The 56,182-nt window shown below is 68.7% G+C and carries 52 protein-coding genes and 1 pseudogene (1 of these 53 cut by a window edge); 32 read left to right on the forward strand and 21 right to left on the reverse strand.

Annotated features, from left to right (window positions below; translation table 11 throughout):
* The 5 genes from QZ772_RS00815 to QZ772_RS00835 all read left to right on the forward strand — a co-directional run.
* On the forward strand, window positions 1–1,418 hold a 1,418-nt coding region (locus QZ772_RS00815; RefSeq protein ID WP_295522074.1), incomplete at its 5' end, for an amidohydrolase family protein.
* Between the two features lie 18 nt (window positions 1,419–1,436).
* Window positions 1,437–2,417 (forward strand): D-erythronate dehydrogenase, encoded by a 981-nt coding sequence (gene denD, locus QZ772_RS00820; RefSeq protein WP_295522077.1) that lies wholly within the window; start codon window positions 1,437–1,439, stop codon window positions 2,415–2,417.
* Between the two features lie 33 nt (window positions 2,418–2,450).
* Window positions 2,451–2,876: a PPC domain-containing DNA-binding protein gene (locus QZ772_RS00825; RefSeq protein WP_295522080.1), complete on the forward strand. Its 426-nt coding sequence runs from the start codon at window positions 2,451–2,453 to the stop codon at window positions 2,874–2,876.
* 162 nt (window positions 2,877–3,038) lie between these two features.
* The gene (locus QZ772_RS00830) at window positions 3,039–4,835 is read left to right on the forward strand and encodes an AAA family ATPase (protein WP_295522083.1); all 1,797 of its coding nucleotides are present in this window, start codon (window positions 3,039–3,041) and stop codon (window positions 4,833–4,835) included.
* Between the two features lie 4 nt (window positions 4,836–4,839).
* Window positions 4,840–6,549 carry an ATP-dependent helicase gene (locus QZ772_RS00835; RefSeq protein ID WP_295522086.1) on the forward strand — a complete coding sequence of 570 codons (1,710 nt, stop codon included), beginning with the start codon at window positions 4,840–4,842 and terminating at the stop codon, window positions 6,547–6,549.
* Window positions 6,550–6,611: 62 nt separating this feature from the next.
* On the opposite strand, the gene QZ772_RS00840 is transcribed toward QZ772_RS00835, so the two are convergent.
* Complete coding sequence (locus tag QZ772_RS00840) at window positions 6,612–7,901, reverse strand: hypothetical protein (protein WP_295522088.1); 1,290 nt, start codon at window positions 7,899–7,901, stop codon at window positions 6,612–6,614.
* 150 nt (window positions 7,902–8,051) lie between these two features.
* Between QZ772_RS00840 and QZ772_RS00845 the strand changes: the two genes are divergently transcribed.
* Both QZ772_RS00845 and QZ772_RS00850 read left to right on the forward strand, forming a co-directional pair.
* Window positions 8,052–8,318: an ATP-binding protein gene (locus QZ772_RS00845; RefSeq protein ID WP_295522091.1), complete on the forward strand. Its 267-nt coding sequence runs from the start codon at window positions 8,052–8,054 to the stop codon at window positions 8,316–8,318.
* Window positions 8,319–8,453: 135 nt separating this feature from the next.
* Window positions 8,454–9,278, forward strand: a complete 825-nt coding sequence (locus QZ772_RS00850) for a universal stress protein (protein ID WP_295522094.1) — start codon at window positions 8,454–8,456, stop codon at window positions 9,276–9,278.
* A 47-nt stretch (window positions 9,279–9,325) separates the two neighbouring features.
* On the opposite strand, the gene QZ772_RS00855 is transcribed toward QZ772_RS00850, so the two are convergent.
* From QZ772_RS00855 to QZ772_RS00865, 3 genes are all read right to left on the reverse strand, one after another.
* Window positions 9,326–10,654, reverse strand: a complete 1,329-nt coding sequence (locus QZ772_RS00855) for a pitrilysin family protein (RefSeq protein ID WP_295522096.1) — start codon at window positions 10,652–10,654, stop codon at window positions 9,326–9,328.
* 3 nt (window positions 10,655–10,657) lie between these two features.
* On the reverse strand, window positions 10,658–10,915 hold the full coding sequence (locus QZ772_RS00860; protein ID WP_295522099.1) for a helix-turn-helix transcriptional regulator: 258 nt from the start codon (window positions 10,913–10,915) through the stop codon (window positions 10,658–10,660).
* An 81-nt stretch (window positions 10,916–10,996) separates the two neighbouring features.
* Entirely contained in the window at window positions 10,997–11,218 is a 222-nt protein-coding gene (locus QZ772_RS00865) for a DUF3606 domain-containing protein (protein WP_295522102.1), read from the reverse strand.
* A 312-nt stretch (window positions 11,219–11,530) separates the two neighbouring features.
* Between QZ772_RS00865 and fabG the strand changes: the two genes are divergently transcribed.
* Both fabG and QZ772_RS00875 read left to right on the forward strand, forming a co-directional pair.
* A complete protein-coding gene (gene fabG / locus QZ772_RS00870; protein ID WP_295522105.1) occupies window positions 11,531–12,316 on the forward strand; it encodes a 3-oxoacyl-ACP reductase FabG in 786 nt (261 codons plus the stop codon).
* A gap of 35 nt (window positions 12,317–12,351) precedes the next feature.
* Window positions 12,352–14,214, forward strand: coding sequence for a glycoside hydrolase family 15 protein (locus tag QZ772_RS00875; RefSeq protein WP_295522107.1), 1,863 nt, complete (start codon window positions 12,352–12,354; stop codon window positions 14,212–14,214).
* Window positions 14,215–14,372: 158 nt separating this feature from the next.
* Here QZ772_RS00875 and QZ772_RS00880 read toward each other — a convergent pair whose 3' ends face one another.
* The 3 genes from QZ772_RS00880 to QZ772_RS00890 are packed head-to-tail and all read right to left on the reverse strand — an operon-like array spanning window position 14,373 to window position 17,055.
* Complete coding sequence (locus QZ772_RS00880; protein WP_295522109.1) at window positions 14,373–15,278, reverse strand: glyoxalase/bleomycin resistance/dioxygenase family protein; 906 nt, start codon at window positions 15,276–15,278, stop codon at window positions 14,373–14,375.
* A 10-nt stretch (window positions 15,279–15,288) separates the two neighbouring features.
* Window positions 15,289–16,185 carry an SMP-30/gluconolactonase/LRE family protein gene (locus QZ772_RS00885; protein WP_295522112.1) on the reverse strand — a complete coding sequence of 299 codons (897 nt, stop codon included), beginning with the start codon at window positions 16,183–16,185 and terminating at the stop codon, window positions 15,289–15,291.
* 21 nt (window positions 16,186–16,206) lie between these two features.
* Window positions 16,207–17,055 carry an IclR family transcriptional regulator gene (locus tag QZ772_RS00890; protein WP_295522115.1) on the reverse strand — a complete coding sequence of 283 codons (849 nt, stop codon included), beginning with the start codon at window positions 17,053–17,055 and terminating at the stop codon, window positions 16,207–16,209.
* A gap of 196 nt (window positions 17,056–17,251) precedes the next feature.
* Here QZ772_RS00890 and QZ772_RS00895 point away from each other — a divergent pair, with 196 nt between their 5' ends.
* From QZ772_RS00895 to QZ772_RS00910, 4 genes are all read left to right on the forward strand, one after another.
* Entirely contained in the window at window positions 17,252–17,935 is a 684-nt protein-coding gene (locus QZ772_RS00895; protein WP_295522117.1) for a hypothetical protein, read from the forward strand.
* 78 nt (window positions 17,936–18,013) lie between these two features.
* Window positions 18,014–19,603, forward strand: coding sequence for a GMC family oxidoreductase N-terminal domain-containing protein (locus QZ772_RS00900; protein WP_295522120.1), 1,590 nt, complete (start codon window positions 18,014–18,016; stop codon window positions 19,601–19,603).
* A gap of 44 nt (window positions 19,604–19,647) precedes the next feature.
* On the forward strand, window positions 19,648–20,658 hold the full coding sequence (locus QZ772_RS00905) for a TRAP transporter substrate-binding protein (RefSeq protein WP_295522123.1): 1,011 nt from the start codon (window positions 19,648–19,650) through the stop codon (window positions 20,656–20,658).
* Window positions 20,659–20,690: 32 nt separating this feature from the next.
* Window positions 20,691–21,452 carry a glucose 1-dehydrogenase gene (locus QZ772_RS00910; protein ID WP_295522212.1) on the forward strand — a complete coding sequence of 254 codons (762 nt, stop codon included), beginning with the start codon at window positions 20,691–20,693 and terminating at the stop codon, window positions 21,450–21,452.
* Window positions 21,453–21,459: 7 nt separating this feature from the next.
* Here the strand turns inward: QZ772_RS00910 and putA are convergent, their stop codons facing one another.
* Window positions 21,460–25,227 (reverse strand): trifunctional transcriptional regulator/proline dehydrogenase/L-glutamate gamma-semialdehyde dehydrogenase, encoded by a 3,768-nt coding sequence (gene putA / locus QZ772_RS00915; RefSeq protein WP_295522215.1) that lies wholly within the window; start codon window positions 25,225–25,227, stop codon window positions 21,460–21,462.
* A 170-nt stretch (window positions 25,228–25,397) separates the two neighbouring features.
* On the opposite strand from putA, the gene QZ772_RS00920 reads away from it, so the two are divergent.
* The gene (locus tag QZ772_RS00920; RefSeq protein ID WP_295522126.1) at window positions 25,398–25,892 is read left to right on the forward strand and encodes an Lrp/AsnC ligand binding domain-containing protein; all 495 of its coding nucleotides are present in this window, start codon (window positions 25,398–25,400) and stop codon (window positions 25,890–25,892) included.
* Between the two features lie 31 nt (window positions 25,893–25,923).
* On the opposite strand, the gene QZ772_RS00925 is transcribed toward QZ772_RS00920, so the two are convergent.
* Complete coding sequence (locus QZ772_RS00925; protein WP_295522217.1) at window positions 25,924–26,823, reverse strand: formylglycine-generating enzyme family protein; 900 nt, start codon at window positions 26,821–26,823, stop codon at window positions 25,924–25,926.
* Between the two features lie 227 nt (window positions 26,824–27,050).
* On the opposite strand from QZ772_RS00925, the gene QZ772_RS00930 reads away from it, so the two are divergent.
* The 6 genes from QZ772_RS00930 (at window position 27,051) to QZ772_RS00955 (ending at window position 33,012) form a co-directional block, all read left to right on the forward strand.
* Window positions 27,051–27,422: a DUF2946 family protein gene (locus QZ772_RS00930; RefSeq protein WP_295522129.1), complete on the forward strand. Its 372-nt coding sequence runs from the start codon at window positions 27,051–27,053 to the stop codon at window positions 27,420–27,422.
* A gap of 311 nt (window positions 27,423–27,733) precedes the next feature.
* Window positions 27,734–28,207: a copper chaperone PCu(A)C gene (locus QZ772_RS00935; RefSeq protein WP_295522132.1), complete on the forward strand. Its 474-nt coding sequence runs from the start codon at window positions 27,734–27,736 to the stop codon at window positions 28,205–28,207.
* 106 nt (window positions 28,208–28,313) lie between these two features.
* The gene (locus tag QZ772_RS00940) at window positions 28,314–28,631 is read left to right on the forward strand and encodes a c-type cytochrome (RefSeq protein WP_295522134.1); all 318 of its coding nucleotides are present in this window, start codon (window positions 28,314–28,316) and stop codon (window positions 28,629–28,631) included.
* A gap of 9 nt (window positions 28,632–28,640) precedes the next feature.
* A complete protein-coding gene (locus QZ772_RS00945; RefSeq protein WP_295522137.1) occupies window positions 28,641–29,102 on the forward strand; it encodes a DUF2946 family protein in 462 nt (153 codons plus the stop codon).
* Window positions 29,103–29,207: 105 nt separating this feature from the next.
* Window positions 29,208–31,391 (forward strand): TonB-dependent siderophore receptor, encoded by a 2,184-nt coding sequence (locus QZ772_RS00950; protein WP_295522140.1) that lies wholly within the window; start codon window positions 29,208–29,210, stop codon window positions 31,389–31,391.
* 13 nt (window positions 31,392–31,404) lie between these two features.
* Window positions 31,405–33,012, forward strand: a complete 1,608-nt coding sequence (locus tag QZ772_RS00955) for a PepSY domain-containing protein (protein ID WP_295522143.1) — start codon at window positions 31,405–31,407, stop codon at window positions 33,010–33,012.
* Here the strand turns inward: QZ772_RS00955 and QZ772_RS00960 are convergent.
* The 7 genes from QZ772_RS00960 to QZ772_RS00990 all read right to left on the reverse strand — a co-directional run bounded on the left by QZ772_RS00960 (window position 32,990) and on the right by QZ772_RS00990 (window position 40,220).
* The gene (locus QZ772_RS00960; protein WP_295522145.1) at window positions 32,990–35,044 is read right to left on the reverse strand and encodes a TonB-dependent receptor; all 2,055 of its coding nucleotides are present in this window, start codon (window positions 35,042–35,044) and stop codon (window positions 32,990–32,992) included. The genes QZ772_RS00955 and QZ772_RS00960 overlap by 23 nt on opposite strands.
* A 179-nt stretch (window positions 35,045–35,223) precedes the next feature.
* The gene (gene nikR / locus QZ772_RS00965) at window positions 35,224–35,697 is read right to left on the reverse strand and encodes a nickel-responsive transcriptional regulator NikR (RefSeq protein WP_295522147.1); all 474 of its coding nucleotides are present in this window, start codon (window positions 35,695–35,697) and stop codon (window positions 35,224–35,226) included.
* Between the two features lie 63 nt (window positions 35,698–35,760).
* Window positions 35,761–36,054 (reverse strand): Dabb family protein, encoded by a 294-nt coding sequence (locus QZ772_RS00970; protein WP_295522149.1) that lies wholly within the window; start codon window positions 36,052–36,054, stop codon window positions 35,761–35,763.
* A gap of 3 nt (window positions 36,055–36,057) precedes the next feature.
* A complete protein-coding gene (locus QZ772_RS00975; RefSeq protein ID WP_295522151.1) occupies window positions 36,058–37,950 on the reverse strand; it encodes an ABC transporter permease in 1,893 nt (630 codons plus the stop codon).
* Between the two features lie 21 nt (window positions 37,951–37,971).
* Window positions 37,972–38,664: an ABC transporter ATP-binding protein gene (locus tag QZ772_RS00980; RefSeq protein ID WP_295522153.1), complete on the reverse strand. Its 693-nt coding sequence runs from the start codon at window positions 38,662–38,664 to the stop codon at window positions 37,972–37,974.
* Window positions 38,664–39,431, reverse strand: a complete 768-nt coding sequence (locus QZ772_RS00985) for an ABC transporter ATP-binding protein (RefSeq protein WP_295522154.1) — start codon at window positions 39,429–39,431, stop codon at window positions 38,664–38,666. Before QZ772_RS00985 ends, QZ772_RS00980 begins: the two co-directional genes overlap by 1 nt.
* 9 nt (window positions 39,432–39,440) lie before the next feature.
* A complete protein-coding gene (locus tag QZ772_RS00990; RefSeq protein WP_295522156.1) occupies window positions 39,441–40,220 on the reverse strand; it encodes an SDR family oxidoreductase in 780 nt (259 codons plus the stop codon).
* A gap of 186 nt (window positions 40,221–40,406) precedes the next feature.
* Between QZ772_RS00990 and QZ772_RS00995 the strand changes: the two genes are divergently transcribed.
* The 3 genes from QZ772_RS00995 (at window position 40,407) to QZ772_RS01005 (ending at window position 43,029) form a co-directional block, all read left to right on the forward strand.
* Window positions 40,407–40,805 (forward strand): cupin domain-containing protein, encoded by a 399-nt coding sequence (locus tag QZ772_RS00995; RefSeq protein WP_017759469.1) that lies wholly within the window; start codon window positions 40,407–40,409, stop codon window positions 40,803–40,805.
* Between the two features lie 50 nt (window positions 40,806–40,855).
* Window positions 40,856–42,073: an ABC transporter substrate-binding protein gene (locus QZ772_RS01000; RefSeq protein ID WP_295522159.1), complete on the forward strand. Its 1,218-nt coding sequence runs from the start codon at window positions 40,856–40,858 to the stop codon at window positions 42,071–42,073.
* A 92-nt stretch (window positions 42,074–42,165) separates the two neighbouring features.
* Window positions 42,166–43,029 carry an IclR family transcriptional regulator C-terminal domain-containing protein gene (locus tag QZ772_RS01005; RefSeq protein WP_295522161.1) on the forward strand — a complete coding sequence of 288 codons (864 nt, stop codon included), beginning with the start codon at window positions 42,166–42,168 and terminating at the stop codon, window positions 43,027–43,029.
* 30 nt (window positions 43,030–43,059) lie between these two features.
* Here QZ772_RS01005 and QZ772_RS01010 read toward each other — a convergent pair whose 3' ends face one another.
* A complete protein-coding gene (locus tag QZ772_RS01010; protein ID WP_295522163.1) occupies window positions 43,060–43,785 on the reverse strand; it encodes an FCD domain-containing protein in 726 nt (241 codons plus the stop codon).
* 88 nt (window positions 43,786–43,873) lie between these two features.
* Between QZ772_RS01010 and QZ772_RS01015 the strand changes: the two genes are divergently transcribed.
* The 6 genes from QZ772_RS01015 (at window position 43,874) to QZ772_RS01040 (ending at window position 50,909) form a co-directional block, all read left to right on the forward strand.
* A complete protein-coding gene (locus QZ772_RS01015) occupies window positions 43,874–44,713 on the forward strand; it encodes a fumarylacetoacetate hydrolase family protein (protein WP_295522165.1) in 840 nt (279 codons plus the stop codon).
* 1 nt (window position 44,714) lies between these two features.
* Complete coding sequence (locus QZ772_RS01020) at window positions 44,715–45,563, forward strand: polysaccharide deacetylase family protein (RefSeq protein WP_295522167.1); 849 nt, start codon at window positions 44,715–44,717, stop codon at window positions 45,561–45,563.
* Between the two features lie 76 nt (window positions 45,564–45,639).
* Window positions 45,640–46,611 carry a tripartite tricarboxylate transporter substrate binding protein gene (locus QZ772_RS01025; RefSeq protein ID WP_295522169.1) on the forward strand — a complete coding sequence of 324 codons (972 nt, stop codon included), beginning with the start codon at window positions 45,640–45,642 and terminating at the stop codon, window positions 46,609–46,611.
* 46 nt (window positions 46,612–46,657) lie between these two features.
* On the forward strand, window positions 46,658–47,638 hold the full coding sequence (locus QZ772_RS01030) for a tripartite tricarboxylate transporter substrate binding protein (RefSeq protein WP_295522171.1): 981 nt from the start codon (window positions 46,658–46,660) through the stop codon (window positions 47,636–47,638).
* Window positions 47,639–47,666: 28 nt separating this feature from the next.
* On the forward strand, window positions 47,667–49,376 hold the full coding sequence (locus QZ772_RS01035) for a CocE/NonD family hydrolase (protein WP_295522173.1): 1,710 nt from the start codon (window positions 47,667–47,669) through the stop codon (window positions 49,374–49,376).
* Between the two features lie 78 nt (window positions 49,377–49,454).
* Window positions 49,455–50,909 (forward strand): ELWxxDGT repeat protein, encoded by a 1,455-nt coding sequence (locus QZ772_RS01040; protein WP_295522175.1) that lies wholly within the window; start codon window positions 49,455–49,457, stop codon window positions 50,907–50,909.
* An 8-nt stretch (window positions 50,910–50,917) separates the two neighbouring features.
* Here the strand turns inward: QZ772_RS01040 and QZ772_RS01045 are convergent, their stop codons facing one another.
* The 3 genes from QZ772_RS01045 to QZ772_RS01055 are packed head-to-tail and all read right to left on the reverse strand — an operon-like array spanning window position 50,918 to window position 53,608.
* A complete protein-coding gene (locus QZ772_RS01045) occupies window positions 50,918–51,721 on the reverse strand; it encodes an ABC-2 family transporter protein (protein WP_295522177.1) in 804 nt (267 codons plus the stop codon).
* A gap of 22 nt (window positions 51,722–51,743) precedes the next feature.
* Window positions 51,744–52,613 (reverse strand): ABC transporter permease, encoded by an 870-nt coding sequence (locus tag QZ772_RS01050; protein ID WP_295522179.1) that lies wholly within the window; start codon window positions 52,611–52,613, stop codon window positions 51,744–51,746.
* Window positions 52,610–53,608 carry an ATP-binding cassette domain-containing protein gene (locus QZ772_RS01055; RefSeq protein WP_295522180.1) on the reverse strand — a complete coding sequence of 333 codons (999 nt, stop codon included), beginning with the start codon at window positions 53,606–53,608 and terminating at the stop codon, window positions 52,610–52,612. Before QZ772_RS01055 ends, QZ772_RS01050 begins: the two co-directional genes overlap by 4 nt.
* 179 nt (window positions 53,609–53,787) lie before the next feature.
* Between QZ772_RS01055 and QZ772_RS01060 the strand changes: the two are divergent.
* The 3 genes and pseudogenes from QZ772_RS01060 (at window position 53,788) to QZ772_RS01070 (ending at window position 54,730) form a co-directional block, all read left to right on the forward strand.
* Window positions 53,788–54,063: pseudogene (locus tag QZ772_RS01060) on the forward strand (BrnT family toxin).
* Window positions 54,041–54,355: a BrnA antitoxin family protein gene (locus tag QZ772_RS01065; RefSeq protein ID WP_295522182.1), complete on the forward strand. Its 315-nt coding sequence runs from the start codon at window positions 54,041–54,043 to the stop codon at window positions 54,353–54,355. Before QZ772_RS01060 ends, QZ772_RS01065 begins: the two are co-directional and overlap by 23 nt.
* 147 nt (window positions 54,356–54,502) lie before the next feature.
* A complete protein-coding gene (locus tag QZ772_RS01070; protein ID WP_295522184.1) occupies window positions 54,503–54,730 on the forward strand; it encodes a hypothetical protein in 228 nt (75 codons plus the stop codon).
* A gap of 132 nt (window positions 54,731–54,862) precedes the next feature.
* Here the strand turns inward: QZ772_RS01070 and QZ772_RS01075 are convergent, their stop codons facing one another.
* On the reverse strand, window positions 54,863–56,182 hold the 3' portion of the coding sequence (locus QZ772_RS01075) for a PQQ-binding-like beta-propeller repeat protein (protein WP_295522186.1). It continues 894 nt past the right edge of the window; 1,320 of the gene's 2,214 nt are visible here — the last part of the coding sequence; the start codon falls outside the window, past its right edge — the gene reads right to left on this strand; it ends in the stop codon at window positions 54,863–54,865.

The raw sequence follows: 56,182 nt of genomic DNA on the forward strand, positions 1-56,182 counted from the left end.
CCTGCTTCGTCATGAACCTGTACGACCGCGCCTTCCTGAACCGCGCGGCGCTGCGGGTGCTGGGCTTCGACCGCAACACGCCCAACCCCATCGGCAGCGTGCTGGAGAAGGACGCCGCCGGCAACCCGACCGGCCTGGTGGTCAACACCACCAGCCTGGGCGGGCTGGTGGCGCTGTTCGCGCGCGTGCCCAAGCTGTCGGACGAGGACCAGGCGCTGTCGACCCAGCTCTACATGCGCGAGATGAATCGCCTGGGCCTGACCAGCGTGGTCGATGCCGGCGGCGGTGGCCAGAACTACCCCGAGCACTACAGCGGCATCGCCCAACTCGCGGCCGAGCGCAGGATGACGCTGCGCATCTCGTACAACCTGTTCGCGCAGCGCCCGGGCCAGGAACTGGCCGACTACCAGGCCTGGTCGCAGCGCGTCGCGCCCGGCCAGGGCGACGACTGGCTGCGCATGGTGGGCGCGGGCGAGTACATCCTGTGGGCCGCCACCGACCCCGCCAACTTCGGCAAGAGCGTGACGCCCGCGCCGGCCATCATGGAGACCAAGCTCACCGAGGTGGCGACCTATCTGGTGGGCAAAGGCTGGCCCATCCGCATGCATGCCAGCTACGACAGCACCGCCACGCGCATCCTCGACGTGCTGGAGAAGGTCAACCGCGAGGTACCGATGAGGAACGTGCGCTGGGCGCTGGACCACTGCGAGACGCTGTCGCCGCGCTCCATGGAGCGCGTGGCCGCCATGGGCGGACGCATCGCCATCCAGAACCGCATGTCGCTCGACGGCGAGGTCTTCGCGCAGACCTGGGGCCGCGAGGCCGCGGCCGACGCGCCCGCCATCGGCCGCATGCGGGCGATGGGCCTGCCCGTGGCCTGCGGCACCGATTCGAGCCGCGCCACCAGCTACAACCCCTGGGTCTCGCTGCACTGGCTGGTGACCGGCAAGACGATGGGCGACACGCGCCTGAATGCCGACCGCAACCTGGTCAGCCGCGACGAGGCGCTGCGCATGTGGACGCTGGAAGGCGCCGCCCTCACCGGCGACGAGGCCCGCAAGGGCAGCATCCAGCCCGGCAAGCTGGCCGACTTCGCGCTGCTGTCGGACGACTACTTCGCCGTGCCCGAGGACGACATCCGCGACATCACCGCCGTGCTGACGGTGGTGGGGGGCACGGTGGTGCATGGCATCGGCACCTTCGCCGCACAGGCACCGGCCGTGGTCAAGCCCATGCCCGACTGGCTGCCGGTGAACGTGTACGGCGGCTACCAGCAGCGGCGCAAAAGCGGCATGGCGCAAGCGCCCGGTGGGGCGGCGATGCATGGCGCCGGTTGCTGCGCCGGGCCCGCGTCGGCACCGATCATCGTGGGCGACCGGGGCAACTGGCGCATGAGCTGCGGTTGCGCGGTGATCTAGACGCGCGATAGTGGCGGGATGAACATCCTCATCACCGGCGGCGCCGGCTTCCTCGGCACCCTGCTGGCGCGCCGCCTGCTGCAACGCGGCACCCTGTGCGGCCAGCCCATCGACACGCTCACCCTGGCCGACCTGCATCCGGTCGCCGATCCGGGCCTGCTGGCGGACCGGCGGGTCAAGCGCGATGCCGGCGACCTGCTGGAGCGGCTGGACAGCCTGATGGCGGGCAACCACGACGCCGTTTTCCACCTCGCCTCGGCCGTGTCGGGCGAATGCGAGGCCGACTTCGCGCTGGGTCTGCGCAGCAACCTCGAAGCCACGCGGCGCCTGCTGGAGGCCCTGCGCGCCCAGCAGGCGCGCACCGGCCAGGCGCCGCTGTTCTTCTTTGCCAGCTCGGTCGCCGTCTATGGCGACGACGAGGCCGTGCCGCTGCCGCCCGTTGTGCGCGACGACACCCTTCCCACGCCTCAGTCCAGCTACGGCATCCAGAAATTCATCTGCGAACAGCTGGTGGCCGACTACACCCGCAAGGGCTACATCGATGGTCGCGCCGCGCGACTGATGACCGTGTCGGTGCGGCCGGGCCGGCCCAACGGGGCGGCCTCGGGCTTCCTGTCGGGCATCGTGCGCGAGCCGCTGGCCGGTATCGACGCCATCTGCCCGGTGGACCCCTCCACCGCGGTCGCCCTGGCCTCGCCCGACACCACCATCGCAGGCATCCTGCGCGTGGCCGAGGCCAGCCGCGCCGAGTTCGGCGGGCGCACGGCGTTGAACCTGCCTGCCCTCAGCGTGACCGTGGCGGAGATGCTGCAGGCCCTGGAACGCAGCGCGGGCAAGGCGGTCGCTGCCCGCGTCACCGTCAAGCCTGATGCGGCGGTGGCCCGTATCGTGGGTGGCTGGCCTTCGCGGTTCGAGAGCGAGCGCGCGCGACGCCTGGGGCTGCAGGCGGATGCGAGCTTCGACGCCGTCATCGCGCAGTTCCGGGCGCTGGCGCGCTGAGCGCCGACTGCCCATTCCAGGCACGATGGGGCCATGAGCTTCACCCCGATGCGCCTGCCGCCCGGCACCGACCTGCGGCGCACGCTGGAGCAGCACGCCGCCGACCATGCCGATGGCCCGGCCCTCTTCGTCGTCGCCGGCATCGGCAGCCTGGACGGCGCCGTGCTGCGCCTGGCCGCCGCCGAACAGGAAACCCGCTGGACCGGGCCCTTCGAAATCCTCAGCCTCTCGGGCTCGCTCTCGCCCCAGGGCGCGCACCTGCACATGAGCGTGGCCGACGCGCAGGGGCGCGTGTGGGGCGGGCATGTGGGGTATGGGAATGCGGTGCGGACGACGGTGGAGCTGGTCGTGGCGGAGATGGTGGGGTGGCGGTTGGGGCGGGAGGTGGATGCGGCCACGGGGTATTTGGAATTGACCATCAGAGCGGCGAACGTCGTTCGACAAAGCTCAGGGCAATGACCGCTTCAGGCTGAATGAAGTCATTCGCGTTCGACGAACGGAACGACCATTTTGAGCATGATCGGCCAATCGACGGACGACCTGCTTTGCTCCATTGCGGCAACGCGCGCATACATAATTGAATGTAAGTGGCCACACTTACGAGCCAAGCAGGGGGACTCCATGAAAATTGTTCAGGTCAAGGTTGCGAACTTTCGAGGGATCGCACAGGGCACCGTTCACTTCGATGGACACAGCGTGCTCGTTGGCGACAACAACGCGGGCAAGTCCACGCTGCTTGAGGCAATTGACCTGGTGTTGGGCCCAGAGCGACTCTCTCGCCGACCGGTTGTCGACGAGCACGACTTCTACGCGGGCCAGTACCTTAGCGCCGAAGGGCAGCCGATCCTGCTGGGAGTCGAGGTGATCATCGCCGACCTCAATGAAGAGCAACTTCGGCACTTCCGCGAACACCTGGAATGGTGGGACACGAACGCGAAGACGCTTATGGCCGGCCCACCGGTCGAGGGCACCGACGCCGCCGGGGTCGGGCCTGCGCTGCGGGTCTTCTTCCGTGGCGCCTACGACGCGGAAGAAGACGACTTCCTCGGCAACACGTTCTTCGCGCTGCCCGCTCCGATCGGCGCCGGCGAGTACCAGACGTTTCGGGCATCCGACAAGCGCAAATGCGGCTTCCTCTACCTGCGAACAGTGCGCACCGGATCGCGTGCGCTCAGCCTAGAGCGCGGCTCGCTGCTCGATGTAATCCTGCGCCTTCAGGATTCGCGCCTCAAGATGTGGGAGGAACTGCTGGCTTCGCTGCGCGTCCTGCCAGTCGCCGACAAGCCTGAGCTCGGCGTCACCACGCTGCTGGCCTCAGTTCAGGCTTCGATCAAGAAGCTCGTCCCCTCGGACTGGGCCGAGGATCCGCACATGCGCGTCTCGGACCTCACACGCGAGACCTTACGCCGCACATTGACAGTCTTTATGGGCACGGGCGCTAGGCGCCCAGACGGCAGCAGCTACGCTGCGCCGTACCAGCATCAGGGCACGGGCACCATCAATACGCTGGTGCTCGCACTGCTTTCCATCATTGCCGAGCTCAAGCAGAACGTGATCTTCGCCATGGAGGAGCCTGAGACTGCGCTGCCTCCGCATACTCAGAAGCGCATCGTCAACAGCGTGCGCGAGAAGTCGGCACAGGCCCTTTTCACGTCGCACTCGCCATATGTACTCGAGGAGTTCGAGCCGACCCAGATCAAGGTACTCAAGCGCGCAAGCGGCTTGCTGACCTCCGTCCCTGCCGGCCTGCCGCCAACGATCAAGCCGAAGGCCTACAAGGCGGAGTTTCGAGCGCGCTTCTGTGAGGCGCTGCTTGCCAAGTACGTCCTCATAGTTGAGGGGCGCACAGAGTTCGACGCGCTGCCGACGGCCGCACGCACGCTCAGCAAGACCGCCCCACAGTTTTTCAAGTCACTCGAGGCGCTTGGCGTGGCGGTCATCGACGCCAAGACGGACTCGCAGGTCGCGCCGCTCGGCAACTTCTTCAGGGGGCTGGGCAAGACCGTCTTCGCGGTGTTCGATAAGCAGGACGAGACACAGTTATCCCTCATCCGTGCCGCCGTCGACTACCCGTTCGAATCGCACATGAAGGGATTCGAGTCGCTGGTGCTGCTGGGGACTCACGAGAACGCGATTCGACGGTACGCGCTGGGTGTGGTTGCAGACGGCGACTGGCCACAGCATTTGATGGCTGTGACGCCGAGGGCAGAGTCTGATCTAACAATACTGACAAGCGCGCTGTCGCAATACTTCGCCTGGGGCAAAGGCAGCGGCCAGGCGGCCGACCTGCTGGCGTCTTGTCGGGACTGGCAGGAGATGCCCAAGTACCTCACCGACTGCCTGCACACCATATTCCGGGTGATCGAGCCTCCGCCCCCAGTGCCGCCTGCACTTCCCACCGCCCCCGCCTCGGCCTGAAACCATGGTCTGGAGCCCGCAGAAGCTCGCCTTCCTGGCCAGTCCTGGACACGCGTTGGCACTCGCAGGCCCGGGAGCCGGCAAGACTCACGTAGCGCTTGTCAAAGCCCAGCAGCAGTTGGCCAACGGAAACCTGAAGCCGGGCCAGAAGGTACTATTCCTGAGCTTTGCTAGGCCGACGGTGGCGCGAATCGTCGAAAAGGCGGCGGAGCTCATCACGCCGGAGGAGCTCAAGCATCTCGAGATCACCACTTACCACGGGTTCGCATGGAGCATCCTGCGCAGCCACGGCTACCTGTTGAACACGGCTAAGCCCATCACACTGCTGCCGCCGCCAGAGGCCGCAGCCCACTTCGCAGACGTAGATGCCGGCGCTCGCGAGCAGGAGATGCTTCGCCTATTTGAGGAAGAGGGGCGGCTGCACTTCGACCTGTTCGCCCGGCTGGTCGCCCAACTCTTCCAGCGCAGTGTCCGGTTGGCGAGCATCTACTGCGACACCTATCCCATGGTGATCCTCGACGAGTTCCAGGACACCAATGCCGACGAGTGGGCGCTAATCCGCCAGTTGGGTCGACATAGCCGCCTGATTGCACTAGGTGACCCCGAGCAACGCATCTACGAATTCCGGGGTGCCGATCCCCGCCGCCTGGGTGAATTCGTCGAGGCGTTCCAGCCTGCGAGCTTCGATTTCTCGGGCGAGAACCACCGCAGCAACGGAACTGACATCACCGTCTTCGGCAACGATCTGTTGACCGATCGGAACCGCGGCAAGGAATACACGCATGTAAAGATCGTGCGCTACGGCTTCCGCAGGAACCAGAGCCCGCACTTCCGGGCGAAGGCTGAGGTCCTGGCCGCGCTCCGGCGCCTGCGCAACGAGTCAAACACTTCGGTGGCTGTCCTCGTTCCGTCCAAGGCATTCATGCTGCAGTTCTCGCAGTACTTGTCCTCAGACCTGGACGGCCTGCCCGCACTTCGGCACGATGTGGCGATGGATGCAGAGTCGCCGTCCCTGGCTGCAAACGTCATCGCAGTGCTGATGGAAGGAGGCTCTGCCGCTGCGCTGGCGTCGCGCCTAGTCGCCACGCTGCACACTCACATCCGTGGCCGTGGTGGAAACAAGGCTCCGGGGCAGGCGGAGATGGACCTCGCTGGCGCGATCGGCATCTACATGACGACGGGAAGGATCCGCGGCAAGAACAGGGAACTCGTTGTCAAAGAGTGCCAGAGGATCGCTGCCGAACGTGCGGATCTCAGGCTATCAGGAAACCCTGAGGAAGACTGGGCTGCCGTGCGAGAGTTGATCGCCACGTCTACCGCACCCCAAGTGGCCCGAGTGGCCGAGGACGCGCGCTTTCTCCGCCTGCTACACAGGGGCTCCGCGTTGCGCACGGCTCTCAGCGAGATGTGGAAGACTCGGGGCGACTATGTCGGTGCTGAGGCGGCGCTTCGCGATGCCCTGCTACAGGAGCATTTCGTTGCTGCACAGAAGGAATGGCGCGGCCTGCACGTGATGACCATCCACAAGGCCAAGGGGAAGGAGTTCGAGGAGGTCGTCATCTACGAGGGCACGTTCTCCGGGCGTATCGTGGCGGCGAACGCCGACGCCAGGCGTATCGCGCAGTCGCGGCTAGCGTTGCGCGTCGCGATCACAAGGGCCATCCGTCGCACGACGATCGTGACGCCCCAGCGAGATGGCTGCCAGTTCCTATAGCCTTGACCTCCGAAAACGCGGCGACCATGCTGAGGGGGCGCTTTCGCTCCCACACGGAATCGCTATCTTCCGAAGAGCCAGTTAGTGAAGTCCTCCATCCACCTTGCGTGCTCGACGCAATCGAAGTCAGCAACACTGGGATGCATTGGCGACGTCGGCGTGGGCTTGTGCGGATGGAAAAGGTGCCCGTCACTTAGTATGCAGTTTGGCAGCGTGTACTTGTGAAGTTCGTAGAGGCCATCAAAGCCATTTGAAACGTCCACGTTTTGCTCGATGATTTTCGAGAGCGGCTCCCAAGTTGGGAGGCCATCGGCCCCCTTCAAAATAGACCTCAATAATGTGGCCTTGATTTCCGCAGCGTTCTCGAGGCTGAATTCAAAGTTGGTCTTCTCAAGAATCCTTCGCACAACTTCAGCGGGATTGAGTTCTGCGTCAGCCGGCACTAGGACTGAGGTCAGGAGCTCGAACACAGCGCTGCGTGATCCAGCTCGAATCATTTCTAGGACGCGCCCTCGAATCCCTTCGTGAATGCCGTCCAGCGAGTCATCTTTCGGCGCATAGTTGACCATGCATGCGAGCGGGGCGTCCAAGCAGATGCGCGAGATCAGCGCCATGATGTGGCCGGCGTGGACGATGTCTTCGATTAGCGTCAGGTTTGCGCAGCGGTGAAAGCAAACTGTGTACTCGAGAAACCCCGCATCGTAGAAGAACTTCAGAGTGTCCTCCGTCAGCGCTCTCAGGAGCTTCTCTGTATCGATGCTTTGGAACTTCTGGGTCTTGCTGAAAATGTGCGCCAAAAATAGTTCATTGATTACCGCATTGCTTTCAAGCATCGCGGGCACCGAAAACGGGGCACGCGCAAAGACTGCCTTTGTGGCGGGATCGAAGAATGTGGCCCCAATCAGAAGGTATTCATCTGTTGAGCCTTCCGAAACCCTCGCATTGCCATAGTAGGGGCGATAGCCCCATGGCCTGGGCCATTTTCCTGACGCATTTTTCGCGTGCATTCTTTCTCGATCGATCTCGTCAAACTCTTCCCTTAGATTGACCGGAGCAGGCGATAGTGGGTCCGCGTGCTCTCCCTTTTTTTCAAAGTGCGCCACCGCCATGACGAGTTTGTTGACGAGCGTCAGTCCGTAGACAGTAGTCGTCAGATCAAGAAAATGCGTGTACTCGTGGTAGGCCGTGCGGTATAGATCATGGATACGCTGCACCCTATCCTGCAAGTCGTCTCCAGGCGAGATGCCATAGATGTCCTGTGAGCTATAGCCCCCGAGGCGCACTATCTGATCGACGTAACTGAACGTGCCTACTTCTCGCTTGTTGGGAAGGGTTAGGTTACCGCGCTTCACAGGAGACCTTCCAATGGGGCTAGCTTATCGCTAAGCACTTCGTAACTGGGCATTTCGCTTCGATGATTGCCAATGTAGCGAAAGCTGCCATTCGGTGCAGTTCTATGGCAGTCCGCTCTCGCTGCAAAGCCGCCGCTGAAGACGGAAGGCGTGGACACCGGCCCCGGTGTCCCGCCCGAATACCAGGCACGGGTCTTCGACCGCTTCTTTCGTGTGCCAGGCGGCAACACGGACGGCAGCGGGCTGGGCCTGGCGATTGCGCAGGCCGCCGCCTCTCGCTGCGGCATGACGCTGAGCCTGCGCAATCGCGAAGACCGCAGCGGCCTGGTGGCGCGGCTTGAGCAGGAAGGCGCTGGCGCCATGCTCGGTGAGCTCAAGAACCGCCGCGCCGGCGTACCTGCCCAGCCGGGCATTTGACAGAGCGCAAATCGCGTTCCTGAAGGACGCGCACGATGGCGACATCCCTTCTTCGTCGAAGGGATGCGTCCGTTCCGCCTTGTGCGCCGACGCGGCGAGACGCTCGTGCCGTCGGCGCGTGCGAGACGCGCAACCATGTCGACCCTACCCCGATCCATCCTCGTCCACCTCGACAGCTCGCCGCACGGCGCCGCGCGGCTGAGACTCTCGGCGGAGCTCGCGCAGGCCTTCGATGCGCACTGCCATGCGCTCCCGTGCATCCTCAGCGCGTACGAGCGCTACCCCTACGCCATGGATTTCACCGGTGCGGCGCTGTCGTCGCTCCAGACCCTGGATCGGGAGGCGCTCGACCGGGCCCGGACGACCTTCGACACCGTGGCCGCCGACTCGGACCGCATCAGCTGGCTGTCGCCGCGCGGCAGCACGCCCTGGGCCTTCGCGCAGTGCGCGCTGTTCCACGACCTGGTGGTGCTGGGTCAGCGCGATCCGTCCGATCCGCAGGTGGACGAGGTTTCCGCCGGCTTTGCCAGCGCCGTGATGATCGCGAGCGGCAAGCCCACGCTGATGGTGCCGTGGGCGGGCCGCTTCGACATCCTGGGCCGGCGCGTGCTGGTGGCCTGGCGGCCGACGCGGGAGTGCGCCAGGGCCGTCTCAGCGGCCATCCCTTGGATGCGGCTTGCGCGGGGCGTCGACCTGGTGTCGTATTCGGACGCCGCCCTGCAGGGGCTGGCGCCGTTGAAGGAGCTCCTGCAACAGCACGGCATCGACGCCGTTGTGCATGACGGCGGGCGCGAGCACGGCGACGCGGCCGAGCGGCTGCTGTCGCTCGCTGCGGATCTGGGCTCCGGGCTGCTGGTCATGGGTTGCTGGGGCCACAGTCGCGTTCACGAGTGGGCGACGGGCGGCATGACACGCAGCGTGCTGGCGTCGATGACCGTGCCGGTGTTGATGGTGCACTGACGGGCGACTCACGCCGGGCGCAGGCGCCGGCTCCGTGCAGCCTGCGTCTACCCTCGCGGCAGCGCGCCCAGGCGGGCCGACAGCGCCCTGGCCTGCCGCGCCGTCGCGCCCTTGCCCGTGATCGCCACCGCCGGCGCATGCGCCAGCATGCCCTCGAACACGGCGCGCACTTCATGGGCACCGATGTCCTCGATCAGCGCCAGCGCCTCGTCCATGGGCATCACGGTGCCGGTGGCCAGCAGCTCTTCCACCGCCTGCTCCATCGTGCCGTAGGTGCGTTCGGCGGTGCGCACGCGCGACACGGTCAGCTGGTTGCGGGCGCGCTCCAGGTGCACCGGGTCGATGGCAGCCGCATGCGCGCGCAGCAGATCGCCGGTGGCCGCGACCAGCGCGTCCAGCTTGTCCGGCGTGGTCACGGCACTGACCACGAAGTTGGCCCAGCGGTCGCCCTTGTCGATGCTGGCGTCCACGGTGTAGGCCAGGCCCAGCTTCTCGCGGATGGTGTCCGACAGCGGGGACGACATGCCGTTGCCGAGCAGGTTGGCGGCCAGCTGGGCCGTGAGGCGCCAGCGTGTCTGCGCCACCGCCTTCGGGTCCGAGGGCGCGATGGGATAGGCGATGTTCACGAACACCTGCGACACCTGCGTGAAGCGCCGCGCCAGGGCCTGGCCGACGTAGGCGGCAGGCGCAGGCGCCTGCGTCGCTGGTGCAGCGGGTGACGCCGGCATGGCGCCGAAGAGTTCTTCCGCCAGCGCCATCCAGCCTTCGACGTCGAAGTGGCCGGCGGCGGCCACGACGGTCTTGCCGGCCACGTAATGCGCCTGCACATGGCGCACGAGATCGTCACGGCGGAAGCCTTCGATGTTCTCCAGGGTGCCGATCACCGGCATGCCCATCGGGGCATCACCCCAGATCGCGCGGTCAAGCAGGTCGTCGGCGCTGTCCTGGGGGTCCTCGTCGTACTCGATCGCCTCCTGCCGGATCACCTCCAGCTCGCGCTGCAGTTCGTCTTCGGGAAAGGTGCTGTTGAGCACGATGTCCGCCGTCATGCGAAGCAGGTCGTTCGCATGCCGGCCCAGGCCGGTCATGAAGTAGGCGGTGCTGTCCTTGCCGGTGAAGGCGTTGACGTCGGCGCCCAGGCGCTCGGCGTCGAGGTTGATGGCCTGCACGGAACGCGTGGCCGTGCCCTTGAAGGCCATGTGCTCCAGCACATGGCTGATGCCGTTGGTGGCCGGCGTCTCATCGCGCGAACCAACGCGCAGGAAGACGCCGACGCTGGCGCTTTGCACCTGCGGCATGGGCACGGCGAGCAGGCGCACGCCGTTGGGCAAGGTGCGAAGGACGGCAACCGCGTGCGAGCCGGAGATCGACGCCATCGTTCAGCGGTTCTGCGGTGGCTGCGGCTGCACGCCGATGCCGTACAGCGCCAGCAGGCCGACCATGTGGCCGACGGAGACGCCCGGCTCGCCGGACTCGATGCGGCCGATGGTCTGCACGTGCACGCCCAGGCGCGCGGCCGCAGCGGCCTGGCCTTCGCCGGCGGCCAGCCGCGCCGCCTTGGCGGCGGCGCCGAGGGCCTGGATGGTTTGGAGGGCGTCGTCGCCGATGTCGGTGGAAATGCGCTTGCCTTGGGCCATCCCGGGATTGTCGTCGGCCACGCGATGGCCCCGGGCGCCTGAGGTCAGCTCGACGCCGCGCCTGCGTTGACGAACTGACGGTCAGCCGCCAGCCTTGTCGACCTGATCATCGTTGGTCGAGGCCCGCGTGCCCTTGAGATGCATCTCGACGTCGGGCGCCTTGTCGCCAACGGCGGACACGGCCTCCTTCAGCTGTGCGGCGGTCACGTCGAACTTGCGCTCCCACTTCTGAAGGGATTCCTGGGAGTTCACGTCGATGCGCTCGATGCCGTCGCCGCGGGTGGAGTCGGTGGATGGGGTCATGGTGAGGGTCTCCAATAAAAAACAGCGGGTCATGTTGGAGTGCGCGTTGCGGCTCGCCTGTAGGCTGTTGCCGCTCACAGTCGCGGGCGATGCCGGCCTTCACACCAGTGGTTCAGAGAGAAGCGTCGTCCGACAGACCCGGGCGTTCCGGACTGAGCCCAGCCTCCCGTCAGCCGATCATCCATCCCGGCGCTCAGGCGCTGTCTCCCTCGTCCGACGTCCACTTCAAGGCGCCGATGCCCCAATCGCATGGCGCCGGCAGCCCGGCGCTGCGGCCCCCGAACCCGCGGGCTGTGTCGACCAGGGAAACGCATGGACCTCCATCTCGAACAGAAGCGCGTACTCGTGACCGGCGGCAGTTCCGGCCTTGGCGCTGCCATCGTCAAGGCGTTCGCGGACGCCGGCGCTCGCGTGGCCATCAACTACCGCTCCAAGCCAGACGCAGCGGAGGCGCTGGCCGATGCCTGCCGTCACACGGCGGCCGGTCGGCCGATCACGGTGCATGCCGACATCGCCGACGCGCAGGCCGTGGACGGCATGTTCGAGGCGCTCGACCAGGCGTGGAGCGGCATCGATGTCCTGGTCAACAACGCCGGCATCGACGGCGAGCATGCCCTGGCCTGGGAAGCCGATGCGCAGGCCTGGGGCCGCGTGATCGACGTCAACCTCAAGGGCGCCTTCCTGTGCGCGCACCATGCGCTGCGTCGCATGGTGCCGCAGAAGTCGGGCGTGATCCTCAACACGACCAGCGTGCACGAGACCATCGCCTGGAGCGGCTACAGCGCCTACTGCGCGAGCAAGGCCGGCCTCACGATGATGGGCCGTACCTTGGCGCAGGAGGCCGCACCGCACGGCGTGCGCGTGCTCAGCCTGGCGCCCGGCGCCATCCGGACGCCCATCAACCGCGATGTGTGGGAGAACCCTGCAAGCCACGCCGACCTGCTGCGCAAGATTCCTCTTGGACGCATGGGCGAGCCGGAGGACATCGCCGACATGGCGGTGGTGCTTGCATCGCATGCGGCGCGCTACATGACCGGCACCACCGTGTTCGTGGACGGTGGCATGACCGACTACCCCGACTTCGCACACGGCGGATGAACGCGCCGCGTCCAACCCCTCTCCCTCGCACCGCGGTGACCGAGGGCGAAGGTGCCGTGCCCGCCGCGCCCTCGCGCCGGATCGAGGACTATGCCCTCATCGGCAACATGCTGTCGGCCGCGCTGGTCGGGCGAGACGGCTCCATGGACTGGCTGTGCCTGCCGCGTTTCGACTCGCCCGCCTGCTTCGCCGCCCTGTTGGGCGATGAGCGTCATGGCCGCTGGCGAGTGGCACCTGCGGCCAGCGAGGTCCAGGTAAGCCGGCGCTACCTGGCCGATTCGGCGGTGCTGGAGACACGCTTTCAGACCGCCACCGGCGTGGTCACGCTCACCGACTTCATGCCGCGCAATGATGAGGACCCAGCGCATGTCGATGTGGTGCGCATCGTGGCGGGTGTCGAAGGCGAAGTGGAGATGCAGTTTGATCTCACGGTCCGTTTCGCCCACGGTTGCACGGTGCCCTGGGTGCAGCGCAAGGACTATGGCCTCGGCATGGTCGCGGGCCCGGACGCCATCGAGCTGCATGCCGACCTGCCGCTGGAGGGGCACGGCATGAGCACCCGGGCGCGCTTCACCGTGCGCGCCGGTGACCGCGTCCCGATGACGCTGGCCTACCACCCCTCCAACCGCCGGCCGCACTTCGTGGAGGACCGGGACGAATCGCTGGAGCGCACGGTGCTCTGGTGGCACGACTGGGTGAGCCGCGCCACCCTGCCGCCGATGCCGCCAGCCTGGCGCAGCGCCGTGGTGCGCTCGCTCATCACCCTCAAGCTGCTGACCTATGCGCCGACCGGCGCCATCGTCGCGGCGCCGACCACCTCCTTGCCCGAGGCCATCGGCGGCCCGCGAAACTGGGACTACCGCTATTGCTGGGTGCGCGATTCCGCCCTCACCCTGTACGCATTGCTCAATGCCGGCTACCGCGAGGAGGCACAGCACTGGCGCCAGTGGCTGATGCGCGCCGTGGCCGGCTCGCCGAACCAGCTGCAGATCATGTACGGTATCGGCGGCGAACGCTGGTTGCCCGAATACGAGCTGCCCTGGCTGCCCGGCTTCGAGGGAAGCCGCCCGGTGCGCGTGGGCAACGGCGCAGCGGGCCAGATGCAGATCGACGTCTATGGCGAGCTCATGGACACGCTGCACGCCGCACGCTGCGCCGAGCTTCAGCCCAATGCCGAAGGCTGGTCGATGCAGAAGTCGCTGCTCGCGCATCTGGAGACGGTCTGGCGCGAGCCGGACCAGGGCATCTGGGAAACACGTGGCCCGGCCCGCGCGTACACCCACTCGCGCCTGATGGCCTGGGTGGCCTTCGACCGCGCGGTGGCTGCGGTGGAACACCATGGCCGGGACGGCCCGGTCGAGCACTGGCGGGAGGTGCGCGATGCCATCCATGCCGACATCTGCGCGCACGGCTTCGACCCGAAGCTCGGCACCTTTGTGCAGTACTACGGCGGGCAGAGTCTGGATGCGGGCCTGCTGCTGATGCCCCAGGTGGGCTTTCTGCCGGCCACGGACCCGCGCGTGGCCGGCACCATCGCCGCCGTTGAGCTCGGGCTGATGAAGGACGGGCTGGTCCAGCGCTACTCCACCGGCGCCACCGACGATGGCGTGGGTGGTCGGGAAGGCGCCTTTCTGGCGTGCAGCTTCTGGCTGGCCGATGCCTATGTGCTGGCCGGGCGGCACCGCGATGCAGCCGCGCTCTTCGACCGGCTGCTGGCGCTGTGCAATGACGTCGGCCTTCTCTCGGAGGAATACGACATGCAGGCCGGCCGGCAACTGGGCAACTTTCCGCAGGCCTTCTCCCACATCGGGCTGATCAACACGGCGCACAACCTGGCGACCGCGCAGGGGCCGGCGCGGCAGCGCGCCGCGCGGTCGGCACCGGGAGGCCGTGCTTAGAAGGTGTGAGTGAATCCGGCGTGGCCGAGCGGGCTGCGAAAACGCGGCCAATCAAGGCGCAAAGCGCAGCCATAGCTCGGGCTATGGTGAGCATTTGCAACGCCGAGTGGGCGTGTTTTGGCAGGACGAGCGGACATGGCGGGTTCGCTCGCACCTTCTCAGTAGACGCCGTCGAAGTCCTCGCGCCCGCGCCGGTAGTTGACGTTGGTCAGCGCCGAGTCGCGGTTGACGAGCACTCGGCTGAACAGGGGGTGACGGGTGCTGCGCACCTCGTGCTCGACCTGGAAAAGACGACGGCCGTCCACGGGATCGCAGATCCATTCGAAGCGCCACTCGTGGGGAGCCTCGTCCCGCGTGAGGAGGCCATGCTCGCGCAACCAGGCATGCGGGCTGGCGAAGTCCGCCAGATAGATTAGGAAGTGGTGGCCGTCGTATTCGGCCGGCGGCGCGTCACGCTCGGTGAAGCGCAGGGTCTGGAACAGGCCGGCGCGCACGATGGCCTGGCGGCCGTTCACTTGCGCGGGGGCCTCCATCACCTGGCTGTAGAAGCGCGCGATGCCCTCCGCGGTGCCCGGCGGCACGTCGAAGTCGATGTAGACCAGGCCGAGCTGCACGCCATCGAAGGCGTCGGAGGGGGCATGGCACCGAACCCGGGTGCCCCAGGGGCAGTGCAGGTCGATGCAGTCGGGCCCGTCCGTGGCGTCGAACTGCAGGGCGCGGCCGGGTGCCACACGCTGCATCTCTGCCTGGGCGAAGCCGAGGCGTGCCCGCATGGCGTTTAGGTCCGGTACCACGAAGCCCAGCGTGCCTCGCAGCAGCTGAGACCGGGGCGCCGCGCCGCGGCTGGGCAGGTGCACCTGCGTGCGGCCGAAGTTGACCCACATGTTGTCCAGGCCCGTGAACAGGTAGGGGTCGCGCGTGCCGCCCAGCGCGGTCACGTAGAAGAGCGTGGCCAGGCGCTGGTCGTCCACGGTGGCGTTGTAGTGCTCCAGCAGCACGATGTTGCCAATGCTGTCGGCGGCGCGGTCGGGGGCGCGGTCGGGGGCGCGGTCGGGGGCGGTCATCGTCGTGTTCTCAGTCGTCATGTGCCGGATGGGCGAAGCGGTGTTCGGGCAGGCCGGGCACGTCCACATCGATGGCCAGCACCGAGCCGGCCAGCGGTTCACGCAGCAGCTGCGCGCGATCCAGGAACTTGCGGGCGGTGGTGATGAACAGAGTGCGTCGCTCGTGGCCGCCCAGGCAGACGCAGGTGGGATTGCTGACCGGCAGCTCGACCACGCGGTCGACCTTGCCGTCGGGCGTGAAGCGGATGACCTTGCCGGCCGCGAAGATCGCGTTCCAGACATGTCCTTGGGCGTCGACGCAGGCGCCGTCGGGCCGCCAGCGTTGCGCGCCATGGTCGACGAAGACGCGGCGGTTCGTGGCCGTGCCGGCGGCCGCGTCGAAGTCGAACTGCCAGGTCGTGAATCGGCGCGTGTCCGAGAAGTACAGTCGCCGCTGGTCGGGCGAGAAGGCCATGGTGTTCGACACGATCACGTCGCCGAACTGCCGGTGCACGGTGCCGTCGGCGTCGACGCGGTAGAACGCGCCGTGCGGTCGGTGCAGCTGGTTGTCCATGGTGCCCACCCAGAAGCGGCCCTGCGCGTCGCAGCGGCCGTCGTTGAGCCGGTTGTCCAGGGCGGCGTCTTCCACCTGGCAGAGCGGCTGCAGTTCTCCGCGGCCCATGTGGAACAGGTACAGCCCCAGGTCGATGCCCAACAGCACCACGGACGGATCGCGCGTCAGCGCGAGCGAGCCGACGAAGCGCTGCGTGAAGGCGTGGCTGTCGTGGCGGCCGCTCTCCGGATGAAAGCGCTGCAGCCTCCCGCCATCGATGTCCAGCCACAGCAGGGATTGCGTCGCTTCGCACCACAGGGGCGACTCGCCCAGGAGGTCGTGGGCAGGAACGATGCAGCGGATGTCGGTGCTCATGCAGGGCTCCATCTCAGGGGTTCATCGTGCGGCGCGCACGGTCTTGCGCGCTGGCGGCGGCGGCTTGTCGCCCACATTGCCCCAGGTGCCCAGGTTGGCCGACTTCAGCAGGGGGGAGGCGGCGCCGGTGGCGGCCAGTTCGTTCGCCGCGGCCAGCAGGGCCGGGCCGAAGCGGTTCATCTTGGCCGTGCTCAGCCGCAGCGACGGACCGGCGATCACCAGCACGCCGGTGGCCGCTTCGCCCTGCCGCTGGACGGGCGCCGCCATCGAGCTCATGCCGGGCGCATACACGTCCTGGATGATGCTGAAGCCGCGCTTGCGATGCTCGTCGAGCATCTTGAGCAGTGCCCGTACCGAGGTGGGTGCATTGGGACCGAAGTTGCGCGGCGTGCCCAGGCCCTGACGGCTCACATGCCCGATGGCCAGGTCCTCCGGCAGCGTCATCAGCCAGGCATGGCCGGCCGCGCTGCAGGACAGCCGCAGGTCGATGCCCATGTCGGGGTCATAGAGCAGGCCCGAGCGCGCGCCCTGCGCCTTGGCGATGAGCGTCAGGCGCTCGCCGTCCACGATGGCGAGGCGGACCAGCTCCTCGGTGCTGCGGGCCAGCCGGTCGATCACCGGCTGGGCGATGTCCACCACGCCGGACTTGCCGATGAAGTTCAGCCCCATGGCGGGCAGCCGCGTGGTGAGTGCGTAGTCGCCACGGGGCGTCTGCCGCACATAGCCGAAGCGCACCAGTTCCTGCAGCGTGCGATGGCAGCCACTGCGCAACTGGTTGAGCTCGGTCGCGATCTGGCCGAGGCTGACGCCGTCGGGATGGTCGACGAGGTATTCGAGGATGGCCAATGATTTTTCGAGGGCGCCGCTCATGCCACTCCTTCCGTGGAAGCCATTCAAATTTTGAATCTTATCGCCAAGTTGAATGGCATTCACAACTCTGGCAGCATCGGGCCCAATTTTATGAACACGGGTTGGAGACGAGCCATGAAGCAAGCGATGGATGGGGCGGCTGAAGCGCGGCTGCGACGGTGCGGCGCGGGCCCGCAGGTCTGCTGAGGGCGCGGCAATGGCAATGCTTGGCAATGCGGCATTGGCGATGTGGTGGGACATGGCCCCGGCAATGCGACCGGACTTCGAGGACTGGCATGCGCACGAACATTTTCCGGAGCGCCTGGGCATCCCGGGCTTCCGACGGGCCAGCCGCTGGTCCTGCGCGGAAGGGGGCGAAGGCGTGTTCGTGCTCTACGAGCTCGAGGACTTCTCGGTGCTCTCGTCGCCGGGCTATGCAGCGCGGCTGAATGCGCCCACGCCGTGGTCCACACGCATGATGCCGCACCACCGCCGCATGGTGCGCAGCCAGTGTCGCGTGCTGGGCAGCGAGGGCGCGGTCACGGCGCGCCAGCTGCTCACGGTGCGGCTCTCGCCCGCGCCAGGTCAGGAGGCCGCGCTGCGTGACGCGTTGGGCCGCCTGGGTCGGGAGCTTCGCCTGCGTCCGGGCCTGGTCGGCCTGCACCTGATCCGTCATGAGGCGCCACCGATTGCGCCCACCGAGGAGCAGCGCATGCGCGGCCTGGCCGACCGCTTTGCCGACTGGGTCCTGATCGCCTGCGGCTACGACGCACAGGCCGTGCAGGCGCTGGCACAGGCCGAGTTGTGCGCAGACGCGCTGCAGGCCCTGGGCGCGCAGGAAGGTGCGGTTCACCAGCGCTTCGCCCTGGCCTATTCGGCCACACCTGGAGACGTGCGATGAGCGTCGCGCGCTGCGCCCGACCATCGCCCGGGGCTGCGCATGGCCCCGTCCTTCTGCCATCGACGACCCGTCGGCACCATGGCCTGGGACGCTGAATTCGACTTCGTCGTGGTCGGCGCCGGCAGCGCCGGTTGCGTGCTGGCCGACCGCCTCACCGAGGATGGCCGGCACCGCGTTCTTCTGATCGAGGCGGGTCCGCCCGACCGCAGCCCCTTCATCCACGTGCCCGCGGGCTTCCTGCGCCTCATCGACCACCCGCAGCTGAGCTGGCGCTACCGGATGGCCGCCGACCCCGAACTCGGTGGCCGCGAGATCCCGCTGCCGCAGGGCCGCATGCTGGGCGGCACCGGCTCGATGAACGGCATGCTGTACGTGCGCACCTCGCCCGAGGAGCACCGCCGCTGGCTGGCGATGGGCTGCGCCGGCTGGAGCCATGAAGAAGCCCTGGCCTGCTACGCGCGTATCGAGGCGACGCTGCCCGACACGGCCGGGCCTCCGCTGCCCGTGAGCGAGTTCATGGAGACCCATGCACTCAGCGCCGCCTTTCTAGCGGCCTGCGGCGAAGCGGGCATGCGGGTGCAGCCGAGCGTGAATGGCCCGGAGCGAGAAGGCGCGGCGCCCTTCCAGCAGAACCGCCATGGCCGCTTCCGCCGTGGCCCGGCCCAGACCTATCTGCGCCGTGCGCGGCGCCGGCCCAACCTGCGCGTCATGACCGGAGCGCTGGCACAGCAGGTGCTGTTCGAGGGCACACGCGCCGTCGGCGTGCAGGTGCAGCAGCAGGGCCGCGTCCAGCAGCTGCGGGCGCGGCGCGAGGTGATCGTGGCCTGCGGCGCGATCCGCTCGCCGCACCTGCTGCAGCTGTCGGGCATCGGCCCGGCGGAGCTGTTGCGCACGCTGGGCGTGCCGGTCGTGGCCGACCGACCTGCCGTGGGCGATAACCTGCGCGACCACTACTCGGTTCGGCTGACCCAGCGCGTGCGCGGTATCCGCACGCTGAACGAGCGCACCCATGGCCTGGCGATGCTGGGAGAGCTGGCGCGCTACGTCGTGCAGGGCCGGGGACTGCTCACGCTGGGCGCCAGCACCTGCGCCGCCTTTGCGCGCAGCGATGCCGGACAGTCCTTCCCCGATCTGCAGCTGAGCTTCGCGCCGGCCAGCTTCGAGCCGGGCACCTATCGGCTCGAACAGGCGCCGGGCATGACCATCAATGTCTACCAGTCCCTGCCCGAAAGCCGCGGCACCGTCCGGGCGCGCTCGCGCGACGCGGCGCAGCCGCCGCACATCGCGGCCCGTTACCTGAGCCATGAGGCGGACCGTGCGGCCGTGGTCGCCGGACTGCGGCTCGGACGCCGTCTGTTCGGCATGCCGGCGCTGCGGCAATGGGGCATCCAGGAGACGCTGCCCGGCCCCGCCGTGGACGACGACGCGGCCCTGCTGCGCTATGCCCTCGACCGCGGCGTCTCGGGCTACCACCTCGTCGGCACCTGCCGCATGGGCGGCGACGAGGACTCGGTCGTCGATCCGCAGCTGCGGGTGCGTGGCACCCAGGGTTTGCGGGTCGTCGATGCCTCGGTCATGCCCACCTGCACCTCGGGCAATTCGAACGCGCCGACGCTGATGGTGGCCGAACGCGGCGCAGCGATGGTGCTGGCCGCGCACCGGGCCTGACCCTGCGCCTTCTTTTCCCTTCCCAACCAGAACAGGAGACCTCCGTGAAGCTCATTCAACTGATCCGTGCGGCCGCGATCACGCTGGCCTGTGCGGCGACCGCCCATGCCCAGTCACCGACGCCGATCACGCTGCGCTTTGGCCATGTGGTACAGCCGGGCCATCCGATCTCGCTGGGCGCGCAGAAGCTCGCCGAGATCCTCAACACGCGCAGCAACGGCCGCATCAAGCTGATGGAACTGGGCGGCGGCTCCATCGGTGGCGAGGCCCAGCAGCTCAGCGCCGTGCAGGGCGGTGTGCAGGACATCACCCTGCCCTCCGCCACCATCATGGGCGGGGTGATCAAGGAGTTCACGCTGCTGGACATTCCTTTTTCCTTCAACAGCGCGCAGCAGGTCGATGCGCTGCTGCAGGGGCCCTTCGGCCAGCTGCTGATGAGCCGCCTGCCCGACAAGGGCATGGTCGGCCTGGACTTCTGGGAGACGGGCTTTCGCAACTTCACCAACAGCCGCAAGCCCATCGTCAACGTCGAGGATCTGAAGGGCCTGAAGCTGCGCGTCATTCCCAACCCGCTGTTCCTCGACAGCTTCGCGGCCCTGGGCACCAACCCGGCGCCCATGCCCTTCCCCGAGCTGTATGGCGCGCTGGAGTCCCGTGCCATGGACGCGCAGGAAAACCCCTTCTCGGTGGTGCTGACCAGCAAGTTTTACGAGGTGCAGAAGTACCTGAGCGTGACCAACCATGTCTACACCGCCAACCCTGTGGTGATCAGCCGCAAGACCTGGGAGAAGCTCTCGCCCGCCGACCAGCAGCTCGTCAAGGCGGCCGTGCAGGAAGCGGGCGCCTTCCAGCGCCAGACCAGCCGCGAGGCCTCCACCGTGGCCCGCAAGGAGCTGGAGTCGAAGATGCAGGTCAACGACGTGCCGCCCACCACGCTGGCGCGCATGCGCGAGCTGACCAAGCCCGTGGGCGAGAAGTTCGCCGCCTCCTACGACCAGAGCGTCGTCAAGGTCTACCGCGCGGAGCTCGATAAGGTCCACGCCAGCGTCAAGTGAGTGCCACTTCCATGGCCGCAACAGCGCTGTGCATTCCGGACCTTCGGGGCCAGGTGGCGCTGGTGACCGGCGCCAGCCTGGGCATCGGCGCGGCCGTGGCGCGCGCCTGCGGCGCCCAGGGCATGCGGGTGGCGGTGCACTTCCACAGCTCGCGCGGTCCCGCCGAGGCGGTGGCCGCCGGCATCGAGTCCGCCGGTGGACAGGCGCTGCTGGTGCAGGGCGATGTGCGCGACCCCGCGGCGATTGCGCGTTGCGTGGCCGAGGTGGAGGCCGCCTTCGGCGACATCGCGGTGCTGGTCAACAACGCGGGCAGCATGGTGGCGCGGATGCCGCTGGCGGACCAGTCGGACGCCTTCTTCGACGAGGTCATGCACACCAACGGCCGTTCGGTGGTGGCCTTCACGCGCGCGGTGCTGCCTGGCATGCGGCGGCGCGGCGGTGGCAGTGTGGTGAGCACGATCTCGGTGTCGGCGCGCAGCGGCGGCACGGCCGGTGCGTCGCTCTATGCGGCGTCGAAGGGCTTCGTGAGCACGCTCACGCGCTCGCTGGCCCGTGAGCTGGCCGCCGACCGCATCCGCGTGAATGCAGTGGCACCCGGCGTGATCCAGACGCCGCTGCAGGACAAGTTCTCGACGCCCGAGATGCTTCGGGGCTTCGCGGCCGGCATCCCGCTCGGCCGCATCGGCACGCCGGAGGATTGCGTGGGCGCCTACCTGTACCTCGCCTCGGAGGCGCTGTCGGGCTACATGACCGGGCAGGTGCTCGAAGTGAACGGCGGGCAGCTGATGCCCTGAGCAGCGATCAGCCCATCGTCATCAGGCTGGCATTGCCGCCCGCGGCGGCGGTGTTGACGCTCAGCGAACGCTCGCTGAGCAACGCCGCGAGCACCGTGTCGGCTTCGGCCAGCGGCCAGGGATCCAGCGCGACGATGGGCCCTTGGCGCTCGGCCAGCTGTCGGGCCACGACCAGCCGCTGTGCGGCGTCGCCCTCGTGGATGACCCGTTCGAGCGCTGGGCCGTCCCCGCCCAACGGATCAGCCACGAGCGTCACATGGGACTGCACGCTTGAGGGAAGACGGGCAAGCAGTGAGGCCGTCGACGGGCCTTCGGGCCACACGGTGCGGCTTCCGGCGGCCAGCACGGCTGCGAGTTGTGTCAGACGCGAGGGGTCGTCCTGCGCCAGGCACAGCACCTCGGTCCGCGGATGGAGAGCGTAGCGGTTGCGCTCGCCCGTCGGGCCGTCGAGCAGCCAGGCCGTGGTGCGCAGCATGGCTTCGTGCAAGTGCGCGCAATGCTCGGCGAGCTGCGCGTCGCCTGTGCTGCGGGCCCAGTCCTGCAGGGCCCGCAGCGGCGCGCGGTCCGCCGCGGTCATGTCGTCGGCCTTGGCGGTTGGCAGCGCGGAAGCGATGGCGCCGGCCAGGAAGCCGCGCGGTCGCCGCGCCAGCAGCCGGTACAGGTACAGCGGTCCGCCGGCCTTGGGCCCGGTGCCCGACAGGCCTTCGCCGCCGAAGGGCTGCACGCCCACCACGGCGCCGACCATGTTGCGGTTGACATAGACATTGCCCACCGGCGCTGCCTGCACCACACGCTCGATGGTCTCGTCGATGCGGGTGTGCAGACCCAGGGTGAGGCCGTAGCCTGTCGCGGCGATCTGCGCGAGCAACCCGTCAAGGTCGCCGCGGCGCCAGCGCAGCAGGTGCAGCACCGGGCCGAAGACCTCGCGCTGCAGCTCGGCCAGGCTGTCGATCTCGATCAGCGTCGGTGGCACGAAGGTGCCGCGTTCCGTGGCGCCGGTGCTCGCGCGCCCCACGCGGTGCACGCGGCGTCCGCGTGCCTGCATGGCCTGCACATGGGCCTCGATGCCGGCCTGCGCTTCGGCGTCGATGACCGGGCCGACATCGGTGTCCAGACGCGCGGGGTCGCCCAGTTTCAGCTCGGCCATGGCGCCGCGCAGCATGTGCAGCAGTGCGTCGGCCGACTCCTCCTGCACGCACAGTACGCGCAGGGCCGAGCAGCGCTGGCCGGCGCTGTCGAAGGCCGAGGCGAGCACGTCGGCCACCACCTGCTCGGTGAGCGCGGAGGAGTCCACGATCATGGCGTTCTGCCCGCCCGTCTCGGCGATGAGCGGCACGGGCGCGCCATGGGCGCCCAGCCGTTGCGCCAGGCTGCGCTGCAGCAGCCTCGCCACCTCGGTGGAACCGGTGAACATCACGCCCTGCACGCGCGGGTCGGCCACCAGGGCGGCGCCCACGGTTGCCCCATCGCCGGGCAGCAACTGCAACGCCGCGCGGGGGATGCCGCCCTCGTACAACAAGCGCACGGCCTCGGCTGCGATCAGCGGCGTCTGCTCGGCGGGCTTGGCGAGCACCGGGTTGCCGGCCGCGAGTGCCGCGGCGATCTGGCCGGTGAAGATGGCCAGCGGGAAGTTCCAGGGGCTGATGCACACCACGGGGCCCAGCGGCGCGTGATCGGTGCCTTGCAGGGCGCGGCGCGCCTGGCTGGCATAGAAGCGCAGGAAGTCGATGGCCTCGCGCACTTCGGCGATGCCGTTGGCGAAGGTCTTGCCCGCCTCGCGGGAGAGCAGTGCGACCAGTTGCGGCATGCGGGCCTGCATGCAGTCGGCCGCACGTTCGAGCGAAGTGGCGCGTTCTGCGGCCGGCGAGTCGGCCCAAGGGCCGGCGAAGTCGTGCGCTGCGGCCAGCGCGGCTGCCACGTCGTCGGGCGTGGCGGGACGCACGGTGCCGACGATGTCGTCATGCCGGGCAGGGTTGCGCACGGGCACGGGCGCGGAGATCGCGTTGGTCATCGTCGCCAAAGGATCAGCGGTCGAAGGATCTGCCATTGGCGCTCCCGCCGTCTGCGGCCCAGCTGCGACCATGGGCGCGGCCTGCCAGTCGACGCGCCTGCTCTCTGCGACGGCGGCTTCCAGCACGGCCAGTTGCGCGTCGTCCGCCAGGTCCATGCCCCGCGAATTGGCGCGCGCCTCGCCGTACAGCCGCAGCGGATGCGCGATGGCCGGGTGCGGGGCGCCCGCCCTGCCCTCCTCGGCCGCCTGCCGGTCCACCGCAGCGACCGGGTCTTCCACCAGCGCTTCGATGGGGAGCAGCCGGTCGGCGATCCGATGCACGAAGGAGGTGTTGGCGCCGTTCTCCAGCAGGCGGCGCACCAGGTAGGCCAGCAGCGTCTCGTGCGTGCCCACGGGCGCATAGATGCGGCAGGGCCGGCCCAGCCGGCCGTCTTCGGTGCGGCCCACCACCTGTTCGTACAGCGGCTCACCCATGCCGTGCAGGCACTGGAATTCGTACTGGCCCGGCTGCCAGCGGGACGGATCGGCCATCGTGTAAATGGCCGCCAGCGTGTGGGCGTTGTGGGTGGCGAACTGCGGGTACACCTGCGCGGGCGCGGCCAGCAGCCTGCGCGCGCAGGCCAGGTAGGCCACGTCGGTGTGCGCCTTGCGGGTGTAGACCGGAAAGCCGTCCTGCCCGTCCATCTGGGCGCGCTTGATCTCGCTGTCCCAGTAGGCGCCCTTGACCAGGCGCACCATCAGCCGGTGGCCGCTGCGCGCAGCCAGGTCGATGAGGAAGTCGACGACGAAGGGGCAGCGCTTTTGATAAGCCTGCACCACGAAGCCGAGGCCGTTCCACCCCGCCAGCGCCGGCTCGAAGCACAGGCGTTCCAGCAGGTCGAGCGACAATTCCAGACGGTCGGCCTCTTCGGCGTCGATGTTGAGGCCGATGTCGTGCTGCCGGGCCAGGGCGGTCAGGTGGCGCAGCACTGGATACAGCTCGTTCATCACCCGCGATTTCTGCGCCCGGCTGTAGCGCGGATGCAGGGCCGAGAGCTTGATCGAGATGCCCGGCCCGTCGATGGGCCCGCGGCCGGCGGAGGCCCGGCCGATGGCGTGGATGGCCTCTTCGTAGGCGCGGCGGTAGCGCTCGGCATCCTCGGCGGTCATGGCGGCTTCGCCCAGCATGTCGTAGGAATGACGAAAGCCCTGCGCCTCCAGCGGGCGGGCCTTGGTCAGCGCCTCGCCGATGGTCTGGCCGGTGACGAACTGCTCGCCCATCATGCGCATGGCCAGGTCCACGCCCTTGCGGATCAGCGGCTCGCCGCCCTTGGCCACCAGCCGGCCGAGCTGGGCCGACAGCCGCGTCTCGCTGTGCGTGGCCACCAGACGGCCCGTGAGCAGCAGGCCCCAGGTGGCGGCGTTCACGAACAACGAGGGGCTGCGGCCGAGGTGGGCCTGCCATTCGCCCTGGGCGATCTTGTCGCGGATCAGGGCATCGCGGGTGGCCGCATCGGGAATGCGCAGCAGCGCCTCGGCCAGGCACATCAGGGCGACGCCCTCCTGCGAGGACAGGGTGTATTCCTGCAGCAGGCCCTGCACCAGGCCGCTGCGGCCGCTGCCCGTGCCGCGCTCGCGCAGGTGCTGCGCCAGGCGGCAGGCGAGTTCGTGGGTGGCGCGGGCCTGGGCGGGCGACAGGCGGGCCTCGCCGAGCAATGCCTGGACCGCCGTGGCCTCGTTCTGTCGGCAGGCCCCGGCAACGGCATGACGCAGCCGCGGTGCCATGGTGGCTGCATCGGTGGCGCCGCTGCCGGCATGGTGTTCAGCGGGGTCGGCAAGGGTCGGTCGAGGCGTAGCGAGGGCAGTCATGGCAGTCCCGTAGATGTGCGCTGGGTTAGCGGATGCCTGAATAATCCCTAAGACTTCGCCGAATATTCGTTCGAATCCCTCTCATCATGCCGAACAAACCACTGAATACAGCGCAGGAGCTCGACCGCCTGGACCTGCGCATCCTGGCCACGCTGCAGGCCGATGGCCGAATCACCAACGTCAAGCTGGCCGAGACCATCGGTCTCTCGCCCACGGCGGTGCTGGCGCGGGTGCAGCGGCTGACCGACGAGGGCTACATCCTCGGCTACGAGGCGCGGCTGAACCCGCTCAAGCTGGGCGCCGGCATGCTGGTCTTCGTCGAGGTGCTGCTCGATCGCACCACGCCGAACGTCTTCGACGCCTTCAAGGCTGCGGTGCAGGTGCATCCCGAGATCATGGAATGCCACATGGTGGCCGGTGGCTTCGACTACCTGCTCAAGACCCGCAGCGCCGACATGGCCGACTACCGGCGCTTTGCGGGCGCAGTGCTGTGGCAGTTGCCGGGCGTGCGCGAGACGCGGACCTATGCGGTGATGGAAGAGGTCAAGGACTCGGCGCGCCTGCACCTGTCAGGCTTCTGAAACGGCTGGTCAGCGTCGGGTGCCGGGGAGCTCAAGGTCCGTCCTCGCGCACTAGCCGGATGCCCACCAGCGTGTAGCGCGTGTCGGGCGCGTTCCAGTTGCGGTAAGCGCAGCGGGCATAGAAGGGCCAGGTGTGCCACGAGCCGCCGCGCCGGACACGCACCCCGCCTTCGGTGGGCCCCTTCGGGTCATTGACGGGCGAGCGCGCGTAGTAATCCTCTCCATACCAGTCGGCCACCCATTCCCAGGCGTTGCCGTGCATGTCGTGCAGGCCCCAGGCATTGGGGGCGCCGCTGCCCACCGGCGCGGTGAAGGCGAAGCCGTCGTCGGCCGGCAGGGCCATCGCCTTCCACTGCGGCCAAAAGGCGGCGGTGCGCTGGTCGAACACATTGGCGCTGCCACGCAGCGAGGCCGGATCGTCCCCCGTGCTGTAGCGGGTGCGGCTGCCGGCCCGGCAGGCGTACTCCCACTCGGCCTCGGTCGGCAGACGGTAGCGGCGGCCTTCGGTGCGGCTGAGCCAGGTGGCCAGGGCCTGGGCATCGTTCCAGGTCACGTTGACCACCGGGTGGTCGTCGCCCTGCGCAAAGCCGGGGTTGTTCCAGGCATAGCGCGGGTCGCGGCCTTCGAAGGCGTCGCCGCGCACGGTCCTGGCCGGGTCATAGTCGGCGCGCCAGCCATAGCCGCCGGTACCGTCCGCAATGGACTCGGGCACGTAGCCCGAGCGTTCGAGGAAGCGGCGGAACTGGCCCACCGTGACCTCGTGCTGGCCCATCCAGAAGGCGTGCGTGATGCGGACCCGGTGCACCGGGCCCTCGTCGCCCAGAAGGGCGAAGCGCTCGGGCGGCAGCTGCGGAAAGTCGCGGGCCAGGGTGGCGGCGGCTTCGTCGCTGCCCATCATGAACTCGCCGCCGGGGATGCGGACGAAGCGCATGCCGAGGCTGTTCGTCTGCACGGCGGGCGCCCCGGCCGACGGCGGTGGCGCGGCGAGGGGAACCGCACATCCGGCAACGGCCAGCGCGGCAAAGACGATCCAGAGGCGGCGGCGGAAGTCCATCGGTCCATGCTAGCGAGCGGCTGGTTTGGCGCCAACAGTGCGAACGGCCAGGACAGTACGGCCTTGGTCGGTGGCCTGCAGCAAGGCCTATGCATAATGCCCTGATGCATTGGCTGCGCAATTCGTTCACGGTGGTCCGCCTCGTTCTGGCGTGGCTGCTGCTGACACTTGGCGTGGCCTTCGCATCGCCCTGGGTCGCGCCCCAGACCATGGAACTGGTCTGCGCACAGGGCGGCTCCGTCAAGCTTGTGGTCGTCGACGACGACGGTAAGGCGCAGGCAGTGGTCCACCACGGACTGGACTGCCCGCTCTGCCTGGCAAGCGGCCTGCCGCCACCGGCCGATCTGCCGACGCTGCCCCAGCCCCAGCCGCTGGCGCATGCCCTCCATCCCATCGTCCGCGCACGCATCGCTGCGCTGGTCGGGGCGCCGTTGCCGCCCCGAGGGCCACCCGCCATCCTGCTGCCGACGGCCTGATCGCCGCACGTCGAGTCGCCATTGGGTGGCGATTGTCGTGCCGGTTCGCACGACCGCCCGACCCCGTTCGCGCCTGCGCAAACCGCTCGCGCCATGTGGTCCCTGGCGGCGGTGCCAATCGGTGCCTCCTGCACGCTGGCTCCCTCGGCCTGAAGCGGTCTGTACCTCTCGCGGGGCCACTTGTGCGTCCTGCTGCGGCGCGAGCGGAGCGCCGAGCCGCGTGCGGCGGACGTGTGGCAACTGCTGCCGAAGCCGGCCTGACCGCTTCCCCTTTTTCCTCTTCCTTTCACCCAACACCAAGGAGCCTTCGCATGACCGTCCCATTCCGCCCCTTTGCACTCGGCGCTCTGCTCTTCGCGGCTGCAGCGGCCCACGCCCAGGTCACCGTCAAGGACGCGTGGGTCCGTGCGACCGTGCCGCAGCAGAAGGCCACGGGCGCCTTCATGCAGCTGGAATCGCCGCAGGACGCGCGCCTGGTCTCGGCCAGTTCGCCCCTGACGCCCACGGTCGAAGTGCACGAGATGGCCATGCAGGACAACGTGATGCGCATGCGCCAGGTGCCGGCGATCGATCTGCCAGCCGGCAAGGCGGTGGAACTCAAGCCCGGCGGTTACCACGTGATGCTGATGGACCTGAAGCAGCAAGTGAAGGTCGGCGAGACCGTGCCGCTAAGCCTCGTGTTCGAGGGCAAGGACGGCAAGCGGCAGACCGTGCAGGTGCAGGCGCCGGTGCGTCCGCTCAAGAACGATGGCATGCCCATGGCGCACGGCGAGCACAAGCACTGACTCCCGGCCGCCGCACGCCGGCGGAGTGGGACGCGCGGTGCCGCGCGGCAGATGGCCCGTGGGGTCGCCTGCCCTCTTTCCGAATTTCCAGCCCCTGGAGTCCCCGATGAGTAGAAGTTTCTCCTTCGCCCCGTTCGTTCTGGCCACTGCCCTCCTTGCCAGCGCCCCTACTTGGGCCGATCAGGCTCTGGCCACCGCCAAGGCCTGCATGGCCTGTCACACCGTCGACAGGAAGGTGATCGGTCCCGCCTTCAAGGACGTGGCCGCCAGGTACGCCGGCAACAAGGATGCGGCCAATGTCCTGGCCCAGAAGATCCTCAAGGGTGGCAGCGGCGCCTGGGGCCCGGTGCCGATGCCGGCCAATACCCAGGTAAGCGACGCCGAGGCGAAGAAGCTCGCCACCTGGGTGCTGGGCCTGAAATAAGCGCCATCCATGCACGCCTGCCGCCGCCCGTCACCCAAGATGCCCTTCCCGGGCAGGGTGGCGCGCTGGCTGCTGCTTGCCCACTGCCTGCTGCTCCTGCTGCCGATGTGGCCGGCCCTGAACGGGGCGCAGGCCCAGGGCGCACGCCAGCCGGCCGACGCCTTCATGGTCTGCACGGCGCAGGGGATGCAGGCACTGCCGGTGGCGCAAGGCGCGGCAGCCACGGCCCGTACCGGCACTGAGGACGACGCCGACCCAGCCGGCGAGACGTCCGATGCCGTTCCCACGTCGTCGGGCTGCGCGCTCTGCCATGCGCGCGTGCTCATGCCCTTGCCGGTCTGGACCCCCGGCCTGCCCTTGCGGGCGATCTCTCTGCCGCCGGCTGTCCCGCAGCGGCCATTCGTTCTCGTCGCGGACGCGCCCTGGCGTCCGCTGCAGGCGCGCGCACCGCCGCCGACCCTGGCTGGCTGACTCTGCGCCATCGACGCCCCGCGGCCGCCCAGGCCGCGCGGGCCCGCGCCTGCCTGGGCGGTGCACGACACCGCCGCGGATTCCTGTGTCCCTTCGACGAGAACCATGTCCTCTTTTCGCCTTCCCTTCGCACCCACGCCGCTCGCGTGGGCCTGTCTTCTGGCCCTGCACCCTGTCGCTCCTGCCCATGCGCAGAGTGCGCCGGCCGGCAGCCTTCCGCCCGTGCAGGTGCGCGAGACGGCGGCCCAGCCCAATGGCCGCCTTCCCCTGGACGTGCCGGTGACGACCGGCAGCCAGCTGGGCCTCACGCCGCGCGAGACGCCTGCCACGGTCACCGTAGTGGACCGTGCCACCATCGAGGCCCGCGGCGCCACCAACACGCAGGAGGTCTTGCGTGCCATTCCGGGCGTCACGGCACATGACGCGCCCGGCAACATCGGCGTGCAGTACCGTGGTTTCAGCGGCGCGTCGCTCACCCAGCTGTTCAACGGCATCAATGTGCAGTACACGATTGCCGCGCGTCCGGTGGACAGCTGGATCTACGACCGCGTCGAAGCCATCGGCGGCGCCTCCAGCTTCCTGTACGGCGCGGGCGGCGTGGGCGGCACCGTCAACTACATCACCAAGCTCGCGACCCGCCACGACATATCCGAGGCACAACTGCGGCTGGGCAGCGACCGTCTGAAGGAAGCGTCGGTCGGCCTCAACCGCCGCATCGCCGGCGATGGCCTGGGCAGCGGCGACCATTACCTGCGCATCGACCTCAACCGCCGCCAGGGTGACGGCTGGACCGACGGCACGCGCAGGGATGCGACCCAGTTCGCGACCTCGCTCCTCTCCGACTTCGGCGGCGGCCTGAGTCATACGCTGGCCTACGAATACCAGAAGGAGTACGTCGACCGGCCCTACTGGGGAACACCGCTCATGCAGCCGCTCATGGGCACGGCCCGCATCGACCCCGGCACGCGGACCAAGAACTACAACAGCGCCGACGGCATCTATGCCCAGCGCGTGCAGTGGCTGCGCTCGCTCACCGACTGGCGGGTGAGCGACGCGCTGCAGTTGCGCAACACCTTCTACGTCTACGACGCCTTGCGCGATTACCGCAACGTCGAGAGCTATGCCTTCAACCGCAACAACACGGCCGTCACCCGCTCGGCGACGCTGCTGCAGCGGCACGACCAGCGGATGGTGGGCGACCGCATCGACGGTACCTATCAGGGCCGGATCGCCGGGCTGCGCAGCGACTGGTCCTTCGGGCTGGATGTGAGCCTGAACCGCCAGACGCGCTTTCCCAACAGCCTGTCGGCCACGGTCAGCACCGTGAATCCGTACGTCTTCACCACCGAGCCCTTCTTCACCATCCGCGGCATGACGCCGGGCTTCCGGCCCGACCGCGAGAACAAGGTGCGCACGGTGGCGGCCTTCGCCGAGAACCGCACCTTCCTCACGCCATCGCTCAGCCTGGTGACCGCCTTGCGCCACGAGCGCATCGACCTGGACCTGATCAATCGCCGTGAGGTGACGGCCGCCAGTCCGGCCACCTATTCGCGTGGCTACCGCCCCACCACCGGCCGCGCCGGCCTGGTGTGGGACGTAATGCCGGGCGCCAACCTGTATGCCCAGTACGCCACCGCGGCGGACCCGCCGGCCGGCGTCCTGAGCACCGCCAGCTTCGCCAATGTGCGCGACAACAGCGAGCTCACGACGGGCCGCCAGGTCGAGCTGGGCAGCAAGCTGGACTTCTGGCAGGGCAAGGGCACCGCGACGCTGGCCGTCTACGACATCGTGCGCAGGAACATCGCGACGCAGGACCCGGCCAACAGCAGCCTCACGGTGCTGGTGGGCCAGCAGTCGTCGCGCGGCGGCGAGATCGCCGTGGGCCTGCAGCCCACGCGCGACTGGTCGGTGCAGGCCAACTGGAGCTACGCCCGCGCCCGCTACGACAGGTACCGGCAAGGGGGCGTGGACTATGCCGGCAAGACGCCCACCAACACCCCGCGGACGGTGGCCAACCTCTGGACCTCCTACGCCTTCGCGCCGCAGTGGCAGGCCAGCGTCGGCATCCGCCGCGTGGGTGCCGTGTATGGCGATGCGGCCAACACCCTGCGCTGGCCGGCCCACACGCTGCTGGATCTGGGCCTGAGCTATCAAGTTCACCGCAACGCCGAGCTGACGCTGCGCCTGCGCAATGCGACCGACCGGGTCTATGCCGCCAATCTGACCGGCACCATGGCCTACCTGGGCGAGCCACGCACGGCCGACCTGACGCTGCGCGTCGGCTTCTGAGCGAAGGCCCGCCATGCGTGTGCGTATCAAGCGCTGGCTTTTCCTCGTCCACCGCTGGCTCGGTGTGGGGCTGTGCGCCTTCTTTGCGATGTGGTTCGTGTCGGGCGTGGTGATGATGTACGTGGGCTATCCCAAGCTCACGTCCGTCGAACGTCTGGCGCATCTGCCGCCGCTGGGCGACGGCGCCGGGCTGCTCGGGCCGCACAAGGCGCTGGAGAAGGCGGGCGTCGCCGGTCCCCTGCGCGAGCTGCGGCTGGCCGCATCCCGCGCCGGCCTGCCGGTGTACCTGGCCGTGCCCGAAGCCCCCGCAGCAACGGCGCCGGGCAGCCGGCGCCGCTCCTCACCCGGGGCCGGCACGGTGGTCATCGATGCCCGCAGCGGGCAGCGGTTGGCCGAGGCCGACGCAGCCACGGCCGTGGCCAGCGCCGCGGCCTTCGGCGGCGCGTTCCTGGCGGACACACCGAAGCCTCGGCACGTCGGCCTTGTCCAGGAAGACGCCTTCACCCATTCGCGTGCGCTCGATGCGCACCGGCCGCTGCACGTGCTGCAGCTCGGCGATGGCGAGGACACGCGGCTCTATGTCTCGAGTCTGACCGGCGAGGTGGTGCGCGACGCGACGCGCACCGAGCGACTGTGGAACTACGCGGGTGCGTGGATCCACTGGCTCTATCCCTTCCGCGGCGGGGTGCTCGACGGGTGGTGGACCGACATCGTGAACTGGCTGTCCATCGCGGGCATCGTGCTCGTACTGGCCGGCATGACGGTGGGTCTGATGCGCTGGCGCTTCGGCCGGCCCTACAAGAGCGGCGCCCGCTCACCCTATGGCAGCCGGGCCATGCGCTGGCACCACATCGGGGGACTGCTGTTCGGCGCCGTGACGCTCACCTGGATCTTCAGCGGGCTGATGTCGATGAACCCGTGGCGGATCTTCGACACCGGTGCCGCGCCGCTGAGGACGCAAGCGCTGGGGGGCGTGCCGCTGCAACCGATGGCAGGCGACGCCACGCCCGCGGCTCTGCTGGCAGTCGCCGGCGCGGGCACGCGCGAGCTGCGCTGGACGCCGGTGCTGGGCGTGCCTGTCGTCCAGGCGACCGGCGCCTTGGGCAGGCCAACGCTGCTGAAGGCCGCCGACGCGTCTGCCCATACGGTCGACGAAGGCGGGCTTCAGGCGGCCATCGCCGGCCTGCTGCCTGCGCCCCTGCTGCGCATCGAGCGGCTGCAGGCCTACGACTTCCACTACTACGACCGCGCAGCCCACACCATGACCGGCGGCGCCGAGCGCCCGCTGCCCGTGCTGCGGGCCGTGTTCGGCGATGCGCAGCACAGCTGGGTCCACATCGACCCGGCCACCGGTGCCGTGTTGGGCCGCAGCGACAGCGGTCGCCGTACCAGCCGCTGGCTGTTCGCGCTGCTGCACAGCTGGGACTGGCTGCCCCTGCTGGATCGACGGCCGCTGTGGGATGTGCTGCTGGTCGTGCTGAGTCTGGGCGGCGCCCTGGTGAGCCTGACCGGTGTGGTGATCGGCTGGCGCAGGCTGGGCCTTAAGGTGCGTGCACGGCGACGTCGACGGCCAGGCCTTGCGGCGGTGGGCACGCCGTTCAGAACGTCCAGCGGGCGCTGACCCGGGCGCTGCGCGGCTCCATCGGATGGATGTGCCGGCCTTCGATGCCGCTGCCGCAGTCGCCCCGTGCCACTTCGCCGGCAGTGCAGGAGGCGTAGAAGTACTCGATGTCGTTGCCTTTTCGGCCAGTGATGTTGAACACGTCCACGCCGAGCGTCAGGTGGCGATTGACCTCGTAGCGCGCGCCGAAGTTGAGCAGCGTCGTGGACTTCGAGCGAACGCTGTCCAGCGTGTCCAGCGCGCGGGGCCCGAGGTAGCGCAGGCGCAGGGATGCAGTCAGCGGGCCTTCTGTGTACGTGATGCCCGCCGCCACCACACGCTCCACCGCGTTGTCGATGTAGTTGCCTTCGCCTTCGGGCGCAATGCCGCGGAAGCGTGCGCGGGAGAGTGCGGCATCGGCCTCCAGCCGCCAGCGCCGGTCAAGCTTCCAGCGCAACGTGGCTTCGATGCCGCGCCGGCTGCTGGCCCGGCCCGGCTCCGTGGTGCCGGCGTCGCCCACATAGACCAGTTCGGAGTCCAGCCGAAGCTGCCAGAGCGCGACCGTGGCCGTGAAGTCTTCATCTGGTTGGAAGCGCCAGCCGAGCTCAGCGCCGCGACCCTTGACCAGCGCGGGCACGCGATCCGCCGGCAGTCCGCTCTGCGGATCGAGCTGGATGGTGGCACCGCGCACGTCGTTGCTGTGGAAGCCGACGCCCGCATTGAGGTAGAGCTCGTTGGCCGGCGTGACGGTGAACGCCAGCCCGGCCTTCGGGCTCGCCAGCGAGTCACGGCCTCGGCCGCTGTTCACCGGGCCGTAGACGGGCTCGCGGCCATCGACGGAATAGCGCAGCAGGTCGCCGCGCAGGCCGACGTAGCCCCGCAGCCTGTCCGTGAAGTTGACGAGCTGCTGCCCGTAGAGCGACACGAGGTCCTGCGATACCTTGTCGTTGCGCACGGTCGCCGTGCGCTGCCGCGCGATGGTGTCGTACAGGCCGACCTCGCCGATGCGGTCGCCGCGCCACTGTGCGCCGAAGCTCAGGATGCCGTCGAGACTTCCAAGTCGATTGGGCATGCTGTGCGAGGCCTGCGCGCCGAAGACCCGCCGCCGGTCTGTCTGCTCGAACTGATCGCCCGTGTCCGGCCGGTTCAGGAAGTAGGTGAAGTCCGAGAACAGGTCGAAGCGGTAGTCGATGGCATAGGCGCTGATCTGCGTGTTGCCCTGCGGCCCGTTGTCGAACCACTTGCCCGACAGGCTGAGGCGCCGCGTGTTGCCGCCGTCCGTGGTGTTGAGCGATCCGAAGCGCGACAGCTCGCCGCTGTCCACCAGCCGCTGCGGAATCTGGTCGGTCGAGTTCCAACGGCTCTGGTACGCCATGCCGGTGATGCTCAGGCCGCGCGTGGGCGAGCCCTGGGAATAGCGGACCACGGCATTGGCCTTGCGCAGCCGCTCCGGCGTGTCCCAGGGGCCGTCGTTGCCTTCCAGTTCCAGCGCGCCCAGCCAGGTCTGGTCCTGCACGGTGCGGGAGCCGGCGGTGAGCAGGCGCCGGAAGTTGTTCTTGCCGAGCGTGATTTCCGCAAACGGCGCGTCGAGCGCGCTGACGTAGTCCAGCGAGGCACTGCCAGCCAACGAGAAGTCGCCGCTGTCCACGAAGTAGGGGCCCTTGCGGTAGCGCACGCCGGACACGAGGTCGGGAATCAGAAAGTTGAGGTCCGCGAAGCCCTGGCCGTGGCCGTGCGTGGGCATGTTCACCGGCATGCCGTCGACCGTGACCGCGAAGTCGGTGCCGTGGTCGAGGTTGAAGCCACGCAAGAAATACTGGTTGGCCTTGCCGTCGCCGGAGTGCTGCGTGGCCACGACCCCGGGCACGGCCTCCACGATGTCGCCCGGCCGCAGCTTGGGCCGGGCCTGGAACGATGCCTTCTCGGCAGCACCCTCGCTGGCGGAATCGGCCGTGCCGATGGCCGCATCGCGCGGGCCGCGCACCGAGACCTCGGGGAGGTGGCCGTCCTGGCTCCAGGCGGGCGCACTGGTGATGAGGGCGGCGGCCAACAAGGCGGGGGGACGGCGTCGAATGAGCGGCACAAGTTTCCTCGTTATGTATGAAGAACTTTGAATTATTCATACGAATGCCACGCAGAGCTGTACTCCGAACGGCGCAGGTGCCGCAGCTGCAGCTTCGCCACGAAGGCGGCCGACGGATGCCAGAGCGCGGAACGCGGTGGTTCAGGCGCTCAATTCACCGGTCGGAAATGGCGATGGGGCTTGCTCGCGCCATGGCTGTGTTCGTCGGTCGGGCCCAGAGGCACCAGATGCACATTGCCATGCCGAACGCCGCGCAGAGCCACCAATTGCTCGGCACAGGCCTGCACGGCTGCCACCGGCCCGCGCAGAACCACTGTTTCCAGGCAGTGATCATGGTCCAGGTGCGTGTGCATGCTGCTGATGACGAGATCGTGGTGGTCGTGCTGCAGGTTCATCACCCGGCCCGAGACGGCATGTTCATGGTGGTCGTAGACATAGCTGACGGTGGCGATGCACCAGGAAGGCTGGGCCTTCGAGACCGGCTGGGCGAGCGTCGCGCTGCCGAGCCGTGAGCGAATCAGGTCGCGGACGGCCTCCGAGCGGTTGGCGTAGCCGCTGGCCTCGATCAGCGCGTCGAACTGCCGGGCCAGATCGTCATCGAGCGAGATGGTGAAGCGTTCCATCAGAGGATTGTCCGCGCCCGGCGGAGTGTGGCTGCGAGCTGGTCGCCGAGTTTTTTTCCGGTTTCACCACGCGCTGGAGTCGAACACCACCAGCCGCTCCGTCTGACCGGCCATGAAGGCCTTCATCTCCTGGTGCACGGCACTGACCTGGTAGTGCTGGTGGGCGGCCTCGTCGTCGAAGCAGGCCACCACCGCATGGCTGAAGCCTTGCGCGCGGCTGGCTTCGTTGGGCGCGTAGAGGTAGCTCACCAGGCCGGGTGAGCCCGCGCGGATCTGCGCCGCGTAGTCCTCCACGCGCTGGTGGAAGGCCTCGTCGGTGCCGGGCTTGAAGGCCATCAGGACGGCATGGATGAACATGGCTCAGCCTCCCTTGCCCGCGCCGGCCGGGTTGCGCCCGCCCAGGCGGTTCCAGCCCTGCACCGCCAGGCCCACCAGCCCTTCGCGGAACAGCAGCACGCAGGCGATGAAGATGACGCCCTGCACGATCAGCACCCAGGAACCCAGCGGCGCCAGGTAGTTCTGCAGGGTGACGAAGGTCAGCGCGCCGACGATGGGGCCCAGCAGGGTGCCGATGCCGCCAAGCAGGCTCATCAGCACCACCTCGCCCGAGGCGTGCCAGTGCACGTCGGTGAGCGAGGCCACGCCGAACACCAGCACCTTCATCGAGCCCGCCAGCCCCGCCAACCCCGCCGACAGGGCGAAGGCCTGGAGCTTGTAGCGCGACGTGCCGTAGCCCAGTGAGCGGGCGCGCTGCTCGTTGTCGCGCACCGCGCGGATCACCTCACCGAAGGGCGACTGCAGGATGCGCACCACGAACAGGTAGGCCGCCAGGAAGACGGCGAGCACCACGTAGTACATGACCATCGAGTTGCCCAGGTCGAACAGGCCGAACAGCCTGCCGCGCGGCACGTTCTGCAGGCCGTCCTCGCCCCCCGTGAAGCCGGCCTGCACGGCCACGAAGTACACGACCTGCGACAGCGCCAGGGTGATCATGGAGAAGTAGATGCCCTGCCGGCGGATGGCCAGCGAGCCGAAGATCAGGCCCAGCAACACGCCCGTGGCCGTGCCGGCCAGCAGGCCGAGCTCGGGCGTGAGCGCCCAGGCCTTCATGGCCATGCCGCTCGAATAGGCCGCCGCGCCGAAGAATGCCGCGTGACCGAAGGACAGCAGTCCGACGTAGCCCAGCAGCAGGTTGAAGGCCGCCGCGAAAAGTGCGAAGCACAGCACCTTCATCAGGAAGGTGGGGTAGAGCACCAGCGGCGCCACCAGCGCCAGGGCCAGCAGCAGCCACCAGCCCAGCACCTGGTACCTGCGCGCCAGGCGCAAGCTGACGCGGGTGGCCTCGGCCGCCACGGTGTTCTGCACCTGCAGCGGCCGGCCGAACAGGCCCGAGGGCTTGACCAGCAGCACGATGGCCATGATCACGAAAATCACGAAGTTGGAGGCCTCGGGATAGACGACCTTGGTGAGCCCCTCGATCACGCCCAGGCCGAGGCCGCTCACGATGGCGCCGCCGATCGAGCCCATGCCGCCGATGACCACCACCGCGAACACCACGACCACCAGGTTGGAGCCCATGAGCGGGCTGACCTGGTAGATGGGCGCGGCCACCACGCCGGCAAGGGCAGCCAGCGCGACGCCCAGGGCATAGGTCAGCGTGATGTAGCGCGGCACGTTGATGCCGAAGGACTTGACCGTCGCGGGGTTCTCGGTGGCGGCGCGCAGCACGGCGCCCAGCCGCGTGCGCTCCATCAGCAGCCAGACGCCCACGCACACCACCAGCGAGATGACGATGGCCCAGGTGCGGTACAGCGGTAGGAACATGAAGCCCAGGTCGATGCCGCCCATCAGCTGCTCCGGGATGGCATAGGGCAGGCCGGAGACGCCATAGGCCTGCCGGAACGCGCCCTCGATGCACAGCGCCAGCCCGAAGGTCAGCAGCAGGCCGTAGAGGTGGTCCATCTTGTAGGTGCGCGCGATGATGGTCTTCTCCAGCACCACGGCGAGCACGGCCATGATGAGCGGCGCCAGCACCAGCGCCCCCCAGTAGCCGATGCCCAGGTAATTCAGCAGCATCCAGGCGACGAAGGCGCCGGCCGTGTACTGCGCGCCGTGCGCGAAGTTGATGATGTTGAGCAACCCGAATATGACGGCCAGCCCGATGGACAGCGTGGCGTAGAAGGCGCCGTTGATCAGCCCCAGCAGCAGCTGGCTCAGCAGCGCGGAGGACGGGATCCCGAAGATGTCGAACATGTGTGATTTCCTGCTGCTGCGTCAGACGCCGAGCTGGCGCCGGATGCGCTCGGGCTGCGCCGCGGCTTCGGCGGCGCCGAGGTGGTCGACCACGACGCCGTGGTCCATGATGTAGAGGCGGTCCGCGACCGAAGAGGCGAAGTGGAAGTTCTGCTCCACCAGCACGATGGTGAAGCCGCGCTGCTTGAGGGCGCGGATGGCGGTGGCGATCTGCTTGACGATCACCGGCGCCAGCCCCTCGGTGGGCTCGTCGAGCAGCAGCATGCGCGCGCCGGTGCGCAGGATGCGGCCGATGGCCAGCATCTGCTGCTCGCCGCCCGACAGGTTGCCGCCGGTGCTGCCGGCGCGCTCCTTCAGGTTGGGAAAGAGCGCATGGATCTCGTCCACGCCCAGGCCGCCGGGCGCGAGCACCGGCGGCAACATCAGGTTCTCGGTCACCGTCAGGCTGCGGAACACGGCCCGTTCCTCTGGGCAGTAGGCCAGACCCAGGCGCGGGATGCGGTGGTCGGCCATGGCGATGGTCTCGGTGCCGTCGAACACGATGGAGCCGGTGCGCCGCTCGATCATGCCCATCAGGGCGCGCAGCGTGGTCGTCTTGCCGGCGCCGTTGCGCCCGAGGATGGTCACCAGTTCGCCCTGGCGCACCTCCAGGTTCACGCCCTGCAGGATGTGCGACTCGCCATACCAAGCGTGCAGGTTGTTGACCTGGAGCATCACGCGGCCTCCTGCACGGCTTCGACGCCCATGTAGGCGGTGATGACGCGCTCGTCGGTCGAGACGCGCTGGTAGTCGCCCTCGGCCAGGATGCTGCCGCGTGCCAGCACGGTGATCGTGTGGCACAGCTCCGAGACGACAGACAGGTTGTGCTCCACCATCAGCACCGTGCGATGGGCCGACACGCGCCGGATCAGCGCGGTGATGCGGGCGACGTCCTCCTGGCCCAGGCCGGCCATGGGCTCGTCGAGCAGCAGCATGCGCGGGTCCAGCGCCAGCGTCATCGCGATCTCCAGCGCGCGCTTGCGGCCATAGGGCAGTTGCGCTGCGCGGGTGTCGGCATCGGCCTCCAGGCCAACCTCGCCCAGAAGCCGCCGGGCCTCACCGTCCAGATGGCTCATGGCGCGGGCCGGTCGCCAGAACTGCGGGCCCAGGCCGGTGCGCTGCAGCAGCGCGACGCGCACGTTCTGCAGGGCCGTGAGGCCCAGGAACACGGCCGAGATCTGGAAGGAGCGGACCAGCCCCAGCCGCGCCACGGCTTCCTGCTGCAGCCGGGTCACGTCGCGACCGAAATAGGCGATGCGGCCCGCATCGGGCTGCAACACCTTGGTCAGCAGGTTGAAGCAGGTGGTCTTGCCGGCCCCGTTGGGACCGATCAGCGCGTGGATGGTGCCCTCGCGCACGGTCAGCGACACGTTGTCGACGGCCTTGAAGCCGCCGAAGCGCTTGGTGAGCCCCTCGCAGGCCAGGGCGATGCGTTCAGCCATGAGGTCTCCTCACATGCGGGCGAGCATGCCGCCGTCGATGGCCACGACCTGGCCGTTGATGAAGGCGCCGCTGCGGCCGGCAAAGGCCACGACCAGCGGTGCGATGTCCTCGGGCTCGGCCCAGCGGCCGGCGGGCACGGACTGCTCGATGAAGGCCTGGAAGCCTTCGCGCGCCTGCAGTGCCGACGTGAAGCGCGTCTTGACGAAGCCGGGGGCCAGCGCGTTGCAGGTGATGCCCTGGGGGCCGTACTCGACGGCGATGGCCCGCGTGAGGGCGGCCAGTGCGCCCTTGGCCGTGGCATAGGCCGCGATGCCCGGCATGGTGGCCTGGCCCGCTACCGACGACATGTTGACCACCGTGCCGCGGCCGGCGGCCACCATGACGGGCAGCACGGCGTGGCAGCAGTTGAAGGCGCCTTCCACATGCACCGCCTGGATCTGCTTCCACTCGTCGAGGGACATCTCGACCAGCGGCTTGCGGTTCTGGTTGCCGGCGTTGTTGACCAGGATGTCGGGGGCCCAGCCCGTCGTCTGCAGCTGCGCGACTTCGGCATGCACGGCATCGCTGTCGGTCACGCTGAAGACGGCACCGCGGGCCTCGATGCCCGTCGCCTGCAGCTGCGCGACGGCGGCAGCGCAGGCATCGGCGGCCAGGTCGTTGACGACGACGCGGGCACCCGCGCCCCCCAGGCTGCGCGCAATGGCGAAGCCCAGGCCCGAGGCCGCGCCGGTCACCAGCGCGGTGCGGCCGGCAAGGCCGAAGGTCTCGGCCAGAAAGGCTGGATTCAAGCTTGTCTCCTTGTTCGATGGCGGCAGCCAGGTGCCGCACGCATGGCGTTGCGCCTTGTGCTGAATGAGTAAAAGTCTCGCTTCATGAGACTTGACACGATTTGTACTATACGAAAGAATTTTTCGGCTATCCAAGCTTTCGACCTCCGGGGAAACCCGGCCCATCCATCCAAGGAGACATCCGTCATGGCGCTAGAAACACCCGGCGAGGCCGGGGCCCACCTGCTCGGCCCACTGGCCTCCCATTACCTCGATGTGGAGGCGCTGCCGTGGAAGCCGACGCAGGTGCCCGGCATCGACATCAAGGTGCTCGTGCAGGACAAGGAGACGGGGCTGCTCACGGCCCTCTTCCGCTGGCAGCCGGGCACGGAGCTGCCCATGCACGAGCATGTGGAGATCGAGCAGAGCTACATCCTCGAAGGTTCCATCGTGGATGCCGAGGGCGAGGCGCGGGCCGGCGGCTATGTCTGGCGACCGCGCGGCAATCGCCATGTGGCCCGGTCGCCCCACGGCGCGCTGGTGCTCTCGTTCTTCCTCAAGCCCAACGTGTTCATCGACCAGTTCGCCGGCCAGAAGCTGGAATAGCGCGGCCCGTCGCCCGCCTTGCATCCCATACCCACAACAGGAGACAACCCATGAAGAAGCATCCCACCCTCGCCTGCGCCGCCGCAGGCCTGCTGAGCCTGGCCATGGCCGGCGCCGCCCATGCGCAGACGGTGTCCAACGACGTCGTCAAGATCGGCCTGCTGAACGACCAGTCGGGCCTGTTTGCCGACATGTCGGGCAAGATGTCCATCGAGGCCGTGAAGATGGCCATCGACGACTTCGGCGGCAAGGTGCTGGGCAAGCCGATCCAGATCGTGTCGGCCGACCACCAGAACAAGGTGGACATCGGCCTGGCCATCGCCCGCAAGTGGTACGAGCAGGAAGGCGTGGACATGATCCTGGACGTGCCCAACTCGGCCATCGCGCTGGGCGTGCAGGAGCTGACCAAGCAGATGAACCGCGTGGCCATCTTCACCAGCCCCGGCACCTCCGACCTCACCGGCAAGGCCTGCTCGCCCAACGGCGTGCACTGGACCTACGACACCTATGCCTATGCCTCCGGCGCAGCGTCGGGCGTGATGGCCGAGGGCGGCAAGAGCTGGTTCTTCATCACCTCCGATTACGCCTTCGGCCATGCGCTGGAGCGCGACGCCTCCGCCGTCGTGAAGGCGCAGGGCGGGCAGGTGCTCGGTGCCATCCGGCACCCCATCGGCAGCTCGGACTTCTCCTCCTATCTGGTTCAGGCCCAGGCCAGCAAGGCGCAGGTGATCGGCCTGGCCAACGGCAGCGCCGACACCATCAACACCATGAAGCAGGCGCGCGAGTTCGGCATCGGCACCGGCAAGCAGCGCATCGCGGCGCTGTACATGGGCATCAACGACGTGCACAGCATGGGCCTGGCCATCGGCCAGGACATCAACCTGGTGGAGGCCTTCTACTGGGACCAGAGCCCCGAGAGTCGCCAATGGTCCGAACGCTTCTACAAGGTCGCGGGCCGCATGCCTTCGGGCGTGCAGGCCAGCAACTATGCGGCCACGCTGCACTACCTCAAGGCCGTGCAGGCGGCCGGCACCGACGAGGCCGGCGCGGTCATGAAGAAGATGCACGAGATGAAGATCAACGACCTGATGACCAAGGACGGCACCATCCGCGAGGACGGCCGCGTGATGCGCGACCTGTACCTCTACAAGATCAAGAAGCCGTCCGAATCCAAGCGGCCGTGGGACTACTACACGGTGGTGCGCACCATCCCCGCGCAGCAGGCCTTCAAGGCGCCGGACCCGGCCTGCCCGCTGGTCAAGAAGTAAGCAGCTTCACACTGCGGCGGTGGCCCCGCGTGGGCCTGCCCGGAAAGACCTGCGCGATAAACTGCCGCCGCCCCTGGAGAGCCCCGTCCCCGATGTCCCACAGCGATCCTGACGAGTCCACCGACGCTGCCGGCGCCCGCGGCAACGGCACGCCCGATGGCAGCCTGGACAAGATGCTCAGCATCCTGAACCTCTTCACCGAGGACAACAGCGCCATCACCCAGGAGGACATCGTGGCGCACATCGGCTGCTCGCGCGCCACGGCCTATCGCTACCTGAAGTCGCTGTCCACCGCGGGCCTGATCAGCCCGGTGCACGGCGGCGCGTACGTGGTGGGCTCGCGCATCATCGAGCTTGATCGCCTGCTGCGCCTGCGCGATCCGATCCTGCTGGCCGCCCGGGACGTGATGGCCACGCTGGCCCGGGAGCAGAAGGTCAACGTCATGCTCTGCGCCTACTACGGCGACAAGGTGATGTGTGCCGACACCGAATGGCCTGACACCAGCTACACCTCCAGCTACGAGCGCGGCAAGCCGATGCCGATGTTCCTGGGCGCGACGGCCAAGGCCATCCTGGCCCACCTCACGCCCTATCAGCAGCGCAACCTGATGCTGTGGCACCCGGCCGAGATCCGCGCCGCCGGCCTGGGCGACAACTGGGACGAGTTCCGCGCCAACATGCGCCGCGTGCGCAAGGAGGGCGTGGTCGTCTCGCACGGCGAGATCGACAAGGGCCTGATCGGCGTGGGTGCTCCGATCTTCAGCGCCGAGCAGAAGGTGCTGGGCAGCCTGGTGGCCATCGTGCCGGCCAAGGGCCGGGCGGCGAGTGCGGCGGCACTGGAGCGCCTACGCGGTGCGGTGCAGCAGGCAGCGCAGGCCCTCACGGACAAGCTGCGCGCCGGGCAGCGTGATGCGCCCCCCGCGCGCGCCTCGCGGCCGCGGCGCATCGAGGGCTGACCGCGCGGCCCGCGGCGCGGGCCGGGCCGATCAACCCTTCTTGTCGGGTGCAGCGGCACTGTCGCGCTCGTGCTCGAAGATGCTGGCCGTGCGCCGGTAATGCTCCGCCAGCAATGCCCGCGCCTGTTCCAGCTCGCCCCGCATGACGGCGTCGAAGATCGCGCGGTGCTCGTCGTGCTCGTTGCGCCGCTTGTAGGCCACGCGGGCGGCGAGCTGGCGGAAGCGGTAGGCCTGGTCGTAGAGCTGCTCGCAGAAGCCCAGCAACAGTGAGGAGCCGCAGCCCGCCAGCAGGGCGCGATGGAAGGCCCGGTGCTGGCGCTCCCACTCCGGGTTCTCGGCATAGGCGTCGTCGGAGATCGACCGGGGCGTGCGCGACAGGCGATGGAAGGCCAGCACCAGCGGCTCCTCCCACTCCGGCCCGCGGCGGGCGAAGGCCTGGCCGATGGCCAGCGACTCCACCGCCACGCGGGTGTTCACGAGGTCTTCCAGTTGAGCCTGCGTGGCCTGCGCCACCGCGAAGCCGCGCTGGTCGTTGTGCACCACCCATTCCTCGCTGGCCAGTCGGTTGAGCGCCTCGCGCAGCGGACTCGCGCCCACCTGATAGCGCTCGCGCAACTCGTGCATCAGCAACTTGCGGCCGGGCTGCCAATGGCCGGCCAGCACATCGGCCCTCAGGCGCTCGTAGGTCTGGCGCGCCAGCGTGGGCGACGAGGCATCGGCGACAGCCGCGGGCCCTGGGAGAATCCCTGAATCCATTTTTATCGACAAAACATCCTCTCGATATTTAATATCGCCAAACACCAGTGAACAGGGGTTTGTCGAAATTATGTCCAGATATGCGCGCGTGACGCCACCGGGGCGGCCCACCCAATGGGCCATGGAGCGTGGGGGCGAGTTGTGGGGCCTGGGCGATCAGGTGCCCGCCGGAGTGCACGACACGGCCTGGCTCGACCTGTTGGCCCATGGCCCCAGCGCTCGGCAGCTCGAGCAGGCCGAGCCGCTGGCGCACGACTCCGTCCGTTGGGAGCTGCCGGTCGCGCGACCGGGCAAGGTGATCTGCCTGGGCCTGAACTACGCCGCCCATGCCGCCGAGGGCGGCAACGCGGCGCCCGAGTACCCCAGCTTCTTCATGCGGGGCGCCAGCTCGCTGATCGCCCACGGCGCGCCGCTGGTGCGTCCGCGCGTGTCGGACAAGCTGGACTTCGAGGCCGAACTCGCGGTGGTGATCGGCCGCCGCGCGCGGCACCTCAGCGAGGCCGATGCCCTGTCGGCCGTGGCGGGCTACGCCTGCTTCAACGACGGCACGCTGCGGGACTACCAGCGCCGCACGGCCCAATGGACCATCGGCAAGAACTTCGACGGCACCGGCGGCTTCGGTCCCTGGCTGGTGCCGGCGGCCGACCTGCCGCCTGGCGCGGCGGGCCTGAAGATCGAGTCGCGGCTGAACGGCCGCGTGATGCAGAGCGACGACACCGGCCACATGATCGTCACGGTGGCCCGGGCGCTGGTGCTGCTGAGCGAGGTGCTCACGCTGGAGCCGGGCGATGTCATCGCCATGGGCACGCCCTCGGGTGTGGGCTATGCGCGCACGCCGCCGGTGTGGATGCAGCCGGGCGATCGCATCGAGATCGAGATCGAAGGCGTGGGCCTGCTGGCCAACCCCGTGGTGCAGGAGGAAGGCTGAGATGGAACCCGTCATCACCCGCCTGCCCGACGACTTCCGCTGGCCGGGCGGCCACCGGCTCGCCGTCATCTTCAACATCGCCTACGAGGCCTGGTCGGACGGCCAGGCGCCGGGCATCGGCCCCATGGGCAATGTGCTCAAGCCGGGCTTCTTCGACACCAATGCCCACTCCTGGGCGAGCTTCGGCCTGGTGCGCGGCATCCACCGCCTGCTGGGCATTGCGCAGAAGCACAGCGTGCGCACCAGCGTGATGGTCAACGGCGTCATCTGCGAGCGCGATCCGGCCACGGTGCGCAAGCTGGCCGAACTGGGCCACGAGGTCATCAACCATTCCTGGGGCATGGACGTGATCCCGGTCTATTTCGACGAGGCCGGCGAGCGCGCCAACCTGGCGCGCAACCATGACCTGCTCACGGCCACGGCCGGCGTGGCGCCCCTCGGCTGGATTAGCCCGCGCGGCACCGGCAGTCCCATCAGCTCGCGCCTGCTGGCCGAGGCGGGCTACCTGCACCACGGCGACGTCAACGACGACGACCGGCCTTATGTGATGGACTTCGGTGGCCAGCGCATCGTCGGCATCCCGCTCACCATGGACGTGAACGACCTGCCCACCTGCATCCGCTACGGCCAGGGCCCGCGCCACATGCTGGAGACCTTCGAGGACACCTTCGCCGCCATGCGCGCCGAGCCCGTGCCGCTGATGCTGGACGTGACGGCCCACACGCATGTGATGGGCCGGCCTTCCGGCGCCTGGGTCTACGACGAGATCATGGCCCGCGTGAAGCAGGCCGGCGATGTGTGGATCTGTACCCGCGAAGAGATGGCGCGGCACGTGCTCGCTTCCGTCTGAGCCACCGGGCTGCCGGGCAGCCCACCGGTCCGAGCCGTCGCAGAAGCGGCCGGGCCATTTCCCAGGAGACAAAGACATGGCATCCAAGCTCTGGCGGCGCCTGCTGCCGGCCCTCGCCCTCGCTGTGCTGCCGCTGGCGGCGCCGGCGCAGGACAAGTGGCCCACGCGTCCGGTGCGCTTCGTGGTCGCCTTCGCGCCGGCCGGCCCCGCGGACATCATTGCCCGGCTGCTGGCGCATCGGCTGGCCCAGCCTCTCGGCCAGAGCGTGGTGGTCGAGAACAAGCCGGGTGCCGGCGGCAGCGTGGCCTCGGCGCTGGTCGCGCGGGCCGAGCCGGACGGCTACACCCTGCTGATCAACACCAGCTCCTATGCCGTCAACCCGTCGATGCAGCGGCAGCTGGGCTTCGACGCCAAGGGCGACCTCACGCTCGCGGCCCTGGTCGCGGCCAGCCCCAATCTGATCGTCACGGCGCCCAACCTCAAGGCCCGCACCCTGCAGGAAGTGGTGGCCGACGCCAAGGGCGGCAGCTACAACTACGGCACGGCCGGTGCCGGAACCACGCCACACCTGACGGCCGAGTACCTGTTCAAGGTGCTGGCGAAGGTACCCGTCACGCATGTGCCCTACCAGGGCGCGGCGCCAGCGCTCAATGCCGCGATGAGTGGCCAGACGCAACTGGCCAGCGTGGCGTTGCCGGCGGCGGTGGAGCTGGTCAAGTCTGGTCGCGTACATGGGCTGGTGGTGACGGGCGCGCAACGCTCGCCCGCGCTGCCGGACGTGCCGACCGTGGCGGAGTCGGGCTTTCCAGGCTTCGAGGACGTGACCTGGGTCGGCGTCTTCGCGCCGGCCAGGACGCCGCCGGCCGTGCTGCAGCGGATCAACGACGAGGTGGCGCGCCTGCAAAAGGACCCGGAGTTCCTGGCCCGCCTGGCCGCCACCGGCTTCGAGCCCATGGGCGGCAACCTGGAGGCCGTGCGCGGCTACCTGGACCGGGAACTCGACAAGTGGGCGCGCGTGGTGCGTGAGACGGGCGCACAGCCGAACTGACGCATCGACGCTCGCTTCCGAGCTTCACAAAAGAGGAGACATCGCCATGATCCATCGTCGGCACTGCCTGGCCACGCTGGGCGCGCTTGCTGCGGCCCCGTTCGCCTCCGCTTTCGCGCAGGGCGCCTACCCCAACCGAGCGATCAAGCTGCTGGTGCCTTTTTCGGCCGGCGGCAGCCCGGACCTGCTGGCCCGCGTCATCGGCACCCAGCTCGGCCAGCAGCTGGGCCAGGGCGTGATCGTCGACAACCGCCTGGGCGCCAACGGCATCGTGGCGGCCGAAGCGGTGGCGCGTTCCGCGCCCGATGGCTACACGCTGCTGGTCACCACCGGCTCGCAGGCCATCAACCCGAGCATGTACAAGAGCCTGCCCTACGACACGCTGGCCGACTTCGCGCCGGTCACGCTGTTCACCATCGCGCCGGCGCTGACGCTGGTGGTGGCGCCCGACTCGCCGTACAGGAACTTCGGCCAGTTCCTGGAGGCGGCGCGCAAGCCCGATGCCCAGATCACCTATGGCTCGCCCGGCACCGGCAACACGCTGCACCTGGCCGGCGAACTGCTCAACGAGACCGCCGGCACCCGCATGCTGCATGTGCCCTACAAGGGCGCGGCACCGGCACTCAATGCGGTGATGAGCAAGGAGGTGACGGCCTGCTTCCTCAGCACCGCGGCCGCCACGATGGCGGTGAAGGCCGGGCAGGTGCGGCCGCTGGCCGTCACCAGTGCCAAGCGCATCGCGGCCTTTCCGGACGTGCCGGCCATGGCCGAGAGCGGCCTCACGGGCATGGACTACAACGGTGGCTGGGTCGGCCTGTTCGCGCCCGGCAAGACGCCCGATGCCGTGGTGCAGAAGCTGGCCGCCGAAGTGCAGCGCGCCATGCAGGTGCCGCAGGTCAAGGACAAGATGGTCGGCTGGGACAGTCCGCCGGCCACGCTGAGCACACAGGAGTTCACCGTCTTCTTCCGCCAGGAGATGGACAAGTTCGCCCGCATCGTCAAACAGGCCAACGTGCCGCTGCAGTAAGAAGAGGAGCCCGAGGAGGATGAGCGCCATGCCCAACCTGGAAACCCGCACCACCGTCGAGAACGGCCTGATGTTCATGCGTGACGTGGCCGTGACCATGTCGGATGGCGTGACGCTGCGCGCCAACGTCTTCCGCCCCGAGGCGCCCGGTCGCTACCCCGTGGTGATGGCCATGGGCGCCTATGGCAAGGACGTGCATTTCGAAGACGCCTTCAACCCGCAGTGGCAGGTGCTCAAGCGCATCTACCCCGGCCTGGACGCCGAAGGCAGCACGGGCCGCTACCTGCGCTGGGAAGTGGTCGATCCGGAGCGGTGGGTTCCCGAGGGCTTCGTCGTCATCCAGGTCGACTCGCGCGGCACCGGCCGCTCCGAAGGTTACCTGGACCCCTTCGGACCGGTGGAGACGCGCGACTTCTACGAGTGGATCGAATGGGCCGGCACGCAGCCCTGGAGCAACGGCAAGGTCGGGCTCATCGGCGTGTCGTACCTGGCCATCAAGCAGTGGCAGGTGGCGGCCCTGCGCCCGCCGCACCTGGCGGCCATCGTGCCGTGGGAAGGCTCCAGTGAGTTCTACCGCGACGGCGGCCACCACGGCGGCATCCTGAGCAACAGCTTCACCTTCGAATGGTGGCCGCGCCAGGTGCTGGCCAACCAGTACGGCAGCGGCAAGAGCACACACCGCGACCGCCTCACGGGCGAACGCACCACCGGCCCGGCGCTGTCCGATGAACTGCTGCAAGGCGCCCGGGCCGACCATCCCAACGACCGCCTCTCGCACCCGCTGGACGACGCCTGGAACCGTGCCCGCGCGGCCAACCTGCCGGCCATCGAGGTGCCGCTGCTGTCGGCCGCCAACTGGGGCGGCCCGGGCATGCACCTGCGTGGCAACTTCGAAGGCTGGCAGCGCGCGGGCTCGCGGCAGAAATGGCTCTTCGCGCACATCGGCACGCACTACGAAAGCTTCTACCTGCCGCACTACGTGGCCATCCAGCAGCGCTTCTTCAAGCACTTCCTGGCGGGCGAGGACAACGGCTGGGACCGCGAGCCGCCGGTGCAGCTGGCCATCCGTCAGGCCGATGGCTCGGCCGTCATGCGCACCGAGCAGGAATGGCCGCTCGCCCGCACCGCCTGGACGGCCTTCCATCTGGATGCCGCCTCTGGCGCGCTCGGCGATGCGCCGCCGAAGGAAGCAGCCCAGGCCTCCTTCGAGGCCCTGGGAGAAGGGCTGAGTTTTTCGACGGCGTCCTTCGCGCAGGACACCGAGTTCACCGGCCCGGCCGTGCTGCGGCTGTGGGTGTCCTCCAGCACCACGGACGCCGACCTGTTCGTCGTATTGCGGGTCTTCGATCCCGACGGGCAGGAGGTCAGCTACGTGGGCGCGCACGAGCGCGTGCCCATGGCCATGGGCTGGCTTCGCGCCTCGCATCGCAAGCTGGACGAAGCACGCAGCCTTCCGTGGCGGCCCTGGCACAGCCACGACGAGGTGCGCAAGCTCGTGCCCGGCGAGGCCTATCCGGTGGAGGTGGAGATCTGGCCCACCTGCCTGGTCTTTCCCAAGGGCTGGCGTCTGGTGCTCACCGTGCAGGGCCACGATTTCATCGTCACCCCGCCCGGTCGCATGCGCCACGACCATCCCGAGGACCGGCCTGCTGAGGAATTCGGGGGTGTCACCACCCTCCACACCGGTGGCGATCGCCCGGGCCAGTTGCTCATGCCGCTCATCCCGGCCCGAACCTGAGCCGCGTGTGCGGCATGAACGCCGCAGCCCTGGAAAATGCCAAGTGGAAATGTTTTCCTTTTTGGTTAGGCTGCGGCGATGCTTCGATCGTCCATCTTCACCCAGCCGGTCGTGCCGGCTCGTCATCTCCTGCTCGCGGCGCTGGCCGTCGTGCTTGCCGCGCCCGTCGCGGCCCAGACACAAGACCCGGAGCGGCCGGTGCTGCCCGAGCAGCGCGCGCCTCGGGCCTTTGTCGCACCCGCACAGCTCACGCCGCTGGGCGAACGCCGTGCCGTCTTCACTGCCGTGCATGCACTCAGCGGCCAGGAGCTGTGGATCACCGACGGCACGCCTGGCGGCACGCGCCTGGTCAAGGACATCCTTCCGGGCTTCCGCGGTGCCTATCCCTCCAGCCTGATGCCATACCGGGGCCGCATCTATTTCGCCGCGACCGACGGTGAGCACGGGGTGCAGCTTTGGCGCACCGATGGCACCGAGCGCGGCACGGTGGTCGTCACCCAACTGCCCGGCGCGCCCGGGAGCGATGGCGCCTTGCCGGCCGAGCTGACGGTCTTCAAGGACGCGCTCTATTTCGTCGCCAAGGAGCCGGAGGGCGGCTTCCAGCTCTGGAAGACGCAGGGCACGGCCCAGAGCACGGTGCGCGTCGCCGCCATCGCGCCGGGGCCACGGGCGCTGGTGCGGCAGCTCACCGTGGCGGGCGACCGGCTCTTCTTCACCGCCAACACCGCCGAGCATGGCCATGAACTCTGGGTGACCGACGGCAGTGCCAAGGGCACCCGGCTCGTGAAGGATGTCAGAGCCGGGCCCGAGGACGGCGGCATCGCGCGCCTGACGGCCGTAGGGCGGCAGCTGTACTTCACGGCCAACGACGGCCAGCACGGCACCGAGTTGTGGACGAGCGATGGCACGGCCGCAGGCACGCGCCTGGTGAAGGATGTCCGAGCCGGCGACGCCGCGTCGCAACCGCGGCACCTGACGGCGATGAAGGGCGCGCTGTACTTCGCGGCCGACGACGGGCGCCATGGCATCGAGCTGTGGCGCAGTGACGGCACCGCCGAAGCCACGCGCATGGTCAAGGACATCCAGCCCGGGCCGCGCGGCAGCCTGTCGAGCCCGATGGCCGTGATGAACGGGCGGCTCTACTTCGCGGCCACCGATGGCGAATCCGGGGCCGAGCTGTGGACCTCGGACGGCTTGGAGGCCGGCACGCGGCGCGTGGCCGACATTGCCACCGGCGCATCGAGCGCCACGCCCTCGCGCTTCGAGGTGGCGGCGGGCCGGCTGTGGTTTTCGGCCGGCGATGCCACGCATGGCGTGGAGCCCTGGTCCACCGACGGCACGGCCGCCGGCACGCGCCGCATGGCCGACGTGGTGCCCGGTGCGGCGCATTCGATGCCGGTCGGCTTCACGGCAGTCGGCGATGCCGTCCTGTTCACCGCCGACGATGGCCATGGCAACGAGCGCCTGTGGCGCATCGACCGCGCCGGCCGGCTCAGCCTGCTGGGCGATCCGCTGCAGCAGCGACTGCGCTGAACAGGCGGCTAGCTGCCGCTGGACGCATAGCGGCGCAGGCCCAGGCGCCACACGCCGAACGCGAGTCCCAGAAAGACAAAGCCCGCCAGGGGCGAGACGGCACCCACCCAGGCGGGCGCGCCCAGCGGATCGGCGCGGCCGAGCACCCACAGCGCGGGGTAGTAGGCCACGCAGGCCAGCGGCACGCCGAAGGTGAGCAGGCGCCTGAACCACCGCGCGTACAGCGCCATGGGGTACTGCCCGGCCTCCACGCCGCCATAGGTGAACACGTTGGCGATCTCCAGGCTTTCCACCGTCCAGAAGGCGAGCGCGCCCTGCAGCACCAGGATGCCCAGGAACAGCGCCACGCCGCCCGCGACCGCGAACACGGCCACTGCGATGGCGGCCGGCGTCCAGTCGATGCCCGCCTGCACGCTGCCGAAGGCCAGCACCAGCCCGGCCTGCAGCAGCCGGCCCAGTCGGCTCAGCCGCAGGTCGTGCCCCATCAGCTGCAGCGCCACCGGCCTCGGGCGCAGCAACAGCCGGTCGAACGCGCCGGTGCGCACCAGCTCGGTGCCCAGCACGTCGAAACCGCGGCCCAGCATGTCGGCCAGCGCGAACATGGCGTGCACCAGTCCGTAGAACAGCGCCACCTCGCCGAGACGCCAGCCCTGAAGGCTACCGAAGCGGTCGAACAGCGCCCAGATGGCGACGACCTCGATGCCCGTGGCCAGGAACTGGCCGGCGGTCAGCATCAGCGCCGATGCGGGATAGCGGGCCTGGCCCGCGATCGAAGCCGCGGCAAAGCGCAGGAACAAGCGGGCGTTGCCCATGGAACGGCTGCGTGCCATGGCCTTAGCCGCCCTGCACTTCCAGGCGCGCGAAGGCGGCCTGCAGCGCCCACCGGCCGGCGCCCGCCAGTGCCGCGATCCAGAAGAGCTGCAGCAGCAGTCCGCCAACCGCGTCCGCGCCCGCCCACTGCCCGAAGTAGATCCGCGCCGGGATGTCCAGCAGCCCCGCCAGCGGCTGCAGCAGCAGCCAGCGCTGCCAGCCGTCCGGCAGCAGCGCCAGCGGTACCAGGTTGCCCGACAGGAGGATCACCACGGGCAGCGCCAGCATGTTGATGCCGCGGGCATCGAGCGCTGCCACGGCGGCCACGTTGAGCAGCATCACCAGCGCCGCCGAGAGCAGCAGCGCCAGCACCATCGACACCCCGAAGGCCGCCCCGGCCGCGATGCTCGCGGGCGGGCGCCATGACCAGTCGCCCCAACCCGCCAGGGGCAGCAGCAGCGCCGCGAAGGCGGCCATCAGCGCCAGGCGCGGCAGCACCCGCGCCGCGATCCAGCCCGCGCTGCGGACGAACCACAGCCAGTAGGCATCCACCGGCCGCAGGCGGTCGTAGGCGACGGCACCGGTGCGCACCGCCTGCGCCACCTCGGGGTCGCCCGCCCACGGCAGCAAGGCCAGCAGCCCCTGCGCGAGCCAGGTGTAGGTGACCGCCTGCGTAAGCGGCATGGGCGCCGCGCCGGCTGCGTAGAAGGCCGCCAGCACCATGACCTTGATGCCGCCCCACCAGCACTGGGTGGCAAAGCCGGCAAAGGCCGCGGTGCGGTACTGCAGCATCTGCAGGAAGCGCGAGACGAAGGCCGCGCGGTAGGGCCGCAGCCAGCGGCCTCGCGCCGGCCGGGCTGCGAGTCCAGCCGGTACGGGCCGGCGGCCGCTCATGCCTCGGCCGCGCCGTGCAAGGCGTAGAAGCGGGCGATGACCTCTTCGATGGAGGGTGACTCGATGCGGATGTCCTCCACCGCGTGCGCGGCTGCGATGCGGGCGATCAGGTCGGCCGCGGGCGTCTGCTGCGGATCGAAGCGGAGCACCAGCGTGCGTCCCTCCCGCGTCGCGGCGGGCGTGCCGGCGAGTTCGGTTCCGTCCGGCGGCGTGCCGGCGAAGTCCACCACCAGGCGGCGCTCGGCCAGCACCTGCCGCCGCAGCGCCTCCACCGGGCTGTCGGCCAGCACGCGGCCATGGCCGACGATGATGACCCGCTGGGCCAGTGCCTCGATGTCGTGCATGTCGTGCGTGGTGAGCAGCACTGTCGTGCCGCGTTCGCGGTTGGCCTTGCGCACGAAGTCGCGCACCGCGAGCTTGGAGGGCGCATCGAGGCCGATGGTGGGCTCGTCGAGGAACAGGATGTCGGGCCGGTGCAGCAGCGCCGCGGCGATCTCGGCACGCATGCGCTGGCCGAGCGAGAGCTGGCGCACGGGTTGGCCGAGCACCCCCTCCAGGTTGAGCAGCGCCACGAGTTCGTCGCGCGTGCGGCGGTAGTCGGCCGCGTCCACCCGGTAGATGTCGCGCAGCAGGTCGAAGCCGTCTTCCACCGGCAGGTCCCACCACAGCTGGGTGCGCTGCCCGAACACCACCCCGATGCGGCCCACATGCGCTTCGCGCTCGGCAAAGGGATCGCGGCCGTCGATGGTGATGCGTCCGCCATCGGGCCGAAGGATGCCGGCGAGCAGCTTGACCGTGGTGGACTTGCCGGCGCCATTGGGCCCGATGAGCCCCAGCAATTCGCCGCGCTGCAGCGAGAAGGAGACGCCAGCGAGCGCCTCGACCGTCCGGTAGCGCCGCCGCCAGAGGCCGCGCAGCGCCCCGCGCAGGCCCGGATCGCGTTCGGCGATGCGGTAGACCTTGGTGAGGCGGTCGACGTGGATGTGGGCAGTCATGGGAGCGGCGTCCGCACGGCGCAGAGGCCTGCGATGCAGGGGGCTGCCGCCCGTGGGGGCGCGATGCTATCCGATGACCTTCGGCCTTTGGGACCATGGAATGCGGCCACCGCAATCAACAACAGATAAAGTACGTACAGTTATTGCCTGGCAAAAATAATGTATGTACATTAAGCTGTATGGAAATCGAGTTCGACGCCACAAAGGATGAGTAGAACACCGCCAAGCATGGCGTGTCGCTGGCGCTGGCGGAAGAACTGGATTGGGCTGAGGTTCTGTGCCACCCCGACACCCGCCGGGACTATCGCGAACTGCGCGAAGTCGGCTTCGGGCTCATCGGCGAACGGCTCCATGTGGTGGTATTTGTTCAACGCGGCAACGTGATGCGCATCATCAGTTTGCGCAGGGCCAACAACCGGGAAGCGAGGCGCTATGCAGAAGTATCTGACGACTAAAGGGGGCAAGAAGATCTTGCTCAACACGCCGGTGGAAGATGCCGCGGTCGATGCGGGTATCAAGGCGGATCCGGACACGCTGGAGGTCACCGAGGGCATGGCTGCACAGATGCGACCCTTTCGTCGCGCAGGCCGGCCGCCGCTCGAGAGTCCAAAAGAGCCCGTCACGATGCGTGTGGATGCCGATGTGCTTGCCGCCATCAAGGCCACGGGACGCGGCTGGCAGACGCGGGTGAATTCGTTGCTGCGTGAGGCGGTGCAGCAGGGAAGGTTTGGCGGGCTGCAGCGATGACCCCCTTGCACGGCTGCTCAGCCCCGGGATGCTCGAGTCGCGCGTGATGCCGCATTCGAGCGCCCAAAGGCATGCCCGAGGGCAGTGGCTGGCTTGGACAATTTGCCCAGTTCCCACTCAGACATGCCGCCATGTCCAATCGCCGACATGGAATGGGTTCCCGTCGGCTTCATCACTCTGAAGGCGCTCGTCTTCGTCGCCACCATGTTCTTCGCCATCAAGTGGCATTACGAACAGGGTCAGGGCCTGAGCAGACGCGCGCTGTTGCTCACGGCCGGCAAGGTGACGGCCATCTTCATCCTGGTGCTCGCGGCCGTGCTGCTCCTCACCTTCGGTGTGGCCCAAGCGCTCGGCATGGAATTGACGTTGCCTTGAGGCAGTAAAGGCCGCAGTCGTGACCCGACGCGGCCCTTACCAGGGCACCCGCGGAACTGGCTTTGCCAGGCCGCTGGGTGCGCCCCCTCGAAGGGGGGAGGCGGAGCGCGAAGCGCGCAGCCTGGGGGTGGGTCAATACACCACGATCTTCCCCGTAGGCCGTGGGCTGTAGCAGTCGTTGTAGAAGTACTCGCCCTTCTGCGTGAAGGTGTAGTTGGCCGACTGCCCCGGTGCCAGGCGGAAGTTGAACGCCCCTTCGAAGAACTGCGTGGCGCAGTGCGTGTTGGGGTTGTCGGCCGGGTTGGTGAAGGTCACCGTGGTGTTGGCCGGCACACGCATCCAGGTGGGCGTCATCGCATTCACCGCCGTCGATTCGGTGGTGCCCGGCGCGTTGGTGGCGGTCTGCACACGGCCCAGGAACACCGTGTTGGGCGTGGGCAGTGCGGTGCCTTCTACCGGCGAGCCGGAGACGGGCCGTCGTACTTCGGGCGGCTTGGGCGTGGGTGCGGGGGCCACCGTGCCACCGACCTTGAAGGCCCACAAATAGTCGCCGCGCGGCGCCGAGTTGCCGTACGGGATGCTGGTGCCGCCGGCATACACCGCGATGTACTGCTCGCCGTCGATCTCGTAGGCGATGGGGCTGGCGCTGATGCCCGAGCCGGTCTGGAAGCGCCACAGCTCGCTGCCGTCCTGCGCGTCCAGGGCCAGCAGGTTGCCGTCGGGCTGACCGATGAACAGCAGGTTCGAGGCCGTGCTCAGGATGCCGTTGCCATGGGCCAGCGAGTACGGCATCGGCTTCTTCCACTTGACCAGGTTGGTGCTCGGGTCGACCGCCACCACGGCGCCGGTCTGGTACTCGCCCGGCGGCCGCAGGCCGTTGCTGGCTTCGGTGAGCGAATGGGCCGCGGCCACGTAGCCCATGCCGGTGTAGACCAGCCCGGTGCGGGGGCTGAAGGACTGGTGGTTCCAGTTGGCGCCACCGCCATGGCCAGGAATGGTGAGCACCGGCACGTCCCAGTGCGGGTCGAACAGGCAGCCCGTCACGTAGTTGGGCACGGCCCGGTTCGGGTCGCCCGGGATCGCAGTGCCCAGCGCCTGATTGACCATGCAGGTCTCGGTCCAGGCGCCCTGGCGCGGGAAGGGCTGTGTGGGCGACGTGGCCTGCCGGGCGTCCTGCTTGACCGGGATCTCGTCGATGCCCAGCGGCGCGCTGCCGTCGCGGCGGTCGAGGATGTAGTACATGCCCGTCTTGCTGCCATAGATGACGACCTTGCGGTCGGCACCGTTGATCTTCACGTCGGCCAGCACGGGCGACATGACGTTGTCCATGTCCCAGATGTCGTGGTGCACCGACTGGAAGTGCCATTTGTATGCGCCCGTGTCCATGTCCAGCGCCACGATGGAGTTGGCGAAGAGGTTCTGCCCCGGTCGCGTCGAGCCGTTCTGCGACGA

This window comes from uncultured Pseudacidovorax sp. (assembly GCF_913773995.1).
Lineage (GTDB): Bacteria > Pseudomonadota > Gammaproteobacteria > Burkholderiales > Burkholderiaceae_C > Xenophilus.

Bases quoted from the DNA above. Each gene is read 5' to 3' on its own strand.
- denD (WP_295522077.1), top strand. From the start codon at position 1,437: ATGAACATCCTCATCACCGGCGGCGCCGGCTTCCTCGGCACCCTGCTG.
- QZ772_RS00825 (WP_295522080.1), top strand. From the start codon at position 2,451: ATGAGCTTCACCCCGATGCGCCTGCCGCCCGGCACCGACCTGCGGCGC.
- QZ772_RS00830 (WP_295522083.1), top strand. From the start codon at position 3,039: ATGAAAATTGTTCAGGTCAAGGTTGCGAACTTTCGAGGGATCGCACAG.
- QZ772_RS00835 (WP_295522086.1), top strand. From the start codon at position 4,840: ATGGTCTGGAGCCCGCAGAAGCTCGCCTTCCTGGCCAGTCCTGGACAC.
- QZ772_RS00850 (WP_295522094.1), top strand. From the start codon at position 8,454: ATGTCGACCCTACCCCGATCCATCCTCGTCCACCTCGACAGCTCGCCG.
- QZ772_RS00855 (WP_295522096.1), bottom strand. From the start codon at position 10,654: ATGGCGTCGATCTCCGGCTCGCACGCGGTTGCCGTCCTTCGCACCTTG.
- QZ772_RS00860 (WP_295522099.1), bottom strand. From the start codon at position 10,915: ATGGCCCAAGGCAAGCGCATTTCCACCGACATCGGCGACGACGCCCTC.
- QZ772_RS00865 (WP_295522102.1), bottom strand. From the start codon at position 11,218: ATGACCCCATCCACCGACTCCACCCGCGGCGACGGCATCGAGCGCATC.
- fabG (WP_295522105.1), top strand. From the start codon at position 11,531: ATGGACCTCCATCTCGAACAGAAGCGCGTACTCGTGACCGGCGGCAGT.
- QZ772_RS00880 (WP_295522109.1), bottom strand. From the start codon at position 15,278: ATGACCGCCCCCGACCGCGCCCCCGACCGCGCCCCCGACCGCGCCGCC.
- QZ772_RS00885 (WP_295522112.1), bottom strand. From the start codon at position 16,185: ATGAGCACCGACATCCGCTGCATCGTTCCTGCCCACGACCTCCTGGGC.
- QZ772_RS00890 (WP_295522115.1), bottom strand. From the start codon at position 17,055: ATGAGCGGCGCCCTCGAAAAATCATTGGCCATCCTCGAATACCTCGTC.
- QZ772_RS00895 (WP_295522117.1), top strand. From the start codon at position 17,252: ATGGCAATGCTTGGCAATGCGGCATTGGCGATGTGGTGGGACATGGCC.
- QZ772_RS00900 (WP_295522120.1), top strand. From the start codon at position 18,014: ATGGCCTGGGACGCTGAATTCGACTTCGTCGTGGTCGGCGCCGGCAGC.
- putA (WP_295522215.1), bottom strand. From the start codon at position 25,227: ATGGCACCGCGGCTGCGTCATGCCGTTGCCGGGGCCTGCCGACAGAAC.
- QZ772_RS00920 (WP_295522126.1), top strand. From the start codon at position 25,398: ATGCCGAACAAACCACTGAATACAGCGCAGGAGCTCGACCGCCTGGAC.
- QZ772_RS00925 (WP_295522217.1), bottom strand. From the start codon at position 26,823: ATGCGCTTCGTCCGCATCCCCGGCGGCGAGTTCATGATGGGCAGCGAC.
- QZ772_RS00930 (WP_295522129.1), top strand. From the start codon at position 27,051: ATGCATTGGCTGCGCAATTCGTTCACGGTGGTCCGCCTCGTTCTGGCG.
- QZ772_RS00935 (WP_295522132.1), top strand. From the start codon at position 27,734: ATGACCGTCCCATTCCGCCCCTTTGCACTCGGCGCTCTGCTCTTCGCG.
- QZ772_RS00940 (WP_295522134.1), top strand. From the start codon at position 28,314: ATGAGTAGAAGTTTCTCCTTCGCCCCGTTCGTTCTGGCCACTGCCCTC.
- QZ772_RS00945 (WP_295522137.1), top strand. From the start codon at position 28,641: ATGCACGCCTGCCGCCGCCCGTCACCCAAGATGCCCTTCCCGGGCAGG.
- QZ772_RS00950 (WP_295522140.1), top strand. From the start codon at position 29,208: ATGTCCTCTTTTCGCCTTCCCTTCGCACCCACGCCGCTCGCGTGGGCC.
- QZ772_RS00955 (WP_295522143.1), top strand. From the start codon at position 31,405: ATGCGTGTGCGTATCAAGCGCTGGCTTTTCCTCGTCCACCGCTGGCTC.
- nikR (WP_295522147.1), bottom strand. From the start codon at position 35,697: ATGGAACGCTTCACCATCTCGCTCGATGACGATCTGGCCCGGCAGTTC.
- QZ772_RS00970 (WP_295522149.1), bottom strand. From the start codon at position 36,054: ATGTTCATCCATGCCGTCCTGATGGCCTTCAAGCCCGGCACCGACGAG.
- QZ772_RS00975 (WP_295522151.1), bottom strand. From the start codon at position 37,950: ATGTTCGACATCTTCGGGATCCCGTCCTCCGCGCTGCTGAGCCAGCTG.
- QZ772_RS00980 (WP_295522153.1), bottom strand. From the start codon at position 38,664: ATGCTCCAGGTCAACAACCTGCACGCTTGGTATGGCGAGTCGCACATC.
- QZ772_RS00985 (WP_295522154.1), bottom strand. From the start codon at position 39,431: ATGGCTGAACGCATCGCCCTGGCCTGCGAGGGGCTCACCAAGCGCTTC.
- QZ772_RS00995 (WP_017759469.1), top strand. From the start codon at position 40,407: ATGGCGCTAGAAACACCCGGCGAGGCCGGGGCCCACCTGCTCGGCCCA.
- QZ772_RS01000 (WP_295522159.1), top strand. From the start codon at position 40,856: ATGAAGAAGCATCCCACCCTCGCCTGCGCCGCCGCAGGCCTGCTGAGC.
- QZ772_RS01005 (WP_295522161.1), top strand. From the start codon at position 42,166: ATGTCCCACAGCGATCCTGACGAGTCCACCGACGCTGCCGGCGCCCGC.
- QZ772_RS01010 (WP_295522163.1), bottom strand. From the start codon at position 43,785: ATGGATTCAGGGATTCTCCCAGGGCCCGCGGCTGTCGCCGATGCCTCG.
- QZ772_RS01020 (WP_295522167.1), top strand. From the start codon at position 44,715: ATGGAACCCGTCATCACCCGCCTGCCCGACGACTTCCGCTGGCCGGGC.
- QZ772_RS01025 (WP_295522169.1), top strand. From the start codon at position 45,640: ATGGCATCCAAGCTCTGGCGGCGCCTGCTGCCGGCCCTCGCCCTCGCT.
- QZ772_RS01030 (WP_295522171.1), top strand. From the start codon at position 46,658: ATGATCCATCGTCGGCACTGCCTGGCCACGCTGGGCGCGCTTGCTGCG.
- QZ772_RS01035 (WP_295522173.1), top strand. From the start codon at position 47,667: ATGCCCAACCTGGAAACCCGCACCACCGTCGAGAACGGCCTGATGTTC.
- QZ772_RS01040 (WP_295522175.1), top strand. From the start codon at position 49,455: ATGCTTCGATCGTCCATCTTCACCCAGCCGGTCGTGCCGGCTCGTCAT.
- QZ772_RS01045 (WP_295522177.1), bottom strand. From the start codon at position 51,721: ATGGGCAACGCCCGCTTGTTCCTGCGCTTTGCCGCGGCTTCGATCGCG.
- QZ772_RS01050 (WP_295522179.1), bottom strand. From the start codon at position 52,613: ATGAGCGGCCGCCGGCCCGTACCGGCTGGACTCGCAGCCCGGCCGGCG.
- QZ772_RS01055 (WP_295522180.1), bottom strand. From the start codon at position 53,608: ATGACTGCCCACATCCACGTCGACCGCCTCACCAAGGTCTACCGCATC.
- QZ772_RS01065 (WP_295522182.1), top strand. From the start codon at position 54,041: ATGCAGAAGTATCTGACGACTAAAGGGGGCAAGAAGATCTTGCTCAAC.
- QZ772_RS01070 (WP_295522184.1), top strand. From the start codon at position 54,503: ATGGAATGGGTTCCCGTCGGCTTCATCACTCTGAAGGCGCTCGTCTTC.